The sequence below is a fragment of the Salipiger pallidus genome (assembly GCF_014643635.1).
Taxonomy (GTDB): Bacteria; Pseudomonadota; Alphaproteobacteria; order Rhodobacterales; family Rhodobacteraceae; genus Salipiger; species Salipiger pallidus.
Genome location: NZ_BMJV01000001.1, coordinates 1 through 56,829, shown reverse-complemented (window position 1 = coordinate 56,829; position 56,829 = coordinate 1). Strand labels below are relative to the sequence as shown.

52 protein-coding genes and 1 tRNA gene (1 of these 53 only partly in view) are annotated in these 56,829 nt (G+C 63.6%); 26 read left to right on the top strand and 27 right to left on the bottom strand.

Features of this window, described 5'->3' with window-relative positions:
• From IEX41_RS00265 to IEX41_RS00255, 3 genes are all read right to left on the bottom strand, one after another.
• Window positions 1–598, bottom strand: the 5' portion of a protein-coding gene (locus tag IEX41_RS00265; RefSeq protein WP_188787692.1) for a DUF502 domain-containing protein. It extends 98 nt beyond the left edge of the window; 598 of the gene's 696 nt are visible here — the first part of the coding sequence; the start codon lies at window positions 596–598; the stop codon falls past the left edge of the window.
• A gap of 88 nt (window positions 599–686) precedes the next feature.
• On the bottom strand, window positions 687–1,601 hold the full coding sequence (locus IEX41_RS00260; RefSeq protein WP_188787691.1) for a pseudouridine-5'-phosphate glycosidase: 915 nt from the start codon (window positions 1,599–1,601) through the stop codon (window positions 687–689).
• Window positions 1,598–2,491 (bottom strand): PfkB family carbohydrate kinase, encoded by an 894-nt coding sequence (locus tag IEX41_RS00255; RefSeq protein WP_188787689.1) that lies wholly within the window; start codon window positions 2,489–2,491, stop codon window positions 1,598–1,600. Before IEX41_RS00255 ends, IEX41_RS00260 begins: the two co-directional genes overlap by 4 nt.
• Before the next feature lie 278 nt (window positions 2,492–2,769).
• On the opposite strand from IEX41_RS00255, the gene aroQ reads away from it, so the two are divergent.
• Entirely contained in the window at window positions 2,770–3,219 is a 450-nt protein-coding gene (gene aroQ, locus IEX41_RS00250; RefSeq protein ID WP_188787687.1) for a type II 3-dehydroquinate dehydratase, read from the top strand.
• Window positions 3,219–3,986, top strand: coding sequence for a LuxR family transcriptional regulator (locus IEX41_RS00245; RefSeq protein ID WP_188787685.1), 768 nt, complete (start codon window positions 3,219–3,221; stop codon window positions 3,984–3,986). Before aroQ ends, IEX41_RS00245 begins: the two co-directional genes overlap by 1 nt.
• A gap of 504 nt (window positions 3,987–4,490) precedes the next feature.
• Here IEX41_RS00245 and tsf read toward each other — a convergent pair.
• The gene (gene tsf / locus IEX41_RS00240) at window positions 4,491–5,372 is read right to left on the bottom strand and encodes a translation elongation factor Ts (protein ID WP_188787683.1); all 882 of its coding nucleotides are present in this window, start codon (window positions 5,370–5,372) and stop codon (window positions 4,491–4,493) included.
• Between the two features lie 193 nt (window positions 5,373–5,565).
• Window positions 5,566–6,330, bottom strand: a complete 765-nt coding sequence (gene rpsB, locus IEX41_RS00235; RefSeq protein WP_188787681.1) for a 30S ribosomal protein S2 — start codon at window positions 6,328–6,330, stop codon at window positions 5,566–5,568.
• Between the two features lie 223 nt (window positions 6,331–6,553).
• Here rpsB and IEX41_RS00230 point away from each other — a divergent pair, with 223 nt between their 5' ends.
• The gene (locus tag IEX41_RS00230) at window positions 6,554–7,108 is read left to right on the top strand and encodes a helix-hairpin-helix domain-containing protein (RefSeq protein WP_188787678.1); all 555 of its coding nucleotides are present in this window, start codon (window positions 6,554–6,556) and stop codon (window positions 7,106–7,108) included.
• Between the two features lie 82 nt (window positions 7,109–7,190).
• On the opposite strand, the gene phoB is transcribed toward IEX41_RS00230, so the two are convergent.
• The 6 genes from phoB to IEX41_RS00200 all read right to left on the bottom strand — a co-directional run bounded on the left by phoB (window position 7,191) and on the right by IEX41_RS00200 (window position 13,404).
• Window positions 7,191–7,880: a phosphate regulon transcriptional regulator PhoB gene (gene phoB, locus IEX41_RS00225; protein ID WP_188787676.1), complete on the bottom strand. Its 690-nt coding sequence runs from the start codon at window positions 7,878–7,880 to the stop codon at window positions 7,191–7,193.
• Window positions 7,881–7,883: 3 nt separating this feature from the next.
• Complete coding sequence (phoU, locus tag IEX41_RS00220; RefSeq protein ID WP_188787674.1) at window positions 7,884–8,618, bottom strand: phosphate signaling complex protein PhoU; 735 nt, start codon at window positions 8,616–8,618, stop codon at window positions 7,884–7,886.
• Window positions 8,619–8,621: 3 nt separating this feature from the next.
• Entirely contained in the window at window positions 8,622–9,419 is a 798-nt protein-coding gene (gene pstB, locus IEX41_RS00215) for a phosphate ABC transporter ATP-binding protein PstB (protein ID WP_188787657.1), read from the bottom strand.
• 36 nt (window positions 9,420–9,455) lie between these two features.
• On the bottom strand, window positions 9,456–10,805 hold the full coding sequence (gene pstA, locus IEX41_RS00210; RefSeq protein ID WP_188787655.1) for a phosphate ABC transporter permease PstA: 1,350 nt from the start codon (window positions 10,803–10,805) through the stop codon (window positions 9,456–9,458).
• Window positions 10,805–12,262: a phosphate ABC transporter permease subunit PstC gene (gene pstC, locus IEX41_RS00205; protein ID WP_188787653.1), complete on the bottom strand. Its 1,458-nt coding sequence runs from the start codon at window positions 12,260–12,262 to the stop codon at window positions 10,805–10,807. Before pstC ends, pstA begins: the two co-directional genes overlap by 1 nt.
• A 101-nt stretch (window positions 12,263–12,363) precedes the next feature.
• Entirely contained in the window at window positions 12,364–13,404 is a 1,041-nt protein-coding gene (locus IEX41_RS00200; RefSeq protein ID WP_188787651.1) for a PstS family phosphate ABC transporter substrate-binding protein, read from the bottom strand.
• 226 nt (window positions 13,405–13,630) lie between these two features.
• Here IEX41_RS00200 and IEX41_RS00195 point away from each other — a divergent pair, with 226 nt between their 5' ends.
• Window positions 13,631–14,317, top strand: coding sequence for a hypothetical protein (locus IEX41_RS00195; protein WP_188787649.1), 687 nt, complete (start codon window positions 13,631–13,633; stop codon window positions 14,315–14,317).
• A 122-nt stretch (window positions 14,318–14,439) separates the two neighbouring features.
• Here the strand turns inward: IEX41_RS00195 and IEX41_RS00190 are convergent, their stop codons facing one another.
• The 4 genes from IEX41_RS00190 to IEX41_RS00175 form a co-directional block, all read right to left on the bottom strand.
• Entirely contained in the window at window positions 14,440–15,477 is a 1,038-nt protein-coding gene (locus IEX41_RS00190; RefSeq protein ID WP_188787647.1) for a sensor histidine kinase, read from the bottom strand.
• A gap of 93 nt (window positions 15,478–15,570) precedes the next feature.
• Window positions 15,571–16,092: a gamma carbonic anhydrase family protein gene (locus tag IEX41_RS00185; protein WP_188787645.1), complete on the bottom strand. Its 522-nt coding sequence runs from the start codon at window positions 16,090–16,092 to the stop codon at window positions 15,571–15,573.
• The gene (gene gmk, locus IEX41_RS00180) at window positions 16,092–16,730 is read right to left on the bottom strand and encodes a guanylate kinase (protein WP_188787644.1); all 639 of its coding nucleotides are present in this window, start codon (window positions 16,728–16,730) and stop codon (window positions 16,092–16,094) included. The genes IEX41_RS00185 and gmk overlap by 1 nt, the downstream gene beginning before the upstream one ends.
• 6 nt (window positions 16,731–16,736) lie before the next feature.
• Window positions 16,737–17,627 (bottom strand): YicC/YloC family endoribonuclease, encoded by an 891-nt coding sequence (locus IEX41_RS00175; protein WP_188787642.1) that lies wholly within the window; start codon window positions 17,625–17,627, stop codon window positions 16,737–16,739.
• 282 nt (window positions 17,628–17,909) lie between these two features.
• Here IEX41_RS00175 and IEX41_RS00170 point away from each other — a divergent pair, with 282 nt between their 5' ends.
• Complete coding sequence (locus IEX41_RS00170; RefSeq protein ID WP_229672847.1) at window positions 17,910–18,584, top strand: PAS domain-containing protein; 675 nt, start codon at window positions 17,910–17,912, stop codon at window positions 18,582–18,584.
• Between the two features lie 424 nt (window positions 18,585–19,008).
• On the opposite strand, the gene IEX41_RS00165 is transcribed toward IEX41_RS00170, so the two are convergent.
• Window positions 19,009–19,917: a UTP--glucose-1-phosphate uridylyltransferase gene (locus tag IEX41_RS00165; protein ID WP_188787638.1), complete on the bottom strand. Its 909-nt coding sequence runs from the start codon at window positions 19,915–19,917 to the stop codon at window positions 19,009–19,011.
• A 443-nt stretch (window positions 19,918–20,360) separates the two neighbouring features.
• Between IEX41_RS00165 and IEX41_RS00160 the strand changes: the two genes are divergently transcribed.
• The 3 genes from IEX41_RS00160 to ggpS are packed head-to-tail and all read left to right on the top strand — an operon-like array spanning window position 20,361 to window position 23,780.
• Window positions 20,361–21,494, top strand: coding sequence for an NAD(P)H-dependent glycerol-3-phosphate dehydrogenase (locus tag IEX41_RS00160; RefSeq protein WP_188787636.1), 1,134 nt, complete (start codon window positions 20,361–20,363; stop codon window positions 21,492–21,494).
• Window positions 21,491–22,267 (top strand): HAD-IIB family hydrolase, encoded by a 777-nt coding sequence (locus tag IEX41_RS00155; protein WP_188787633.1) that lies wholly within the window; start codon window positions 21,491–21,493, stop codon window positions 22,265–22,267. Before IEX41_RS00160 ends, IEX41_RS00155 begins: the two co-directional genes overlap by 4 nt.
• A 1-nt stretch (window position 22,268) precedes the next feature.
• A complete protein-coding gene (gene ggpS / locus IEX41_RS00150; protein ID WP_188787631.1) occupies window positions 22,269–23,780 on the top strand; it encodes a glucosylglycerol-phosphate synthase in 1,512 nt (503 codons plus the stop codon).
• Between the two features lie 310 nt (window positions 23,781–24,090).
• Here the strand turns inward: ggpS and IEX41_RS00145 are convergent, their stop codons facing one another.
• A complete protein-coding gene (locus IEX41_RS00145) occupies window positions 24,091–24,531 on the bottom strand; it encodes a DUF4174 domain-containing protein (protein WP_188787630.1) in 441 nt (146 codons plus the stop codon).
• A gap of 171 nt (window positions 24,532–24,702) precedes the next feature.
• On the opposite strand from IEX41_RS00145, the gene IEX41_RS00140 reads away from it, so the two are divergent.
• Window positions 24,703–25,797: a PQQ-dependent sugar dehydrogenase gene (locus tag IEX41_RS00140; RefSeq protein ID WP_188787628.1), complete on the top strand. Its 1,095-nt coding sequence runs from the start codon at window positions 24,703–24,705 to the stop codon at window positions 25,795–25,797.
• A 4-nt stretch (window positions 25,798–25,801) separates the two neighbouring features.
• Here the strand turns inward: IEX41_RS00140 and IEX41_RS00135 are convergent, their stop codons facing one another.
• On the bottom strand, window positions 25,802–26,809 hold the full coding sequence (locus IEX41_RS00135) for a GlxA family transcriptional regulator (RefSeq protein ID WP_188789192.1): 1,008 nt from the start codon (window positions 26,807–26,809) through the stop codon (window positions 25,802–25,804).
• Window positions 26,810–27,017: 208 nt separating this feature from the next.
• Between IEX41_RS00135 and IEX41_RS00130 the strand changes: the two genes are divergently transcribed.
• The 9 genes from IEX41_RS00130 to IEX41_RS00090 all read left to right on the top strand — a co-directional run bounded on the left by IEX41_RS00130 (window position 27,018) and on the right by IEX41_RS00090 (window position 35,193).
• Window positions 27,018–28,394 (top strand): class II 3-deoxy-7-phosphoheptulonate synthase, encoded by a 1,377-nt coding sequence (locus IEX41_RS00130; protein ID WP_188787626.1) that lies wholly within the window; start codon window positions 27,018–27,020, stop codon window positions 28,392–28,394.
• 438 nt (window positions 28,395–28,832) lie between these two features.
• Window positions 28,833–30,020, top strand: coding sequence for an ABC transporter substrate-binding protein (locus IEX41_RS00125; RefSeq protein WP_188787624.1), 1,188 nt, complete (start codon window positions 28,833–28,835; stop codon window positions 30,018–30,020).
• Window positions 30,021–30,140: 120 nt separating this feature from the next.
• Window positions 30,141–30,920, top strand: coding sequence for an ABC transporter ATP-binding protein (locus IEX41_RS00120; protein ID WP_188787622.1), 780 nt, complete (start codon window positions 30,141–30,143; stop codon window positions 30,918–30,920).
• A 91-nt stretch (window positions 30,921–31,011) separates the two neighbouring features.
• Window positions 31,012–31,752: an ABC transporter ATP-binding protein gene (locus IEX41_RS00115; RefSeq protein WP_188787620.1), complete on the top strand. Its 741-nt coding sequence runs from the start codon at window positions 31,012–31,014 to the stop codon at window positions 31,750–31,752.
• A gap of 4 nt (window positions 31,753–31,756) precedes the next feature.
• On the top strand, window positions 31,757–32,209 hold the full coding sequence (locus IEX41_RS00110; protein WP_229672846.1) for a hypothetical protein: 453 nt from the start codon (window positions 31,757–31,759) through the stop codon (window positions 32,207–32,209).
• 28 nt (window positions 32,210–32,237) lie between these two features.
• Window positions 32,238–33,248 (top strand): branched-chain amino acid ABC transporter permease, encoded by a 1,011-nt coding sequence (locus IEX41_RS00105; RefSeq protein ID WP_188787618.1) that lies wholly within the window; start codon window positions 32,238–32,240, stop codon window positions 33,246–33,248.
• The gene (locus IEX41_RS00100) at window positions 33,245–34,534 is read left to right on the top strand and encodes a branched-chain amino acid ABC transporter permease (protein ID WP_188787616.1); all 1,290 of its coding nucleotides are present in this window, start codon (window positions 33,245–33,247) and stop codon (window positions 34,532–34,534) included. The genes IEX41_RS00105 and IEX41_RS00100 overlap by 4 nt, the downstream gene beginning before the upstream one ends.
• A 122-nt stretch (window positions 34,535–34,656) precedes the next feature.
• A complete protein-coding gene (locus tag IEX41_RS00095; protein ID WP_188787614.1) occupies window positions 34,657–34,896 on the top strand; it encodes a hypothetical protein in 240 nt (79 codons plus the stop codon).
• Between the two features lie 123 nt (window positions 34,897–35,019).
• Window positions 35,020–35,193, top strand: coding sequence for a hypothetical protein (locus IEX41_RS00090; RefSeq protein WP_188787612.1), 174 nt, complete (start codon window positions 35,020–35,022; stop codon window positions 35,191–35,193).
• A 6-nt stretch (window positions 35,194–35,199) separates the two neighbouring features.
• On the opposite strand, the gene IEX41_RS00085 is transcribed toward IEX41_RS00090, so the two are convergent.
• The gene (locus IEX41_RS00085; protein WP_188787610.1) at window positions 35,200–35,820 is read right to left on the bottom strand and encodes a helix-turn-helix domain-containing protein; all 621 of its coding nucleotides are present in this window, start codon (window positions 35,818–35,820) and stop codon (window positions 35,200–35,202) included.
• 72 nt (window positions 35,821–35,892) lie between these two features.
• Here IEX41_RS00085 and IEX41_RS00080 point away from each other — a divergent pair, with 72 nt between their 5' ends.
• Complete coding sequence (locus IEX41_RS00080) at window positions 35,893–37,404, top strand: class I adenylate-forming enzyme family protein (protein ID WP_188787608.1); 1,512 nt, start codon at window positions 35,893–35,895, stop codon at window positions 37,402–37,404.
• A gap of 49 nt (window positions 37,405–37,453) precedes the next feature.
• Here the strand turns inward: IEX41_RS00080 and IEX41_RS00075 are convergent, their stop codons facing one another.
• From IEX41_RS00075 to pdxH, 5 genes are all read right to left on the bottom strand, one after another.
• On the bottom strand, window positions 37,454–41,089 hold the full coding sequence (locus IEX41_RS00075) for a vitamin B12-dependent ribonucleotide reductase (RefSeq protein ID WP_188787605.1): 3,636 nt from the start codon (window positions 41,087–41,089) through the stop codon (window positions 37,454–37,456).
• A 521-nt stretch (window positions 41,090–41,610) separates the two neighbouring features.
• Window positions 41,611–41,687 (bottom strand) — tRNA-Pro (locus tag IEX41_RS00070).
• Window positions 41,688–41,804: 117 nt separating this feature from the next.
• Window positions 41,805–42,275 carry a DUF192 domain-containing protein gene (locus tag IEX41_RS00065; RefSeq protein WP_188787603.1) on the bottom strand — a complete coding sequence of 157 codons (471 nt, stop codon included), beginning with the start codon at window positions 42,273–42,275 and terminating at the stop codon, window positions 41,805–41,807.
• Window positions 42,248–42,778, bottom strand: coding sequence for a cold-shock protein (locus IEX41_RS00060; RefSeq protein ID WP_229672845.1), 531 nt, complete (start codon window positions 42,776–42,778; stop codon window positions 42,248–42,250). Before IEX41_RS00060 ends, IEX41_RS00065 begins: the two co-directional genes overlap by 28 nt.
• 122 nt (window positions 42,779–42,900) lie before the next feature.
• Entirely contained in the window at window positions 42,901–43,506 is a 606-nt protein-coding gene (gene pdxH / locus IEX41_RS00055) for a pyridoxamine 5'-phosphate oxidase (protein ID WP_188787601.1), read from the bottom strand.
• Between the two features lie 102 nt (window positions 43,507–43,608).
• On the opposite strand from pdxH, the gene fabI reads away from it, so the two are divergent.
• On the top strand, window positions 43,609–44,415 hold the full coding sequence (gene fabI, locus IEX41_RS00050; RefSeq protein ID WP_188787598.1) for an enoyl-ACP reductase FabI: 807 nt from the start codon (window positions 43,609–43,611) through the stop codon (window positions 44,413–44,415).
• Between the two features lie 26 nt (window positions 44,416–44,441).
• Window positions 44,442–44,966 carry a xanthine phosphoribosyltransferase gene (gene gpt, locus IEX41_RS00045; RefSeq protein WP_188787596.1) on the top strand — a complete coding sequence of 175 codons (525 nt, stop codon included), beginning with the start codon at window positions 44,442–44,444 and terminating at the stop codon, window positions 44,964–44,966.
• An 88-nt stretch (window positions 44,967–45,054) separates the two neighbouring features.
• On the opposite strand, the gene IEX41_RS00040 is transcribed toward gpt, so the two are convergent.
• A complete protein-coding gene (locus tag IEX41_RS00040) occupies window positions 45,055–45,918 on the bottom strand; it encodes an SDR family oxidoreductase (protein ID WP_188787594.1) in 864 nt (287 codons plus the stop codon).
• 166 nt (window positions 45,919–46,084) lie between these two features.
• Here IEX41_RS00040 and IEX41_RS00035 point away from each other — a divergent pair, with 166 nt between their 5' ends.
• From IEX41_RS00035 to trpE, 4 genes are all read left to right on the top strand, one after another.
• A complete protein-coding gene (locus IEX41_RS00035; RefSeq protein WP_229672844.1) occupies window positions 46,085–46,510 on the top strand; it encodes a winged helix-turn-helix transcriptional regulator in 426 nt (141 codons plus the stop codon).
• A gap of 67 nt (window positions 46,511–46,577) precedes the next feature.
• The gene (locus IEX41_RS00030) at window positions 46,578–47,780 is read left to right on the top strand and encodes an aminotransferase (RefSeq protein ID WP_188787592.1); all 1,203 of its coding nucleotides are present in this window, start codon (window positions 46,578–46,580) and stop codon (window positions 47,778–47,780) included.
• A gap of 45 nt (window positions 47,781–47,825) precedes the next feature.
• Window positions 47,826–49,673, top strand: coding sequence for a peptidyl-prolyl cis-trans isomerase (locus tag IEX41_RS00025; protein ID WP_188787590.1), 1,848 nt, complete (start codon window positions 47,826–47,828; stop codon window positions 49,671–49,673).
• A 6-nt stretch (window positions 49,674–49,679) separates the two neighbouring features.
• Window positions 49,680–51,194, top strand: a complete 1,515-nt coding sequence (gene trpE / locus IEX41_RS00020; protein ID WP_188787588.1) for an anthranilate synthase component I — start codon at window positions 49,680–49,682, stop codon at window positions 51,192–51,194.
• 169 nt (window positions 51,195–51,363) lie between these two features.
• Here trpE and IEX41_RS00015 read toward each other — a convergent pair whose 3' ends face one another.
• Both IEX41_RS00015 and IEX41_RS00010 read right to left on the bottom strand, forming a co-directional pair.
• Complete coding sequence (locus tag IEX41_RS00015) at window positions 51,364–53,775, bottom strand: Ig-like domain-containing protein (protein WP_188787586.1); 2,412 nt, start codon at window positions 53,773–53,775, stop codon at window positions 51,364–51,366.
• 756 nt (window positions 53,776–54,531) lie between these two features.
• Complete coding sequence (locus IEX41_RS00010) at window positions 54,532–56,274, bottom strand: sugar phosphorylase (protein ID WP_188787584.1); 1,743 nt, start codon at window positions 56,272–56,274, stop codon at window positions 54,532–54,534.
• A 355-nt stretch (window positions 56,275–56,629) separates the two neighbouring features.
• On the opposite strand from IEX41_RS00010, the gene IEX41_RS00005 reads away from it, so the two are divergent.
• A partial coding sequence (locus IEX41_RS00005; RefSeq protein WP_188787582.1) for an ACT domain-containing protein occupies window positions 56,630–56,829 on the top strand: 200 nt, incomplete at its 3' end.

Here is a 56,829-nt window from a genome sequence, read left to right as displayed (position 1 = left end):
CGATGCTCATGTCCAGCTCTACCACGTCCTGCGCCGGAAAGTACAGCAGGAAGCCAGAAGTGGGGTTGGGCGTGGTCGGCACGAAGACCGACACGAGGCCGCCTTCTGCGGGGCCCTGCAGGGCGATCTCGCCCTTGGCTTTGGTCGAGATGAAGCCGATGGCCCAGATGCCCTTGCGCGGGTATTCGACCATGCAGGCCTTTTCGAAGCTGCGTTCGCTCTGGGCAAAGACCGTCTCAGCGATCTGCTTGATGCCTGAGTAGATCGAGCGCACCACCGGCGTGCGATCCACGAGGCTTTCACCGAAGCGGATCAGCGACCGGCCGATCAGCCCCTTTGCGACCCAGCCGACAACGATGGTGAAGCCAAGGAAAAACAGGACTCCAAAGCCGTGAAGGTTGATGCCGATATACTCTTCTGGATTGAAGCGTGACGGCACCAGCGGAAGCACAAAGCTGTCGACCCAGCCGAATAGCGTCCAGATCAGCCAGATGGTCAGGCCCACGGGTGCGATCACCACTAGCCCCGTGAGGAAGCTGGCGCGCAAGGACGCGATCAGACCGGGTTTGCGCGGCTTTTCATCAAAGGGGGTTTTCATCTGGGGACTGGCCACTCTCGGGGAGGTGAGGATGTCGTGAACCTATGCACTGGCGCGGCCACCTGCAATGGGCCGCGCCAGTGGGATATCATGCGGGCAGGGCGCTGATCTCGGCGGCGATCTGCGCGCCAAGCTTTGCGTTGTTCAGGACCAGTTCGATGTTGGACTCGAGGGACCGGCCCTCGGTCAGCTCAAAGATGCGCTGGAGCAGGTACGGCGTCAGGTCCTTGCCGCGAATGCCGTGCTGTTCGGCGTCCGCATTGGCACGGGCGATGACCGGCGCCAGCACATCGCGCGGGATTTCGGCAGAGGCCGGGATCGGGTTGGCCACCAGCTGGCCGCCCGGCAACCCGAGCGCGCCACGCATGGCCATGGCGGTGGCAATTGCCCTGGCGCTATCCATGCGAAGCGGAGCGCGCAGGCCGGCTTCGCGCGACCAGAAGGCCGGCAGCTGGTCCTGACCATAGGCAATGACGGGAACCCCAAGTGTTTCAAGCACTTCCAGCGTCTTGGGAAGGTCAAGGATCGCCTTGGCACCGGCACAGACCACGGTCACTGGCGTCTGCGCCAGTTCCTGCAAATCGGCTGAGATGTCAAAGCTTTGCTCGGCGCCCTGGTGCACGCCGCCGATGCCGCCGGTGGCAAAGACACGGATGCCGGCAAGCGCGGCGGCAATCATCGTGGCGGCCACCGTTGTTGCGCCGGTGCGGCCCTCGGCCATGCAGACACCCAAGTCTGCGCGGCTCAGCTTGGCGACGCTCCGGGCCTGCGCGAGCTTTTCGAGCTGCGCATCATCGAGGCCGATGCACAGCTGACCGTCAAGCACCGCGATGGTCGCTGGAACGGCGCCTTCGGCGCGCACGGTGTCTTCGACTTTCCGCGCCATTTCAAGGTTTTGCGGCCAGGGCATGCCATGGGTGATGATGGTGGATTCCAGCGCGACAACGGGCGCGCCCGAGGCCAGCGCCTCGGCCACCGGGGCCGACAGGGTGAAGAGGCTCATGAAGGAATGTCTCCGGATACGTAGGTGGCAGCCGCGTCGAGCGCGAGGCTCAGGGCCTCGGCACGGCCCGCGCCGCCAAGATCGGCCACGATATGCGCGGCCATGAAGGTATCGCCAGCACCGGTCACGCGCGTGACCAGCACCTCCGGCGGGCGTTCTGCGATGATCGACCCGGGGATCGCATCGGCGGCGGCATCCCCGCCATTGGTGACGATGGCGCGCGCGGCTCCGCGTTCCACCAGCTTTGCGGCGGCCAGTGGCGCGCTGTCGAAGGTGGTCTGGCACAGCAGGCCAGCTTCCTCGAGATTAACGTAAAGGACGCCGCGGCCAGCGCGCAGAAACGGCATAAGGCGCTCGGCCTTGCCGGGGCTTGCCGGGGCGATGCGCAGGTCGGTGCCGTCATAGGCCGGATCGCGAGCGATCTCGTCCAGCAGCGCCGCGGTGAGGTTGCCGTCCACGGCGACAGCGCCTTTGAAAGGCTTGTCCGCAGAAGCGAGCGAGCCGTCAGTCAACGGCTGCAGGATACGGCTTCCAGCACGCTCCAGCGAATGGGCGTCGGCGATCGCGGCAATAAGGCCGTTCGCGCCTTCGACGGCCATGTAACGGTCCGTCGGAAGGTCTTCGGATCTATAGACAAATTGCGTATCGCAGCCGAGCGCCTCGCACGCTTCGATCAGCTCGTTGCCCTCGGGATCGCGGCCCACGGTGCTCAGCAGCACGGGGCGCAAGCCGAAGCGCGCGAAGGTCATGGCAATGTTGAGCGCCACGCCGCCGGGCAGCCGGGTGATATGGCCGGGCACATCCGAACCTTGCCGCATGTTGCTGGCAGAGCGTCCGATCACATCCCAGAGCACCGATCCGATGCAGATGATTTGCAGGTCTTCGTTCATGATGTCGTTTTGACCGAGCCCGCACGCGGCGGCAAGCGCAAGGCGCATATTTCGCAGCGTCTCACGACAACCGAATGTCGGGCGATGGCATTGACCCGTTGGAAAGGATAATCAGAGGCGTGTGGGGCGGCCCCAAAGTCATTTTACACGGTACTCTCATAATTTGTATTATGTAATATAAGTATTAGTTGGACCGGTGTGGATGCCCTCGGGTCACCCGGAACTGGACAAGTTCACCTTGGCTCGGCTACTTCCGCACTATTGCCAAGGAGATCTACATGCACCGGTTTCTTGTCCTGAACGGGCCAAATCTCAACCTTCTGGGCGTTCGGCAGCCCGAGGTCTACGGCCATACGACGCTGTCGGATGTAGAGGCCATGTGCCTTGCCCATGCAGAAAAGATTGGAGTGTCCGTCCGTTTCGAACAAAGCAACCACGAAGGTGTGCTTATCGACGCGATCCACGCAGCGCGTGGCACGCTGCACGGGTTGATCCTCAATGCCGGTGCCTACACCCACACTTCCGTGGCGCTTATGGACGCAATCAGTTCGGCCGAGATTCCCACGATTGAACTGCACTTGTCGAACACCCATGCCCGCGAGGAGTTTCGCCACAAGAGCTACATCTCGCGCGTGGCGGTCGGCATCATCTGCGGCTTTGGCGCGCGTGGCTACACGCTGGCCATGGACGCGATGAAGGGTCATCTCGACGATCTCGGAGCCGCCTGATGAGTCTCGGGGTGGATCTGCGCACCACGCTCACCGACATGACCAATTGTGGCAGCGTCGAAGAGCTCTGGGCGATGCACCTCAATGTCATGGCAGTCTACGGGTTCGACCGGCTGATGTATGGTCATACCCGCTACCGCACGCAAACCTCGCTGGGCGATCCCAACGACTTTGTCCTTCTGACCAATCACAAGGCCGACTACACCGACGTCTTCGTGGGCCAAGGGCTTTATCACAACGCGCCCATGGTGAACTGGGCGCTGGAGAACGACGGTGCCTGTTCCTGGCGTGTGCTGGGAGAGCAGCTAGAGCGCGGAGATATTTCGGACTCCGTCCGTAAGGTGATCGAGTTCAACCTGTCTAAGGATGTGCGCGCTGGTTATTCCATTAGCTTCCGCTCGGTCTCGCACCGGTCCAAGGGCGCCATCGCGCTGACCGCGGCTCCCGGCATGGCGCAGCGTGAAGTTGATGCCATGTGGGCGCAGCACGGTGCGGATATCATGCTTCTGAACAACGTCGCGCATCTGAAGATCCTCACCCTGCCCTACATATCCCCCAACCAGTCGCTGACAAAACGTCAGCGTGAGGCACTGGAATGGGTCGGTGACGGCAAGACCATGCAAGACATCGCCGCAATCATGGGCCTGACGCAGGCCACCATCGAAAAGCATCTCCGTCTTGCGCGCGAGGCGCTGAATGTCGAAACGACGGCGCAGGCTGTCGCCAAGGCGGTCTTCCAGAACCAGATGTTCATTCTCGACATCTGAGATAGAACCGACGCCACGAAGACCAATGGTTGAAAAAGCGAACCGCTCGGTCGAGTCGTGGCGATCAGGCCGATCTCAGCGAGTGTTCCCGGACGCACAAGCATTGCATGTTACCGGCGATGAGGATTTTCGATTTTCTTAGATGAGCATTAAATTTTTCGGCAATTTGTGTCCTGAAGTTGACGCTTAGGCAAGAAAACCTCTGCCTGTTAGGGATACCTGTCTTTCAACCTGCCGCAGAAATTGTCAGTCTACATATGTTCCGTGAGTGGTGGCTTTTGCCATGGGAACCCGAGGATCCAACCTTCGCAATTACGGGGGCGCTGGGTTTTCACGTCGGATCGGTTCCGTGCATTTCTCGTGCGGGCCGGTTCGGCACCCTGACTGTCGGCCTGCCCCTCATCCCCAATCCATGGGTTGGCCGCATACGAAAAGAGCCGCCCCATCACGGGGCGGCTCTACTCATTTCAGCGGTGCCCGGACGAAGCGCCCGGGCGGGCCCGATCAGCCCTGAGCTGCCTTGGCAACTTCTGCCGCGAAGTCTTCGACCTTCTTCTCGATGCCTTCACCGACCTGCATGCGCACGAAGCCCACGATGGTTGCGCCGGCTTCCTTGGCGGCCTGCTCGACGGTCAGGTCGGGGTTGATGACGAAGGACTGGTTCAGCAGGGTGATCTCTGCCAGGAACTTCTTCATGCGGCCTTCGATCATCTTCTCGATCACGGCTTCCGGCTTGCCGGATTCACGTGCGATGTCGATCTGGACCTGACGTTCCTTTTCGATGATCGCCGGATCGAGATCGTCAGCGTTCAGAGCCTGCGGACGCGGATCGGCAGCTGCGACGTGCATCGCGACCTGCTTGCCGAATTCTTCGCTGCCGCCGTTCATGGCAACCAGCACACCGATCTGGCCAAGGCCGTCCGCAGCTGCGTTGTGCACGTAGGTCGACACGACTTCACCTTCGACCTTGGCCATCCGGCGCAGGGTCATGTTCTCGCCGATCTTGGCGATCTTGTCGGTGATGACGTCCGAAACTTTCTTGCCGCCGATTTCTGCATCGTTCAGCGCCTCGATGCTGTCCACGCCGGTTGCGGCAGTGGCGATATCCGAAACCATGGTCTGGAATTCGGCGTTCTTGGCAACGAAGTCGGTCTCTGCGTTCACCTCGACAGCGACGCCGACGCCACCGTTGACCTGCACGGCCACGAGGCCTTCTGCAGCGGTACGGCCCGATTTCTTGGCAGCCTTTGCGAGGCCCTTGGTGCGCAGCCAGTCAACGGCGGCTTCCATGTCGCCGTCGGTCTCGGTCAGCGCCTTCTTGGCATCCATCATGCCTGCGCCGGTCATTTCGCGCAGTTCTTTCACCTGTGCAGCAGTGATCGCCATGGTGTGGGTTCCCTCTCGAATGGTAAACGGCGGCCGGCCTCGCCTCGGGCCATGCCGCTCATGTCATGCTTGGGTGACGCTTTCGCGACAGTCCTGATAACTCAGGGCCGGATCGGTTCGGGCAGCGACAGCGCACCGGACCGCCGGTAGGCGGCACCGCCCGGGCACCCTGCCCGCGCGGTGCGCAGTGTCCTTACTGGTTCGCGTCTGCGAGCAGTTCCTCGGCCGGCGCGTCTTCGAGCGCGCCGAGGTCAACGCCTGCAGCTTCCATCTGGCCGGTCATGCCATCGAGGGCCGCGCGGCTCACGAGGTCGCAGTAGAGCGCAATGGCGCGTGCCGCGTCGTCGTTGCCCGGGATGATGTAGTCAACGCCGTCGGGCGAGCAGTTGGTGTCGACGATGGCGACGACCGGAATGCCCAGCTTCTTGGCTTCTGCGATGGCCAGCTGCTCTTTCTTCACGTCGATGATGAAGAGCATGTCCGGCAGGCCGCCCATTTCGCGGATGCCGCCCAGCGACGCCTGCAGTTTCGACTGCTCGCGTTCCATGTGCAGGCGCTCTTTCTTGGTGAGGCCTTCTGCGCCTGCTTCAAGACGCTCATCAATCGCCTTGAGGCGGTTGATGGACTGCGAAACGGTCTGCCAGTTGGTCAGCGTGCCGCCGAGCCAGCGGTGGTTCATGTAGAACTGTGCGCACTTCTCGGCTGCGTCCGCGATCGGCTGGGCCGCCTGGCGCTTGGTGCCGACGAAGAGAACGCTACCACCCTTGGCAACGGTTTCGCGGATGGCGTTCAGAGCAGCGTCCAGCATCGGGACGGTCTGCGTCAGGTCCATGATGTGGATGCCGTTGCGCGCACCGTAGATGAACTCGCCCATGCGGGGGTTCCAGCGCTGCGTCTGGTGGCCGAAGTGCACGCCTGCTTCAAGCAGCTGGCGCATGGAGAACTCGGGAAGAGCCATGTCCGTATCCTTTTCCGGTTTCATATCCTCGGCGGGGGCTTGACCCAAATGGGGCAACCGGTGGACGTATCGCGGATGTCTCCCGCAATAGCCCGACCCCGCCTGCGGGGTTCGTGACGCGCCTATACGGCGATCCGTGCGGCTGCGCAACCCCGGCATGGACACGTATGGACGAATCCTCCGGTTTGGGCGCACTCTGGTGAAAATCATGTGGGAGAGACAAGTGAAAGACCTGACTTCCGTCCGCGGTGTCGGCCCGGCCATGGCCTCGGCCATGCGCGAGATGGGCATCGAGAGCCCTGCAGCCCTTGCTTCCGCCTCGCCCGAGCACCTGACCGCCCTGCCCCGGGTTCAGCTGATCCGCGCTCAGATGCTGATCGAAGCCGCGGCAGAACTTCTGGCGGATGCCGAAGAGCGCATGGAAGCTGAACAAACAGCGCCCGAAGCTCCGACTCCGGAAGCTGTCGCCACGGCTTCGTCTAAGAACGAGGTAAAGAAGACTCGGAAGACTTCCAAAAAGAAGGCCGCCAAGAAAGCTGCGAAGAAGGCAAAGGCTGCAACTCGGAACACCTCCGGCACGTCGAAGAAGGCTGACAAACCCAAGAAGGCCGAAAAGCCGAAGAAAGCCGTGAAGAAGGCAAAGAAGAAGGCGGCCAAGGCAGAGAAAGCCGGGAAGGCTTCGAAGAAGGCCGAGAAGGCAGCAATGTCTGCAAAGACGGCCAAGGACGCAGAAGCGTCCGGAAAAAAGAAAAAATCGAAGAAAAAGAAAAAGGCATAACAGGCCCCGCGCCTGCCCATCCCGCCCGGGTCCGGGCGCAGGTTACCGGGGCCGAACCGGCCCCGGTGCAGATTGTCAGGCGTCAGCCAAGCGCGTAGCCCGCGCCGCGCACGGTGCGCAGCGGATCGTCACCCCCATGCACGCCAAGTGCCTTGCGCAGGCGGCCGATATGGACGTCCACGGTGCGCGTGTCGACATAGATGTCGCGGCCCCAGACCCGATCCAGGAGCTGCTCGCGCGACCAGACGCGACCGGGCTTTTCCATGAAGGTGGACAGCAGTCGGAACTCGGTGGGGCCAAGTTTCAGCTCCTGCCCGTCGCGCATCACGCGGTGGGTCTCCGCATCGAGCGTGATGTCCGAATACTCCAGCCGAAGCCCCGCAGCGGCAGGACGCGCCCGGCGCAGCTGCGCCTTCACCCGGGCCATGAGCTCGCGCACGCTGTAGGGCTTGATGACGTAGTCATCGGCGCCGGTTTCAAGGCCGCGCACCCGGTCCACTTCTTCCGAGCGGGCCGAGAGCATGATGACCGGAACCGCGCGGGTTTCGTTCTTGGTCTTGAACTGGCGGCAGACCTCGATTCCCGACAGGTTCGGCAGCATCCAGTCCAGCACCACGACGTCGGGGGCTTCCTCGTCCATGAGGACAAGCGCTTCCTCGCCGTTGGCGGCAGCAGCCACGCGGAAGCCTTCGGCCTCCAGGTTATAGCGCAGCACCTCGCGCTGCGCCGCTTCGTCCTCGACCACCAGGACGGTGGGTTGATCGGCAGCCATGGATCACTCGACCTCGATGTCGGCGCTGAGCGTCGGGTCGGTGGAGGTGCGATCCCCCTTCATCCGCGGCTCGTCGGGCTTGCGACCGGTGGCCATGAAGATCACCTGCTCGGAGATCGAGGTCACATGGTCGCCCATGCGTTCGATGTTCTTGGCGATGAAATGCAGGTGCATGCACGAGGTAATGTTGCGCGGATCTTCGAGCATGAAGGTCAGGAACTCGCGGAACAGCGTGTTGTACATCTGGTCCACTTCGGCATCGCGTTCGATCACGTCCTGGGCCAGAGCCGCATCACGCTTGATGTAGGCGTCCAGCGCGTCCTTCAGCATCATCTCCACGTCCCGCGCCATGCGGCGCAGGGCGGCGGTCGAGCCACTGATGGGCGACATCTGCGCGAGCACACCGGTGCGCTTGGCCATGTTCTTGGACAGATCGCCGATCCGCTCGAGGTTGCCCGAGATACGCATCACCGCCAGAACGACACGCAGGTCGCGCGCAGTGGGAGCGCGCAGGGCGATGACGCGGGCGGCTTCCTCGTTGAGGGCCTCTTCCATTGCGTCGATGGCCTTGTCGCCACGGCGCACTTGTTCGGCCAGCTCCTCGTCGCGGGTTTCCAGCGACTTGGCAGCGTCCGAGATGGCAACCTCAACGAGGCCGCCCATCTTGAGGATCTGTGCCTGGATGCCTTCGAGGTCGCGATCAAAGGCCGAGGCGATGTGTTGATTGAGCTCGCTCATGACTTATCCGATCCGTCCGGTGATGTAGCTTTCCGTGCGCGGGTCCACGGGGTTGGTGAAGATCTGGCTGGTCTCGCCGTATTCGACGAGGTTACCGAGGTGGAAAAACGCGGTCTTCTGGGACACACGCGCCGCCTGCTGCATGGAGTGGGTGACGATCACCACCGAGTAATCCTGCCGCAGCTCGTCGATGAGTTCCTCGACCTGGGCGGTGGCGATGGGGTCGAGCGCCGAGCACGGCTCGTCCATCAGCAGCACTTCGGGCTCGGTCGCCACGGCGCGGGCGATGCACAGGCGCTGCTGCTGACCACCCGAAAGACCGGTGCCGGGGGCGTGCAGGCGGTCCTTGACCTCGTTCCAGATGGCACCGCGGCGCAGGGCCTTTTCGACGATCTCGTCGAGCTCGGCCTTGTTGCGGGCAAGGCCGTGGATGCGCGGGCCGTAAGCCACGTTGTCGTAGATCGACTTGGGGAACGGGTTGGGCTTTTGGAAGACCATACCCACCTTGGCGCGCAGCTGCACCGGGTCGACGCGCTTGTCGTAGATGTCGTCACCATCGATACTGATCTGCCCTTCGACGCGGCAGATATCGATGGTGTCGTTCATCCGGTTGAGCGTGCGCAGGAAGGTCGACTTGCCACAGCCCGAAGGCCCGATGAATGCCGTCACGGTCTTGTCGAGGATGTCCACGGACACGTCCTTGATGGCGTGCGTGTCACCGTAATAGACCTGCACGTCACGGGCTGCGATCTTGTTCTGTTGAACGTCCAATTCCGTCTTCCTCAGCGGTGCGTCATACATGGGATCATCCCTTTTTATGTTGGTCGCGTCCATGGGTCACCACCGGCGTTCGAATTTGCGGCGGAGCACGACGGCGATCACGTTCATGATGAGCAGGAACACCAGCAGGATGATGATCCCGCCCCAGGCGCGCTCGTAGTAGGCGGGGTCGGCCCGCTTGGCCCATTCGTAGATCTGTGCGGGCATGGCCGAGTTCGGCGCCATGAAGCCCGAGACGATCCCGTCGGGGTAGTTGGTGGCGATATAGCCTACCATGCCGATCAGCAGCAGCGGCGCGGTTTCCCCAAGAGCCTGGGCAAGGCCGATGATGGTCCCGGTCAGGATGCCCGGCATGGCCAGCGGCAGGACGTGGTGGAAGGTTGCCTGCATCTTGGAGGCGCCAACGCCGAGGGCCGCATCGCGGATCGACGGCGGAACCGCCTTGAGCGAGGCGCGGGTCGAGATGATGATCGTCGGCAGCGTCATCAGCGTCAGCACGAGCCCCCCCACCAGCGGCGCGGATTGCGGAAGATGCGCAAACTGGATGAAGGCGGCAAGGCCCAAGATACCGAATACGATCGAGGGAACGGCGGCAAGGTTGCTGATGTTTACCTCGATGATGTCGGTAATGCGGTTCTTGGGCGCGAATTCCTCGAGGTAGATCGAAGCCGCAACACCGATCGGCAGCGCCAGCACCAGCACCACCAGCATCATGAACAGCGAGCCCAGCATCGACACGCCAAGGCCCGCCTGCTCGGCCCGGCTTTCGGAGGCATCCGAGCCGAAGATGAAGCCGGGGTTGAAGCTCTTGTGCAGGGCACCGTCTGCCTGAAGCGCATCCACCAGGTCCAGGTGACCGGCATCGATGTTGCGGTCGTTGACGATGCTGTCACGGCTCACGCGGTCCTTGAGGTAGCCATCGACCCGGCTCGAGGCGAGCAGCTCGAAGGTCACCGTGTCGCCGATGCGGCCGGGGTTCTCGAGCACCCAGTCGCGAACCTCGGCGGCGGCGGAGGCGGACAACAGCGCCTTCATGTCGCCGGCGTCCTCGTAGGACGTCTCGATCCCTGCGTCGCGGACCTGCTGGTAAAGCGCGGTCTGGATCAGCGGGTTGTAGCCGAAAGTGGACACCTTGCGCATGTCCGCAGGATCGCGGTTGCCATTGGGGTCGAGCGCCTGTTCGTCGAGGTACACGGGCACCTCGATGAAGGTTTGCTGGAAAGCACCGATGCCATTGGACACGATGGCGGTCAGCAGCACCACGAGGAAAAACATCCCCGCGCCGATGGCGGCCAGTCCGTAGAAGCGGAAGCGCTTTTCGGCAGCGTTGCGCTTGGCGGTGCGGGCGTCGGCGGTGGTCAGGCTCGACCGGCCCTTGCCTGCGCCGGAATAGGTTGCGTCGGACATCAGTCGTACTGCTCCCGGTATTTGCGCACGATATAAAGCGCGAAGACATTGAGCCCGAGGGTCATGACAAACAGCGTCATGCCAAGGGCGAAGGCCACCAGCGCTTCCGGCGATGCAAAATCCGCGTCCCCGGTAAGCTGGCTGACGATCTTGGCGGTCACGGTGGTCATGGCGTCGAAAGGGTTGAGCGACAGCCTTGCCGCGGCCCCTGCCCCGAGCACCACGATCATGGTCTCGCCTATGGCGCGGGACGCAGCCAGAAGCACCGCGCCGACGATGCCCGGAAGTGCCGCGGGCAGGATCACTTGCTTGATGGTTTCGGACTTGGTGGCACCAAGCCCGTACGATCCGTCACGCAAGGATTGAGGCACGGCATTGATGATGTCGTCCGACAGAGAGCTGACAAAGGGGATCAGCATGATGCCCATGACAAGGCCGGCGGTCATTACGGCGGTGCCTGCCTGCATCCAGCCCAGGCCGTCACGGCCAAAGACTGATAGCAGCAGCGGGCCGACGGTGAGCAGCGCGAAGAGACCGTAGACGATGGTCGGGATGCCCGCGAGCACCTCGAGCAGAGGCTTGGCCCATGCGCGCATCTTGGGCCCTGCGTATTCCGAAAGGTAGACGGCGGCGAAGAGGCCGATCGGCACCGCCACCAGCAGCGCGATGAACGAGATATAGAGCGTGCCCCAGAGCAGTGGCCAGATGCCCAGCTGCGAGCCACCACCAAAGGACGGCGACCAGGTCAGCGAACCAAAGAATTCGGAGGCGGGATAGATGCGGAAGAACTGGATCGTGTTGCCGATCAGCGAAAGCACGATCCCGAGCGTGGTCAGGATGGCAATGCAGGCGGCGCCCAGCAGGATGATGCGGATCGCGCCTTCGACAGAGTTGCGGGCCCGGAATTCGGCAGAGGTCTGCAGCCAGCCCCAGGCAGCACCGCCGATGGCAAGCGCGAGGACCACGGCGGTCATCATCAGCGTCCCTGTCGCGGTCATGGCACGCCAGGTCTGGGCGGCGGCCAACACCTCGGGGCTGACGCTGCCGCCGATGGCGGCACCGGCCTCGGCCAGGCGGTCGCGGACATTGCTCGTGGCGGCATCGAGGCCGGACGCCTCGGAGGCGCTCATCAGTCCCTGCTCGACCGCTGCATCAAGCCCGTCCGCCACCCGCCGCACGTCCGACATGACAAGGCCGATGGTCGAGCCTTCGGGCACGGCGCCCTCGCCCAGCTGGGCGCTGACGGTGGTGCTGACCACGAAGGGCTGGGCGACGAGCCAGACGGCCAGAACCAGAAGCGCGGGCACCAGTGCCTTGAGCGCGACGTTCCAGCCGTAGTAATTGGGAAGAGAATGCGGGCGGTCCCCGCCGGACGCGCTTGCGACACGGGCCCTGCCGGCGAAATAGCCGGCCAGCGCAATCGCCAGAACGATGAGAAATAGCCAAGTGACCGGCATGATGCCCCCGGTATTCAGGTTTTGCGACAGTGCCTTCCTAAGGCGAAAACGGGGCGGCGTTAAGCCCGCCGCCCCGTGGTATCGATCCCCGAGGGGACAGATTACATGCTCGAGCCCATGGTCTCTTCGTCAGCGATCTTCTGCTGGGTCGCTTCCAGCTCGGGATCGGACACGAGGCCGTAGTTGGCGAGCGGGCCGTTCGGGCCGGCGATCTCGTTGGAGACGAAGAACTCAGCGTATTCCTTCAGGCCGGGGATGACGCCGATGTGGGCCTTCTTGATGTAGAAGAACAGCGGGCGCGACACCGGGTATTCACCCGACGCGATGCTCTCGGTCGAGGGCTCGACACCGGACATGGTGGCGACCTTCAGGGTGTCGGTGTTGTTCTCGTAGAACGCGAGGCCGAAGACGCCGACGCCGTCCGAGTTGGAGCCGATGCGTGCGAGGGTCTCGGTGTAGTCGCCGTCGATGTCGACCGACAGGCCGTCGGTGCGGACTGCCATGCAGGCATCCTCGGCGTCGTCTTCGGACATGCCGCCTGCGATCATAGCTTCCATGGCGCCGGTGTCTTCACAGCCCTGCAGCAGAACCTTTTCCTCGAAGACTTCGCGGGTGCCGTGGCGGGTGCCCGGGATGAAGGCCGCGATCTCGACGTCCGGTAGATCCGAGTTGAATTCGGCCCAGTTGGTGTGGGGGTTGTCGACGATCTCGCCGTCCACAAGCACCTGAGCGCCAAGGGCGTTGAACCAGTCGGCCGGCTCGAACGCGGTGAATTCGGGGCCGTCGATCTGGCTGGCGAAGACGATGCCGTCATAGCCGATGCGGGTTTCGATGATGTCCGTCACGCCGTTTTCGGCGCAGGCTTCGATCTCGCGCTCGCGGATGGCGCGGGATGCGTTGGCGATGTCGATGGTGTTCTCGCCCACGCCTTCGCAGAAGCGCGACAGGCCGGCGGAGGAGCCGCCCGATTCCACGACCGGGGTCGGGAAATCGAAGTTCTCGCCGAAGGCTTCCGCCACGATCGAGGCGTAGGGCAGCACGGTGGAGGAACCCGCGACCTGAACGTTGTCACGGGCGGCAGCGGCCGAAGCCGACACGGCTGCGATGGCGATTGCCGAAGCGGCGAGTTTAACGGATTGCATGAAGTATGCTCCTGTCTTTGGTTTAAGTCCCAATCCCCTCGGGGACCTCGCGGTGACGCCTAAGCCCGGCGCGCTATGCTTTTGTGACGGGCGTGTAACGGTTTCATGACAACGCGCCGGATCGGACGATTTTCTGCCCTCTATGGTAAAGCGCGCCGTCACCTCCTATGACAGGAGCGCCGTGGCGCGGGATCGCGGCGCTGGCCGCACAGCGGGAGGCAACGCATTGAAACAAAAAGACTTCAAGTCATCCGCCGGGGATGCCGCCGTGATCTGGATCGCGCCGATGTCGATCGAGCTGCAGCTGGGATCCAAGTGGCCGGTGGGCCGTGAGAGATTAAGGCGGCTGTCACGTTTCCTGCCTAGACCTTTGCTCAATCCGCTGCGTCCCGGGATTCGCAAGGCCGAACCCTTCGCCATTCCGACCCGGTTTTTCGGCGCGGCCACCCCCGTGGAGGACACCCAGCGCTACGCCCTTCTGGCGGATCTGCAGGCGCACCGGGACGATCCGCGCGGCAGCCTGTGGCATGCCCAGATGATGGATGCGCTCTCGCGCAAGGGGGAAGCGCGTTACAAGACGACGGCATTCCGCAGCGAGGATGAGATCCTGGGCTTTCTCGGCGGCACCATGCCTGATCTCTTCGACAGCATCCGCACCCGCGGTTTCGACGCTGCCGAAACCGGGTTCGAATCGAGCGCGGTGATCGGGCCCGGCGGGCGGCTGGTCAAAACCGGGTCGGGCAATCACCGGTTCTGTATCGCGCGACTGATTGAGCTGGACCGGTTTCCGGTGACAATCGTTGGCGCCGATGAAGGCTGGCTGGACGAGACCTTCCCCGGGGGGTACGACGCGCAGGCGGTGCTGACCGCCCTGCCCGCCATCGCCGAGGCGCATTCCGGTCGAGGCCACTGATCTGACAACCTGTCCATAACCGGTTGAGCGAAACCTGCCGGTGCCCTCTTCAACGACATGGCATCGGGCCTGCCACAGGGCCTTTCCCAGGTAAGGCCCCGCTTTTCGGACGCCAGCCGCGCTCAGCGCACCGGCAGCACCACGCTGAAGGTTGTGCCCTTGCCCGGCGCGCTTTCGATGCGCATGCGGCCCCGGTGACGGTTGACGATGTGCTTGACGATGGCAAGTCCCAGCCCGGTGCCGCCCTTCTCGCGCGAGCGGTGGGTGTCGACGCGGTAGAACCGTTCGGTCAGGCGCGGAATGTGAATCGGGTCGATCCCCGGCCCGGTGTCCGTCACCGACAGCTCGATACCGTCGGTGCGCAGGCGCTTGCGGTAGCTGGGAGGATCAAGACGGATGCGCACTTCGGCGCCCTTGCCGGAGTATTTCACCGCGTTCTCGGTGAGGTTCACGAGCACCTGCCGCAGCTGGTCCGGATCGCCGGGAATTTCGAGTGTACCCTCCGGCAAGTCCGTCAGAAGCGTGATGCCCGCCTCCTCCGCCAAGGGCGCCAGCCCGCTTACCACAGACCGCACCAGCCCCGGTAGATCCAGCGGGTTGAGGGGGCGTACCCTCTCTTCCGCCTCAACCCGGCTGAGGGACAGCAAGTCGCCAACGAGGCGCTCCATCCGGCCGGCTTCGGCCTCCATGATCGTCAAGAACCTGTCTCGGGCCCCTTCGTCGTTCCGCGCCGGCCCCTTGAGCGTTTCAATGAATCCCAGAAGCGCGGTCAGCGGCGTGCGCAGCTCGTGGCTCACGTTGGCAACGAAATCGCGGCGCATCTGGCTGGCCTGTTCGAGGTGGCTCACATCCTGGAAGGTCAGCATCACGCCCGGCCCCTTCTCGAGCGCCACGAGCCGGCTCGAGACGTTCCAGGTGGTGGTCTGCTGGCCGCTGGAATGCTGGTAGCGGGTCATCCGGTGGACGCCGTCGCGGAACGTCGCCTCGATCGCATCGAGGAGAATGGGCTGGCGCAGAGCGGTGATGAAATGCCGGCCCTCGAGGCCCTCGCCCAGAACGTCGCGCAGTTCAGCATTGGTCGCGACCACCCGCTCGTCCCAGCGGATGAGCAACGCCGGAAGGGGCACCGCCCCGACGAATTGTTCCGCTTCCGCCTTCACGCCCGGTCTCCCGCTGCCTTGCCCACGCTCCGAACCATCCGCCGCGCCGAAGCGCGACGTGAACACCAGATTTGCAACGGTTTCATGACAGTGTCAGAGTTTCTTGAGCCCCTGCGCAAAGCGCCGCGCGTTTTTCTGGTAGCGCAGGGCCGAGTCGCGAAGCTTTTCGATGGCGGCCTCGTCCAGCTGGCGTACCACCTTGCCGGGCATGCCCATGACAAGGCTACCGTCGGGAATTTCCTTGCCCTCGGGCACCAGCGCGCCGGCGCCGATCAGGCAATCGCGGCCGATCTTCGCGCCGTTGAGGATGGTCGCCCCCATACCGATGAGGGTGTTCTCGCCGATGGAGCAGCCGTGGATCATCGCCTTGTGGCCGATGGTGCACCCCGCACCGATGATCAGCGGAAAGCCCATGTCCGTGTGGCACACCACGTCTTCCTGCAGGTTGCTGCCGGCGCCCACGCGGATCTCTTCGTTATCGCCGCGCAGGGTGCAGCCAAACCAGACCGAAGACGCCTCTTCGAGCACGACCCTGCCAACGATGTTCGCATCGGGCGCGACCCAGGCCCCAGCGGCGATCTGCGGCGCGATGCCGTCAAGGGCATAGATCGGCATCACTCAGTGACCTCGAATTCCTGCTGCAGCCTGCGCACATGGTCCAGCAGCTGAGGCTGCTGGGTGCGCCGCAGACGCGAGGCGGTGACGATGCTTTTCAGCCGTGCCTCGGTCTCGTCGAGTTCCTCGTTCACCAGCACGAAATCATACGATCCCCAGTGCGAGATCTCGTCCCAGCTTTTCTGCATGCGGCGGTCGATGATGTCAGCCCCGTCCTGCCCACGCTGTTCCAGCCGGCGCTTGAGCTCGGCGATGGAGGGTGGCAGCAGGAAGATCGACAGCGTGTGCAGCGCAAGTTCGGAATTGGTCATCTGCTGGGCGCCCTGCCAGTCGATGTCAAACAGCACATCCTTGCCGTCGATGATTGCATCTCGCACCGGCCCCTTGGGAGAGCCGTAGAAGTTGCCGAACACATGCGCATGTTCCAGCATGTCGCCCGCGTTCACCGCCTTCTTGAAGGCGCTTTCGGTCATGAAGTGATAATCCTCGCCGTCCACCTCGCCGGGGCGCGGCGCGCGGGTGGTGGCCGACACCGAGAAGATGATCGACGGATCCCATGCCCGCAGACGCTTGGCCAGCGTCGATTTCCCCGCGCCCGAAGGCGAGGACAGGATGATCAGAAGACCCCGTCGGTTCATATATCTTTACTCCACGTTCTGGACCTGCTCGCGCATCTGGTCGATGACCGTCTTGAGGGTCAGGCCGATCTGCGTCAATGCCGAAGCGCCGGATTTCGAGCAAAGCGTGTTAGCCTCGCGGTTGAATTCCTGCATCAGGAAGTCGAGCTTCCGGCCCACCGGCCCTTCTGAGGCCAGCAGATCGTGCGCCGCATCCACGTGGGCAGAGAGGCGGTCGAGCTCTTCTGTCACGTCGGATTTCACCGCGATCAGCGCCAGCTCCTGCGCGACACGGACCGGGTCGGCACTGTCGGCGGCGTCCATCACGCGGGCCAGCTGGGCGCGCAGCCGCTCCGCCTGCTCGTCGCGGCGCGCCTCGACAGCTTGGGCGGCATCGCGGATCAACCCCTCGATCTCGTCAAGCTGCGCGGACAGGACCGCATGCAGTGCCGCGCCTTCGCGGCAGCGCATCTCCACGAAGGCGTCTAGCGCCGCTTCGAACCCCGTGAGCAGCGCCTTGCGCAGCTCGGTGCTGTCCACGGAAAACTGCCCCGAGGCCATGACGCCGCGCAGCGCCACGATCTGTGCGGCTGTCGACGGCTCGAGCGCGAGGCCCCGGCGTCCGGCGGCTGCCTCGATCCGTGCGATGGCGTCCAGCACCCGAGCCATGCCCGTTTCGTCCAGTTCGGACGCGCCCTCTTCGGCGGCCCCGGAAAGCCGCAGGGAGACTTGCACATTGCCTCGCGCCAGACGTTTGCCTGCAGCGCTGCGCACCAGCGGCTCCAGCCCCTCGATGCGGTCCGGAAGGCGCAACCGGAGCTCCAGCCCCTTGCCGTTGACGCCCCGAAGCTCCCAGATCCAGCGCAGGTCGCCGTGATCTCCGGAATGTGACGCAAAACCGGTCATGGATTGCCGCATTTTGGCCTCCCTACGTTAAGATGCCGACGAACTGAGTGCGGCTCCTGAAATTCAACGGCTTACTCAGTCGCTCGAGCGGTGACAAGCGGGCGCCCCACTATGGATGTTAACCTTTGGGTCACAAATGAGGCGCAATCGCGCCGCATTTGAAGTAACTTGAGACTCAACATGACAACAATAGCTGCCAAGTTGGAACGGGGGCTCCGACCGCGCTGCGCGACATGACAATGAAGGAGTGCGCAAATGTTCGGTAAGAGTGGAAATGGCCGAGGTGTGGTATCCATGACAGAGCATGACAAGCAAAAGCGGCTGGCGCCGCTGCGCCTGCTCGAAAGCTACTGGCAGGGGCTGGCAGGTGAAACCGGTGAGATCCCGCTTCGCAGCCATATCGATCCGCGTGGGATCGAAAGCGCTTTGGAATACGCCTTCCTTGCCGAGCGGATTGCCCCGACGCTGGCCAAGCTTCGCGTCGCTGGCAGCCATCTCAACGATCTCATGGGCATGGAAACCGGCGGCATGCCTCTATCCGCCCTGTTCGCCGCCGATGCCCGCGAGACGCTGGGAGATGCAGTCTCCCGCGTGTTCGCGGAAGGTGCCGCGGTGCGTATGGACCTGCGCGGGGAAGCCGGCCTCGGCAAGAATGACCTGATCGGCCACATGCTGCTCCTGCCCTTGCGGTCGGACATGGGCGACATGACCCGACTGATCGGCGTCCTGACCACCACGGGGCGCATCGGCCGCACCCCGCGTCGATTTTCCATCGATTCTGTCGATATCCGCCCGGCGATTGTTATGCCCAGCACAGGCGCACGCTTTACCACCGTCGACGACCGCACGGAGCCGCGCCTCACGGACCTGGCGGAACCCGCCGCACCGTTCGCGCCCAAGGCACCCGCCGGACCTGGCACCAGAAGCCGGGGTCATCTGCGGCTTGTGATCGACAACGACGAAGACTGAGACTCCGATCGTCCCGACCTGAGCTGCGCCCTGCCGCTAAGGCGCGCTACTTCAGCAGCCACGCTGCCACGCCGATCCCGGACGCGAAAAGACGCCGCACGGTTGGACCGCTTGTGGTGACTGACTTGCTTGCGCTGCCCGGGGCACTCAGCTTGGATGACTACGACGGCACATTGCGTAGGCATCCTATTGCCAGAAAGTCGTCGCCTAGGACGTTCGCAGCTAAAAACTAAGAATTTGCAAACGGCGAACATTAGCTTTCAAAACTCAGTCGATGGATTATCCCAGCTGCGGCCTCGCTTGCTACTGGCTGCCTGTGGCAACGACTGACGCAAAGGCATAGGCCAAACAAAAACCTCGCGGAGTTGAAGCCCGCGAGGTTCCTTGTTTTATTGTCTAAAGGCTGGGTAATTCGGCCGCCGCGTCACTCGGCCGCGATGGGAAGCGCCGATGACCGGTTCAGCACGTCGTTGAATTCCGGACGCGCCCCCGCCATCGCGAGGGTTGCGCGCAGCATACCCGCCTTGGAGCCGCAGTCGAAGCGCTCGCCGCTGAACTGGAAGCCGCAGAGGCCAACCCGCTCGATACCCTTGGCAATGGCATCGGTCAGCTGGATCTCACCGCCAAGCCCGGCGCCCTGGGTGCGCAGGTCTTCGAAGATCGACGCATCGAGCACGTACCGCCCCACAACCGCATGGAGCGACGGAGCCTCGTCTGCGTCAGGCTTTTCAACCATGCCTCGAGCACGGATGACGTTGCCATCCTGCTGCAGCGGGTCCAGAACGCCGTAGGCGGACACCTCGTCCCGAGCCACTTCCATCGTGGCGACCATGTGGCCGCTATCGGAGGTCTCGTAGGCTTCGATCATCTCGCGGATGCAGCCCTTGTCGCCGAGGATAAGATCGTCGGGCAGGATGACTGCGACAGGTCCTTCGAGAACGTCGTCGGCAGCGCAAAGCACTGCATGTCCCAGACCCAAAGGGTCGTTCTGCATTACGAAATGCGCTTGTTCCTCCTCGGGGTCGATCGCATCCTCATGAAGGCGATCGGCAATCTTGTGCTTTCCTTTGGAACGCAAGGTGCCGCAAAGCTCTTCGTCCTGCAGGACATAACGCTCGATGGCACCCTTGGAGGGGTGTGACACGAAGATCATGCGCTCAATGCCAGCCTCACGAGCCTCGTCGATGGCAAATTGGATCAGCGGCTTGTCGAGAACTGGAAGCAGCTCTTTCGGGGTCGCTTTAGTTGCGGGAAGAAAACGCGTACCGAGCCCGGCCACCGGGAAGATCGCGGTGCGCACTTTCTGGCGGGATGTCGGGTTGGATTGGGTCACGGGTAGGTCTCCTTGATCTTCAGATCGATGGCGTCGTAGAAAATGCGTCAACGCAATGTTGCCGCACTGCAGCTATTGGGTAAGAGCTTATGCCCTTCAGCGCGCACGTCAAAGGAACGACATTGAAGGCCGCTGGGTTCCCGGGAAAATTGAAGATTTGTTATGAGTTTTCAAAACTATTTGAATTCAGACCCTTGGCGAGAGAGCCGCAAAAAATGCTTGAATTGCTTGGACTACGTGTTCTCAGTGCCATTTTTTCCGGACTGGACGCTCCTTTCAGCTTAATTTTGATGCAATCCTTGCATCGGGGGCCTGCGGTCAGAAAAACCACCTCCCTGCCTTGTGATTAGGAACCATTCCGCATGTATAACGTTGCAGATGTACTGAAACAGGAGTGAGCCCATTGGCCGTGACACCCGACAGGGGTGCCTCGGCAAGTTATTATGGACGGATTGACATTGAACATCCCGCCATCGCGCACCACCGGTGCTACCCCAAGCCGCGCAGAACCTTACGGCCGCATCGCGGTGATCGGGATGGGCAGCTGGGGCACCGCCCTCGCCATCGTTGCTGCTACCGCCGGCTGTGAAACCCGGCTTTGGGGACGACGTGAGAGCCTTGCAACCGCCATGGCTGAAACCCGTCAAAATCCCGAGCATCTTCCCGGCATCGACCTGCCCGAAAAGCTGGAACCCACCTCCGACCTCGCCCACGCGCTAAGCGGTGCCGAGGCAGTGTTGCTGGTAACCCCGTCTCACACGCTGCGTGAGATGGCGCGCAAAATGCGTGATCATCTGCCCGAGGGCATTCCGATCGCGCTTTGCTGCAAGGGCATTGAACGCGGCACGGGGTTCCTGCTCAGCCACGTGATCGAGGAAGAGCTGCCCGGCCACCCCGTGGGGGCCCTCTCGGGCCCAACCTTCGCCCATGAAACCGCACTTGGTCACCCCACGGCGGCCACCGTCGCCTTCCCATTCCGTCACCATGACCGAATTGCGCCTGAGCGCGCGCCCGCGGCGCGGCTCGCGTTGACCATGCAGACGCAAGCTTTCCGTCCTTACGTCTCGGACGACATCGTCGGGGTAGAGGTCGGCGGCGCGGTCAAGAACGTGATCGCCATCGCATGCGGCATGATGACCGGTGCCGGTTTTGCCGAGAACACCCGCGCCGCGCTCATCACGCGCGGCATGGACGAGATGAAGTTCCTGGCAGAGGCACTGGGCGGCAAGCGCGAGACCGTGACAGGGCTTGCAGGAGCAGGTGATCTCACCCTGACCTGCTCTTCGAGCACCTCGCGAAACATGTCGCTTGGCACCCAGCTGGGTCAGGGTATTCCCCGGGACGAGTGCTTCGGTGGCAAGCCCACTGTCGTCGAGGGCGAGGTCAACGCAATTTCAGTCGTCGATCTTGCGCGCCGTGTGCGGGTCGAGATGCCGATCTGCGAAGCGGTGCACGCCATCCTTCACGAGGGTGCGCCGCTTGCCGAAACCTTCCGGGCGCTCTGGTCCCGACCCATCGAGGGCGAACCCCGCGCGCTCGACATCAATCTACATCCTCACGAGGCAGACCACGCATGAGCTTTGACCATCCCCATGGCCGCAACATTGCCGACTGCAAGTTCGTGCTGGCCACCGACCTTGACGGCACGTTCCTTGGTGGCACCGAAGAAGATCGCGCCCGGCTCTACGATTGGATCGAGGCCAATCGCGAGACCGTGGGGCTGATCTTTGTCACCGGCCGCGACCCCAAGTTCATTGGCAAACTCTGTGACGGTGGCGTGCCCTGGCCCGAGTATGTGGTGGGTGATGTCGGCACGACCATTGCCCGGGTCGAGGACGGCAAGATCCATCCCATCGAGCCGCTCGAGGTCGAGATCGCCGAAACTTGGGGGGACGCTGGGGCCACCGTGCGCGACGCGCTGCACGGCCATCCGGGCCTGACGCTTCAAGAAACCGATTTCCGGTACCGCATCAGCTACGACCTTGATCCCGATGCCTTTGACGACAGTGCACATGATAAGGTGCGCGAGATGGGCCATGACACGCTCGTGTCGGACAACAAGTATTTCGACGTCCTGCCCCGCGGCATTTCGAAAGGTCCCTCCCTGCGCCGCCTCGTGACCCACCTCGGGATTGAGGAAGGTCGCGTGCTGGCCGCCGGGGATACTCTCAATGACTTGTCGATGCTGGTCTGCGGGCTTCAGGCCGTCGCTGTAGGCGGCTCTGAACAGGCGCTGCTGGACAAAGTGTCTGGCAAGCCGCAGGTGCATTGCGCCGAAGCCATCGGCGCCGCCGGCATCCTCGAGGCCATCGAGGCCTTCAATCTTCACCCTCTCCCGAAAGGAGCCTGAGATGTCCAGCGATCTCGTGATCGTCTATCACAGACAGCCTTATGACGAGGTGGAAGTCGACGGTAAGGTCGAATACCGCGCCAACAAGAGCCCGAACGGCATCGTCCCAACCCTGAAAAGCTTTTTCGGGAAAGTGGAAAATGCCGCTTGGGTTGCATGGAAAGAGGCCGAGGATTCCTCGGATCCAGGGTTCGACCGGGTCATCAGGATCGAGGACAGCTTTGGCAAGTACACCGTGTACCGCCTGCCGCTGACCCCGGACCAGGTGAAAAGCTTCTACCATGTGACCTCGAAAGAGGCCTTCTGGCCGATTCTTCACGGCTTCAAGGAAAAGTACAACTACGACCCGGTGGACTGGCCCACCTTCAAGGAGGTCAACTGGGCCTTCGCTGAAGCCGCCGCCGCCGAGGCCGCGCCCGGTGCGTCGGTCTGGGTGCACGACTACAACCTCTGGCTCGTGCCCGGCTACCTGCGCCAGATGCGCCCCGACGTGCGGATCTCGTTCTACCACCACACACCCTTCCCGGCGGCGGACATGTTCAACGTGCTGCCGTGGCGCGGCGAGATCATCGAATCGCTGCTCGCCTGCGACGTGGTCGGGTTCCACATTCCGCGCTATGCCTCGAATTTCGTCAGCTGCGTCCGTTCGCTTCGGGACGTGGGCAATGTGCCACGGATCAAGGTGGACCCGGACCTGATGTCCGAAGGCTCGGCCCTGTCGGACCGAACGGTGCCCACCAGCATTTATACCGAGGAACGTGAAGTCCAGCTTGGCGTAACGCCCGTGGGGGTCGACGTGGACTACATTCGCGAACTCGCGAATACGGAGAAAACCGACAAGCTAGCCGAGAAGTTCCGGTCCGAAATCGGCGACACCCGCGTGCTGCTGTCCGTTGGCCGGACCGACTACACCAAGGGTGGCGCAGACCAGCTCATCGCATTCGAGCGCCTTCTGGAGCGGCGTCCGGATCTGCGCGGCGTGGTGAGACTGCTGCACGTTTCGGTTCCCGCGAACCGCAACATGACGGTCTACGAGCCGATCCAGAAGGAACTCGAAGAAATTGCCGGTCGCATCAATGGCCGCTTCGGCAGCTTCACATTCCAGCCGGTCGCGCTGATTTCCCGCGCGGTGCCGTTCGAGGAACTTGTGGCCTGGTACCAGGTGGCGGACGTGGCATGGATCACGCCGCTGGCGGACGGCATGAACCTTGTTTGCAAGGAATACGTGGCCGCCCGCAAGGACGGTGACGGCGTGCTGGTCCTGTCGGAGTTCGCCGGTGCGGCAGTAGAGCTTGGTGCAGCGGTGCTGACCAACCCCTTCTCAACCCGAGCCATGGATTTCGCCATCGACCTGGCGCTCGACATGCCGGAGGAAGAACGCCGCGCACGCATGAAGCTGCTGCAGGCCTCGGTTGAAAAGCGCGACACGCGCCACTGGGCCGAAGATCAGCTGGCGTTGCTGTCGCCGGAAGATTTCGGCGATACGAGCACGCCCGAGGTCGAGCCTGCCTGAAAGGCTCTCTTTGCAAAAATGAACGCCCCCGTCCAGATAACCGGCGGGGGCGTTTGCGTTTCCGACAGGCGGGCCATCCAAGCAAAGAAATGGCTCTCCCGTTCTCGGGTCGATTTGCCCCAGACGGGGGCTGATTTGGCCGGAACCCCGCAAGGGGGCCTGTTTGGCCCGTTCATGGGTCGCCGAAGATAGCCGGGTCCTGCCGCCTCGGATGCAGCGCCAACTGACCCGACGGGGCCATCGGCCCCAAATGAAAAGCCCCGCCTGGCAGAGCGGGACTTGTCCAAGAGCGTCGCCATAAAAGCTGAGGTTACTCGGAGGCCTCGCGGATGCGCATCGGCATCGTGTCGATCAGCGCCATGAGGTCTTCGGGCGCGGTCACGTCGTTACGTTCGAGTTTCACACCGCCGTCCTTGCCCACCAGAACAATCTTGAATCCACCGGGCTGAAAGCCCTGGCGCAAGGGCGACGGGGTGCGATCGTCCAGATCGCTCAGCACCACGATGTCACGCTCGGCAAGCGCCGCCTTGGCGGCCCGCAGGAGATCCATCTGGCGGACATAGTCCGGATCGCTCGGCGCTGGGGCAAAGACCAAAACGGGGCGTTTTTCCCAGCGCATGTCGCCAAGATCGCGGGCTTCGGCGGGGAGCGGGCGGAACAGGTCTTCGGCAGCATTCGCCGCGGGCGCCGTCGCCATGGCGCCGGCCATCACGGCCACCCCCATCCGGGTCTTCATCTGGATACGTCCCATGCAGGGTCTCCCTAGCTTGCAGGCATCACCGGACTACGCACGGCGGGCCAAAGGGTTCCCGCGTTTTCACCTACGACTGTCGCGCAGCCGCCCTCTGGCGCGGAAGTGATCGTCCGCACGCTTGGCAGGTCGCGAAATCAGGCCATATCATTCCTTAAAGGAGACGTTGCCATGACCCGAGCCGCCATCGCCACAACCCTTTCCATCCTTGCCCTGCCTGCCGCTGCGCAGGAGGAGGTGGACATCGCCAGCAGCCTCGGCGACCTCACTGTCACACCCATCGTTCAGGGGCTCGATATGCCTTGGGGCTTTGACGTGGCACCGGATGGCACGATCTTCATCACCGAGAAAGCTGGTTCGCTTCTGACCGTCCGCGACGGCGCGTCAGAGCGCATTTCGGGGCTTCCCGAACTCTACACCCAGCGTCAGGGCGGCCTTCTCGATGTCATGCTGCCTCGGGATTTCGCCGAAACCCGCGAGATTTTCCTGACGTACTCGCGCCCGCAGAAGGGCGGTGCAGGCACTGCTGTACTCAAGGCAACCCTGCCCGAAGGCGCGACCGCGCTTGAGAATGCGCAAACCATCTTCGAGATGGCCCCCGGTTCCAGCGGCGGCGCGCATTTCGGTTCTCGCATCCGCGAAGCGCCGGACGGGACATTGTTCGTCACCATCGGCGAACGCGGAGACCGCCCCGCCGCACAGGATCTGTCGCGCCACAACGGCTCGGTGATCCGCATCAATCGTGACGGATCGGTCCCCGACGACAATCCGTTCGTCGGTCAGAACGGTGCACAGCCCGAGATCTGGTCCTACGGCCACCGCAATCCGCAAGGGGCTGCCTTCGACGCGTCAGGGCAGCTTTTCGTGGTGGAACATGGCGCTCAAGGCGGGGACGAAGTAAACCGGATCGCGCCCGGTGCCAACTACGGCTGGCCGGTGATCTCGTACGGGCGGCACTATTCTGGTGCGCAGATTGGCGAGGGCACTGCCAAGGACGGTATGGAGCAGCCCGAGTTCTACTGGGATCCCTCCATCGCCCCGTCGGACGCGGTGTTCCTCGAGGGGGGCGACTGGAACGGCGACATGCTGGTGGGCTCGCTCAAGTTCAACTACATCTCCCGCCTGACCGGCGACCCGCTGCGCGAGGCGGAAAGGCTCGAAAGCGAAGCCACGCTGCGGGTGCGTGACGTAGACCAGGGCCCGGATGGCGACATCTGGTTCCTGTCCGAGGTCAACGGCACGCTCTACCGCGCCGCCCTGCCATGATCGCTCAGGTGGACGATGCCGCCTTGGTGCCTTGGCTGCCGCGCTCGCGGTAGGGTGTCGTCTTGTAATGCGCGCGGTAGCATTTCGAGAAATGCGAGGGGCTGGTGAATCCGCAGGCCAGCGCCACGTTGATGACGCTCATGTCCGTCTGCATCAGCAGGTTGCGCGCCTTCTGAAGCCGCAATTCCATGTAGTATCGCTTGGGACTGCGGGTCAGGTACCGCCGGAACAGCCGCTCCAGCTGTCGCGTCGACATGCCCACCTCACGCGCGAGGATGGCGGGGCTGATGGGGTCCTCGATGTTGCCTTCCATCATCTTGATGACCTGCGACAGCTTGGGATGGCGCACGCCGATGCGGGTCGGCGTGGACAGACGCTGGGTGTCACGGTCGGTGCGAATGGTGGAATAAATCAGCTGGTCGGCCACCGCGTTGGCCAGCTCCTCGCCATGATCGTCGGCGATGAGCTTCAGCATCAGGTCGATGGACGATGTCCCCCCGGCGGTGGACAGCCGGTTGCCATCAAGTACGAAAACCGACTTGGTCAGCTCGACCTCGGGAAATTCCTCTTCGAAACCATCGTGGTTTTCCCAGTGGATGGTGGCGCGCTTGCCATCAAGCAGTCCGGCCTCGGCCAGTGTCCAGGCAGCGGTGCACAGGCCGCCCATGGTCAGCCCGCGCCGCGCCTCACGCCGCAGCCAGCCCAGAAGCTTCTTGGTGGTCGCCGCCGCCACGTCGATGCCGCCGCAGACAAGCACCACGTCATCGCGCGTCAGCTCGGGCAGATCACCGTCAAGCTGGTAGTCCATGCCCGCCGAACAGCGCACCGAGCCGCCGCCTTCTGAGGTCAGCATCCACTCGTAGACATGAGTGCCTGCCATGCGGTTGGCGATGCGAAGCGCCTCGACCGCGGCGGCAAAGCTCAGAAGCGTGAAATCGGGAAGCAGAACGAAGACAAACCGCCGCCGCGCGGGCTGCGAGGTGTCTCCTCTAGAGGTACGAGACAGCGACATGGTGCCCCCCGGGTCCGAACGGTTTATCCAGCCATTCCAGAGCGCTTCGTGCGACAGGCGCCGCGGGGCCACCGGAACGGTCCGACCAGATGTGCAGATGTGTCAAATGGCGTCAAGCGGCACGCACACTTTCCTGTGGCCTTAAGGGGGCGCCTTCTGTATATGCACCGGACGTTTTCGCTAACGGAGATCGACTGGGAGAAAGATCATGAGCGAGTGGACAAAATCGAGCTGGCGTACCAAGCCCCGCATCCAGATGCCCGACTATACCGATCAGGCCGAACTGGAAACCGTCGAGGCTCAGCTTTCGAAGTATCCGCCGCTGGTCTTTGCCGGCGAAGCACGGCGGCTGCGCGAAGAGTTGGGCAAGGCGTCGCGCGGCGAGGCCTTCCTGCTTCAGGGCGGCGACTGCGCCGAGGCTTTCGACCAGTTCACCGGGTCGGCGATCCGTGACACCTTCAAGGTGATGCTGCAGATGGCCATGGTGCTGACATACGGTGCCAAGGTGCCGGTGGTGAAGGTCGGCCGCATGGCGGGCCAGTTCGCCAAGCCGCGTTCTGCCCCCACGGAAACCGTGGATGGTGTCGAACTGCCGAGCTTCCGGGGTGACATCATCAACGAGCTGGACTTCACCCCCACAGCCCGCAAGCCCAACCCGCAGAAGATGCTGCATGCCTACACGCAGTCAGCCGCCACGCTGAACCTGCTGCGCGCCTTCTCGACCGGCGGCTACGCGGACGTGCACGAGGTGCACCGCTGGACCCTTGGCTTCACCGAGGGCGAAAAAGCCGCGCGCTACCGCGAAATGGCCATGCGCATCGGCGACACGCTTGATTTCATCAAGGCTGCGGGCATCGACAGCAACCGTTCGGCGGCGCTGCACCAGGTGCATTTCTACACCAGCCATGAATCGCTGCTGCTGGAATACGAAGAGGCACTGACCCGCGTCGATTCGACCTCCGGCAAATGGCTCGCGGGCTCGGGCCACATGGTTTGGATCGGCGACCGTACCCGTCAGCCCGACGGCGCGCACGTGGAATTCGCCCGCGGCGTGATGAACCCGATCGGCCTCAAGTGCGGCCCCTCGATGACTTCCGAGGATCTCAAGGTTCTGATGAAGAAGCTGAACCCGCAGAACGAGGCGGGCCGGCTGACGCTCATCACCCGCTTCGGTGCCGGCCAGGTGGCCGACAACCTGCCCCGCCTCATCGAGGCCGTGCGCGAGGAAGGTGCCAACGTTCTCTGGGTCTGCGATCCGATGCACGGCAACACCATCAAGTCCGCCTCGGGCTACAAGACCCGTCCCTTCGACCGGGTCCTCTCCGAGGTGCGCGAGTTCTTCGCGGTTCACAAGCAGCAGGGCACCATTCCCGGCGGCGTGCATTTCGAGATGACCGGCCAGGACGTGACCGAATGCACCGGCGGCGTCTTCGCCGTATCGGACGAGAACCTGAGCGACCGCTACCACACCGCCTGCGATCCGCGCCTGAACGCATCGCAGTCTCTGGAACTGGCGTTCCTCGTAGCCGAAGAGCTCAACCAGCTGCAGCTGCACCAGCAGCCCGCGGATACGGCCACCGCCTGATCCTTGAGCATTGCAACACGATAGGCGGCGCCCTCAGTGGCGCCGCCTTTTGCGTTCCTGACCATGTCATGCCGCCGTTGCCGGTGACTCAGGCCCGACCCAAGATTGCGGATGCCTTCCACATGAACATTTGAGGCAAATGGAAATCCACGCCCCCGGTTTTGTCTTGCCTCAAATATTTCGCAGGGGACGGGGCAGCGCCTTCCGAGCGCGGTCTCGATCCTCGGGGTTGAGTGTCAAAGGCAATCCCCTGACCCGTCCTGTGCCAAGTGGACCGGTGCAAACTTCGGCAAAGCCGTAGGCCCTTTCACACGCACCGGCTGCCGCGTGGTCAACGCGATTCCGCGGTATCGGCATGTGTTGATCCCTCTTCCCTTTTCCACGCGTGACGCATAGCCTTCGCACCAATCAAATGTTCCAACGAGGGAGACAGGAACAATGAAGAAGTGGCTCATGGCCTCCGCCGCCACCGCGCTGCTCGCAGGTGGTGCCGCCCAGGCGGAAGACGCTGGCATTGGGATCATCCTTGGCTTTACCGGCCCGATCGAATCCCTGACCCCGTCCATGGCGGGAAGCGCCGAGCTTGCGCTTAAGGAAATCAACGACAGCGGCAACTTCCTCGAGGGGGTCACCCTCGTGCCGGTGCGCGCAGACAGCACCTGCGTAGACAGCGCCGCCGCCACGGCCGCTGCAGAACGCCTCGTGACCACCGACGGCGTCGTCGCCATCATGGGCGCCGACTGCTCGGGCGTGACCGGCGCGGTCCTGTCCAACGTCGCCGTGCCCAACGGCGTGCCGATGATCTCGCCCTCGGCCACCTCGCCGGGCCTGTCGGAAGCCGAGGACAATGGCCTCTTCTTCCGTACTTCGCCGTCGGATGCTCGCCAGGGAGAAGTCCTCGCTGAGATCCTGAACGAGCGTGGCATCAGCTCGGTCGCGGTGACCTACACCAACAACGACTATGGCAAGGGCTTTGCCGACAGCTTCGAGGCGGCCTTCACCGAAGCGGGCGGCGAGATCACTCTCACCGCATCGCATGAAGACGGCAAGGGTGACTACTCGGCCGAGATCGGCGCGCTGGCCTCTGCTGGCGGCGAGGTTCTCGTGGTGCTGGGCTACTCGGACCAGGGCGGCAAGGGCATCATCCAGTCCGCGCTCGACACCGGGGCCTTCGACACCTTCGCCATGGGCGACGGGATGTATTCGGACGCGCTGATCGCGGACCTCGGCAATGATCTCGAGGGCAGCTTCGGATCGGTTCCGTGGGCCGAAGGCGAAGGCGCAGAGGCGTTCTCGACCCTGGCCAACGAAGCAGGCGTGACGGCGGAAAGCTCCTACACCCGCGAAAGCTACGACGCTGCAGCCCTCATCGCGCTGGCGATGATGAAGGGCGGCGAAGCGTCTTCCGCGGCGGTTGCGGCGAACGTTCTCGACGTGGCCAACGCACCGGGCGAGCCGATCCTGCCGGGCGAGCTTGGCAAGGCGCTGGAAATCCTCGAGAGCGGCGGTGACATCGACTATGTCGGTGCGACCAACGTGGAACTCGTCGGTCCCGGCGAGGCGGCCGGCACCTACCGCTACTACGAGATCGAGGGCGGCGCCTACGAGACCGTATCGTTCAAGTGACGTGACGCCGCCCTGCACCGGCAGGTGCAAGGGAGACGTTGACAGATGGCGGCCCGGGGTGCAGATCCCGGGCTGTTGCATGACAGGGCCGCGCAAGACGGCCCGGGGGGAGACAGTCCTTTGATCCGTATCGAGAACCTGCATCGCCATTTCGGCGGCTTCCGGGCCGTGGACGGCGCCGATTTCGAGATTGCCGATGGCACCATCACAGGGCTCGTCGGCCCCAACGGCGCGGGCAAGTCCACCCTGTTCAACGTCATCGCCGGGGCGCTACCGCCGACCTCCGGCAAGGTCTTCATGGACGGTGAGGACATCACCGGCCTGCCGCCGCACGAGCTTTTTCACAAAGGCCTGCTGCGGACCTTCCAGATCGCGCACGAATTCAGCTCCATGTCCTGCCGTGAGAACCTCATGATGGTGCCCGGACAACAGGCCGGGGAATCGCTCTGGAACGCGTGGTTCGGACGCGGGCGGATCGCTCAGGAAGAGGCCGCGCTGCTGAAGAAGGCGGATGAGGTGCTTGATTTCCTGACGATTTCGCATCTGAAGGACGAGAAGGCCGGCAACCTGTCTGGGGGCCAGAAGAAGCTGCTCGAGCTTGGGCGCACGATGATGGTGGACGCCAAGGTGGTGTTCCTTGACGAAGTGGGCGCGGGCGTGAACCGCACGCTTCTTGGCACCATCGCCGAGACCATCCTTCGCCTCAACCGTGAGCGCGGCTACACCTTTTGCGTCATCGAACATGACATGGATTTCATCGGGCGCATCTGTGATCCGGTCATTGTCATGGCCGAGGGGCGCAAGCTGGCGCAGGGCACGCTGGATGAGATCAAGGCGAACGAGGCGGTGATCGAGGCCTATCTTGGCACCGGTCTCAAGAACAAGGAGCTTCAGGCATGATGGCTCGGCTCGGACGGGGGCTCTGCCCCCAGCCGCCGCTGGCGGCTTCTCCCGGCGTATTTGCCCACGAGAAGAAACAGGGGGCGGTGCGATGACCGGCGATGTAGCTCAGGCGGCGGGCGCGGCGCCCTACCTGATCGGCGAGGCCATGCGTGGCGGCTACGGGCGCGGCGCGGACATCTTGCACGGCTGCACCATCGCGGTGGAGCGCGGCGAGATCGCCGTCATCGTCGGACCCAACGGCGCGGGCAAGTCCACGGCCATGAAGGCGGTCTTCGGCATGCTGGATCTTCGCGAGGGATCCGTGAGGCTTGATGGTGAGGATATCACCGCGCTCAGCCCGCAGGCGCGGGTGCGCAAGGGCATGGGCTTCGTGCCGCAGACCAACAACATCTTCGCCTCCATGAGCGTGGAAGAGAACCTCGAGATGGGGGCCTTTATCCGCGACGATGATTTTCATGGCACGATGGAGCAGGTTTATGACCTCTTCCCCATCCTGCGTGACAAGCGGCGGCAGGCGGCGGGCGAGCTTTCGGGCGGACAGCGCCAGCAGGTGGCCGTGGGCCGGGCGCTGATGACGAAGCCCAAGGTGCTCATGCTCGACGAGCCGACCGCCGGCGTGTCGCCTATCGTCATGGACGAGCTCTTCGACCGGATCATCGAGGTGGCCCGCACCGGTCTTCCGGTGCTCATGGTGGAACAGAACGCAAGGCAGGCGCTCGAGATCGCCGACAAGGGCTACGTGCTCGTGCAGGGGGCCAATGCCCATACCGGCACCGGGGCCGAGCTTCTGGCCGATACCGCAGTGCGCCGCAGTTTCCTCGGAGGGTGAGAGAATGACCAACCCGACCACCCTGCCCGGGCTAGCCGCGCTGTTGCTGATTGCCGCCCCGCTGGCGGCACAGGATGCCGGCCACGGCGAGGCGGCGCGCAATCTGTCGCTGGACGACGCCCCGGTGCGGGCCGAGATCGCGCTTGATTGCAGCTTCGACACCGAATGCGTCGAGGGCGAGCCCTGCGCAGACAGCGGCTTTGCTCCGCACCTGACCGGCATGGCCGGCGGGATGGACGAGAGCGCCATGGTGGCGCGCGTCCTGCTGTCCTCCGAAGCCACGGAGGTCGAGCTTCTGGGAGTGCGCGATGGCGGTGCCATGTCGCTTTCGGGCGGCAGCTTCGAAGAGCGGCATCTGATGACCGTCGGTGTGGACGGCACGGCTCGCTACACCGTGCACATGAGCGAGGGGCCGATGATGATCAGCTACCTCGGGCAATGCGAGGCGGCGCAATGACCGCCCTCAGGAAAAAGGAGCGTCGCTGATGGACCTGCTCAACGGTCTCGTGGTGCTTGCCAACTTCGTGCTGATCCCCGCCACCGCCTATGGGAGCCAACTGGCTCTGGGCGCGCTTGGTGTGACGCTGATCTACAGCATCCTGCGGTTCTCCAACTTCGCCCATGGCGACACCATGGCCTTTGGCACCATGGTGACGATCCTTGCCACCTGGGGACTGCAATCCGCGGGGATTGGCTTCGGTCCGCTACCCACGGCGCTACTGGCGCTGCCGGTGGGCATCTTCGGCGCGGCGCTGCTGCTGCTGGCGACGGACCGGCTGGTCTACCGCTTCTACCGCGCACAGCGGGTCAAGCCGGTGATCCTCGTCATCGTCTCGACCGGGGTGATGTTCATCTACAATGGCCTGACCCGGTTCATCATCGGGCCCGACGACCAGAACTTTGCCGATGGCGAGCGTTTTGTCATGTCCGCGCGGGATTTCAAGGCGTTAACCGGCCTCGACGAAGGGCTGGCGCTGAAGACGACGCAGGCAATCACGGTGGTGACCGCGATCGTGGTGATGGTGGCGCTGTTCTGGTTCCTCAATCGCACCCGCACCGGCAAGTCCATGCGCGCCTATTCCGACAACGAGGATCTTGCCCTGTTGTCCGGCATCAACCCCGAGCGGGTCGTGCGCGTGACGTGGATCCTCGTGGCGGCGCTGGCGACCATCGCCGGCACGCTTTACGGGCTCGACAAGAGCTTCAAGGCCTTCACCTATTTCCAGCTGCTGCTGCCGATCTTCGCCAGCGCCATCGTGGGCGGCATCGGCAGCCCCATCGGCGCCATCGCGGGAGGCTTCATCATCGCCTATTCCGAGGTGATCTTCACCTACGCCTGGAAGCGGGTGGTCGGCTACATGGTCCCTGAGGGGATGGAGCCTGACGGCCTGCTGCAGTTGCTGGGCACCGACTACAAGTTCGCGGTCAGCTTCGTCATCCTCGTGATCGTGCTGCTGATCCGGCCGACCGGCCTGTTCCAGGGGAAATCCATATGAGAACGCTTGCCCTTTTCGCACTGGTCGCGGCGCTGATCCTTGGCACAGGCTTCGTGCAAAGCTGGAACTCGGCGCTGATCATCCTCAACATGGGTCTGGTGAGCGCCATCATGGCGCTTGGCGTGAACCTGCAATGGGGCCTGGCGGGCCTCTTCAACGTCGGCGTCATGGGCTTTGTCGCCGTGGGCGGCCTCGCGGTGGTGCTGACCTCGGTCGCGCCGGTACCCGAGGCGTGGGCCGCGGGCGGCTGGCGGGTCGTCGCGGCACTGGCGCTGGGGGCTGCGGCCATCGCGCTGTCGGTGCTGGCATGGAAGCGGCTGGGCCGCGGTCTGCGCGCCATCGCGGTGCTTATCATTGCCGGGCTGGGCTTTGTCGCCTACCGGGCGCTGCTCGATCCCGCCGTCGCGGCGATCGAGGCGGTGAACCCCGCGATCAGCGGCAACATCGGCGGGCTTGGCCTTCCGGTCCTGCTGGCTTGGCCCGTGGGCGGGCTCTTGGCCGCCGGGGTGGCTTGGGTCATCGGCAAGACGGCTCTGGGGCTGCGGTCTGACTACCTCGCCATTGCAACGCTTGGCATTGCTGAAATCATCGTGGCCGTGATGAAGAACGAGGACTGGCTGGCGCGCGGCGTCAAGAACATGATCGGCCTGCCCCGCCCCGTCCCCTACGAGGTTGACCTGCAAGGCGATCCCGCCTTCGTCGAACGGGCCGCGAGTTTCGGGTTCGACGCCACCACGGCCTCCACCCTATACGTCAAGATCGGCTATTCGCTGATGTTCACCGCTGTGCTCGTGGCGCTGCTGGTGCTGGCACAGCTGGCGCTGAACTCGCCCTGGGGCCGCATGATGCGTGCCATCCGCGACAACGAAGAAGCCGCGGAGGCGATGGGCAAGGATGTCACCGCGCGGCACCTGCAGGTATTCATTCTTGGGTCGATGCTCTGCGGTATCGCGGGCGCGATGATGACAACCCTCGATGGACAGCTGACGCCATCGAGCTACCAGCCCCTGCGCTACACCTTCCTGATCTGGGTGATGGTGATCGTGGGCGGATCTGGCAACAACCTCGGGGCCGTTTTGGGCGGTTTCCTCGTGTGGTTTCTCTGGGTGCAGGTGGAACCCATGGGGCAATGGTTCATGGGCGTCGTGACCGCCGGTATGGCCGATGGCTCGTGGCTCAAGGATCACCTGCTCGGCAGCGTGCAGCATATGCGGCTGCTGACCATGGGCGTCATTATGCTCGTAGTCCTGAGATTTGCCCCGAGGGGCCTTCTGCCTGAGCGGTAATAACCCTGCGTTAGGATCTCTGATGGCACAATCGCCGGGGGCCTTCGCGGGTCTCCGGCGTTTTGCTGCCGACCGCCCGCGAACGGCCGGAACAGAGTTCGCCCAAACGGCGTTGCGAAGGCATGAAACACATGGAATGGACCCGCGTCACAAGCAACTGGACCCGCGCTTCGAAACGGCTAGAAACGCGCTTCCCCCACCTAAGCCCCGGCAGCCTGCAACAGCCGCCGTCACACTTGAATGAAATGGCCCGCATCGTTGCCGACAGCCACGATCTGACCCTCGCCGAGGCGCATCACGAGCTGAGGGATCTGCTCTTTCCCGAGATGCTTCCCGAGCCGATAGCCCGCGCAGTTGTTTGATACCTTGATGAAATCTAGGTGTCAGTCTGATTAAAACGTTTTTGTGTCACTGGAAATTCATGCAACATAGAGAAACCCAAGGCACGGCTTGGGCGTTTCTACGCTGAACAGGAGGTACGGCGGATGTTTCAATTTATGTCCCGGGTCAAACCCGGCCAAAATAGTCAGATCACCCTCGACAGTCAGAAGACACGCCCAGACGACACCTGGATCGATGCGCAGGCGGCCCCTGAACAGGCAGCAGCGACACGCGATCAGGAACTGGCACGTGTGGCAGCGCTCGCCCGCGAAGCCTAAGGCTGCTCAGCCCAGAGAGGTCACCCACAGGATCGATGCATCCTCGGGGCTGACAGACACCACGTTGTGGCCCATGGAAGCGTCATAATAGGCGCTGTCTCCCCGTCGCATTTCGATGGGCTCGTAGAACTCGGTATAGAACCGGATCACTCCGGTCAGGACGTAGAGGAACTCCTCACCGTCGTGACGGACCCAGCCATCGAATTCATCCATCTTCCGCGCCCGCACCCGAGCGCGGTATGGCAGCATTTTCTTTTTGGTCAGAGTTTCCGCCAGCAGCTCGTGCTCATACGTCACTGTGGTTTGCGGCAGCCCCTCTCCGTCGCGGGTGTGCACCAGACGCCCTGACACCTGGTCACGCTTGGGCTGAGTGAACAGCTGAGGCACGCCGATGCCAAGGCCAAGGGCCAGCTTCTTCAAAGCGTCATAGGTGGGCGACATCTGCCCGTTCTCGATCTTGGACAGGGTCGAGCGGGCCAGCCCGGCCTCCCGGGCTGCCTGCTCTAGTGTCCAGTCCCGCTCCTTGCGCAGTTCGCGCACGCGGGCGCCAAGGTCGAGCGGCTCGGCCATGGCCTCTTCGCCGTTTTCACGGGCAAGTCGGATGAGGGTTTTCGGGTCCCGGTTCATGCGCCATGCTATAGGACCGGCACCCGCCCCGCGCAACCACCACAAGCACCGCACTCAGCACAAGGGCTTCGCATGCTTTCCATTTTCGATCAGGGCGCGCCCGCTCCCTGCCCGTCTCCGTTCAACCTCGCGGCCCATGTGCTGGCCGCTGGCGAGGCGACCCCGGACAAGATCGCTCTGGCCATTCTGCGCGTCACTGGGGCGGAGCGCTGGTCCTACGCGCGCCTCATTGCCGCGGTGCGCGGTACCGCCACGGGCCTGCTGCAAACCGGCCTCGTGCCCGGTGACATCATGCTGCTGCGGTTGGGCAATACGGTGGATTTCCCCATCGCCTACCTTGGGGCCATCGCCGCCGGCATCGTGCCCGTGCCCACCTCGTCGCAACTGACCGAGCGTGAGGTCGCGCCAATGATCGCCGCCCTGCGGCCCGCCGCGATCCTTCGCGCCGAAAGCGTCGCCTGTCCAGAAACGGACGTTCCGGTTCACGGCCCCAACACCTACACCCCGTGGCGCGATTTGCCTCCGGCAGCGTACGATATGGGCGACCCCGATCGGCTGGCCTACATCATCTACACCTCCGGCACCTCGGGACTGCCGCGCCCCGTTGCCCATGCCCACCGGGCGATCTGGGCGCGGCAAATGATGATGGAGGGGTGGTACGGCCTGCGCAGCACCGACCGCCTGCTACACGCTGGCGCCTTCAACTGGACCTACACGCTGGGTACCGGCCTCATGGATCCGTGGACCATGGGCGCCACTGCGCTGATCCCGGTGGCCGGCACCGATCCGGCACAGCTACCGCTGCTGATGAAGCGCAATGACGCGAGCATTTTTGCCGCTGCTCCGGGTGTTTACAGGCAAATTTTGAAGTCCTCCATTCCGCCGCTGCCCAAGCTGCGCCACGGCCTCGCCGCCGGTGAAAAGCTGGCTCCGACCGTCAGAAGCGCCTGGCAGGATGCCACCGGTACCGAAATATTCGAGGCGTTCGGCATGTCGGAATGTTCCACTTTCATCTCCTCAGCGCCGGACCGTCCCGCCGCGCCGGAAGCGCTCGGGCGGCCTCAGGCTGGTCGGCGCGTGGCCATCCTGGGTGACGACGGTGAGCCTGTGCCTTTGGGCACGCCCGGCACCATCGCCATCGACGCGTCGGACCATGGGCTCATGATGGGCTACCACGGAGCCCCGGACGAGACTGCAAAGCGTTTCACGAACGGCTGGTTTCTTACCGGAGATCATGGAGTTATGAGTGAATCTTCAGAGATAACCTACCTTGGCCGAGGCGATGACATGATGAACGCCGGAGGCTATCGCGTCTCGCCCATCGAGGTGGAGGCCGCGCTCGCGGATCTTCCGGGCATCACCGAGATCGGCGTCACGGACGTAGCGATCAAGGACGGCGTCAGCATCATCGCGGCCTTCTACCTCGCGCCTCAAGAGCTCGACGAAGAGGATCTTAAGGACGAGGCCGCGTCCCGGCTCGCGCGGTACAAACAGCCGCGTGCCTTTATCCGGGTGGACGCGCTGCCCCGGAACGCCAATGGCAAGCTGATACGCAAGGCCCTGAAAGACTTCGCCATCTCCTGACTCAAAAAGGCCCCCAACCGGGGGCCTTTACGCTCAGATGCATGCGCGATCAGCTGCAGCCGCTGGTCGATCCGCAGGTGTTGCACTTCATGCAGGTGCCGTTGCGCACAAGCGTGTAGTTGCCGCATTCACCGCAGGCTTCGCCCTCGTAGCCCTGCATCCGCGCCTTGGCGCGCGCATCCATGGCCATGGCCGAGCTGCTGCCCGACAGGGTTGCCACCGCCGAGGCCGCCTGCGGGGAGACCGCAGAGACATTGCCGGCGCTCGTGGGCTGTCCGCCCTGAAGCACCACCAGCTCCTGCGGCAGACGCTTGCGCAGGTAGCCCGTGGACGAGATCTGCTTGAGCATCTCGAGGGACCGCGCGGCGGTGGTCTCGGACAGCTCCTGCACGTTGCGCACGCTGTCCTCCTCACCACGGCCAAGATCGTCGAACGTGGCCCCCGACGGCTTAACGTGTGCCAGATCCGTGCGGTCAAGGTAGCTCACCGCCAATTCCCGGAAGATGTAGTCGAGGATCGAGGTGGCGTTCTTGATGCTGTCATTGCCCTGCACCATGCCCGCCGGCTCGAACTTGGTGAAGGTGAAGGCATCAACGAATTCCTCAAGCGGAACACCGTATTGCAGGCCGACGCTCACCGCGATTGCGAAGTTGTTCATCATCGCGCGGAAGCCGGCACCTTCCTTGTGCATGTCGATGAAGATCTCGCCGAGCGAGCCGTCCTGGTATTCGCCCGTGCGCAGATAAACCTTGTGCCCACCCACGACCGCCTTCTGGGTATAGCCCTTGCGACGCTCGGGCATTTTGGTGCGACCGGCACGGATGACCTCCTTGATGACCACCTTCTCGACGATCTTCTCGGCGATGACCTGTGCCTTCTCCTGCGGGGTGCCGGTTTCCAGAACCTCCAGCGCCTCATCGTCATCCTCGACCAACGCAGAGGCCAGCGGCTGCGACAGTTTCGACCCGTCACGGTAAAGCGCGTTGGCCTTTACCCCCAGCGACCACGACAGCTCGTAGGCCTTCTGGCAATCCTCGACCGTGGCCGAGTTCGGCATGTTGATGGTCTTGGAAATTGCCCCGGAAATAAAGCTTTGCGCGGCGGCCATCATGTGGATGTGGCTGTGGACCGACAGGTAACGCGTCCCTTTCTTTCCACAGGGATTTGCACAGTCGAAGACGTTTAAGTGCGCCGGGTCCAGATGCGGCGCGCCCTCGAGGGTCATGGTACCGCAGACGTGGTCATTGGCAGCGTCGATCTCGCGCTTGGTGAACCCGAGATGGCGCAGGAGGTCGAAGGTGGGATCGTTGAGCTTGTCGGCCGGGATGCCGAGAGTCTCGCGGCAGAACTCTGCGCCGAGGGTCCACTGGTTGAACACAAAGCGGATGTCGAAGGCCGTTGCCAGCGCGCCTTCGACCTTCTCGATCTGCGCGGGGCCAAAGCCGTGGCCGGCCAGTGTGCCGTGGTTGATCCCGGGCGCGTTGCCAAGGGTCTGGTGGCCCACCGCGTAACCGATGATCTCTTCGATCTGGGCCGAAGGGTAGCCCAGCTTCATGAGCGCCGCGGGCACCGACTGGTTGATGATCTTGAAGTACCCACCCCCGGCGAGCTTCTTGAACTTTACCAGCGCGAAGTCCGGCTCGATCCCGGTGGTGTCGCAATCCATGACGAGGCCAATGGTGCCCGTGGGCGCGATCACCGAGACCTGCGCATTGCGGTACCCGTGCTGTTCGCCAAGACGCAGTGCCTCGTCCCATGCGGACTTGGACAGCGCGATCAGCCGCGCATCGGGGCAGTTCGCGTGGTCGAGCGGCACCGGCTTGACCGCCAGCCCCTCGTAGCCCTCAGCCTCGCCATAGGCAGCGGTGCGGTGATTGCGGATGACCCGCAGCATGTGATCGGCGTTGCGCGCATAGCCCGGGAAGGCCCCCAGCTCCCCCGCCATCTCGGCGGAGGTGGCGTAGGACACGCCGGTCATGATCGCAGTGAGGGCACCGCACAGCGCGCGGCCCTCGTCGCTGTCATAGCCAAGACCGAGGTTCATCAGCAGCCCGCCGATGTTGGCATAGCCAAGGCCCAGCGTGCGGAAATCGTAGGAGCGTTGGGCAATTTCCTTCGAAGGAAATTGCGCCATCAGCACCGACACTTCGAGCGTGATGGTCCAAAGCCGCGCGGCATGCATGTAGCGTTCCGCATCGAACGCGCCGTCCTCGAGGAAGGTGAGCAGGTTCATGGACGCAAGGTTGCAGGCGGTGTCGTCAAGGAACATGTATTCCGAGCACGGGTTCGAGCCGCGGATCTCACCATCCTCCGGGCAGGTATGCCATGCGTTGACGGTATCGTGGAACTGAATGCCCGGATCGGCGCAGGCCCATGCGGCGTGGCCGATCTGCTCCCACAGCTCGCGCGCGTCCACGGTTTTCGCCACGGAACCATCGGTGCGACGGATCAGCTCCCACAGCTTGCCGTCCTTGATCGCCTCGAGGAAGGCGTCGGTCACGCGGATCGAGTTGTTGGAGTTCTGCCCCGAGACGGACGCGTAAGCCTCGGAATCCCAATCGGTGTCATAGGTCGGGAACTCGATCGAGGCATAGCCCTGACGCGCGTAGTCCAGCACGCGCTTGATATAGGTTTCCGGGATCGAGACCTTCTTGGCCTCGCGGATCGCCTTTTTCAGGCCGAGGTTGGCGTTGGCCTCATAGGCATCTTCCTCAAGCCCTTCCCAGTTGCGAATGGCGGCGAAGATGTCGTTGAGCATCTTCTCGTGCATCTTGGACCCGGCGACAAGGCTGGCAACCTTCTGCTCTTCCTTGACCTTCCAGTTGATGAATTCCTCGATGTCCGGGTGATCGCTGTCGACGATGACCATCTTGGCGGCGCGGCGCGTGGTGCCACCCGACTTGATGGCACCGGCGGCGCGGTCCCCGATCTTGAGGAAACCCATCAGGCCCGACGACCGGCCGCCGCCCGACAGGCTTTCGCCCTCGGCCCGCAGCGAGCTGAAGTTGGTGCCGGTGCCGGAGCCGTACTTGAACAGACGCGCCTCGCGGACCCAGAGGTCCATGATGCCGCCCTCGTTCACCAGATCGTCAGACACCGACTGAATGAAGCAGGCGTGCGGCTGCGGGTGCTCGTAGGAGGATTTGGATCGGGTCAGCTTGCCGGTCTTGTAGTCGACGTAATGGTGCCCCTGACCGGGGCCGTCGATGCCATAGGCCCAGTGCAGGCCGGTGTTGAACCACTGCGGCGAATTGGGCGCGGCGACCTGAGCGGCCAGCATGTGGCGCATCTCGTCATAGTAGGCGCGTGCGTCGTCCTCAGTGGTGAAATAGCCGCCTTTCCAGCCCCAGTAGGCCCATGCGCCCGCCAGGCGGTCAAACACCTGCTTGGCCGAGGTCTCACCACCCTTTGGGGTGTCGGTGTTCGCCGGCACCGAGCGCCAGAGGAACTCGGGCACGCCCTTCTCGGCGACTTTCTTCAGTTCGGTCGGAACGCCGGCTTTGCGGAAGTATTTCTGAGCGATAACGTCCGAGGCGACCTGGCTCCATTTCGCAGGCACTTCGAGCGTGTCGAGCTTGAAGACCGAAGTACCGTCCGGGTTGCGGATTTCCGAGCTCGTGGTGACAAACTCGATATCGGCATAGGCGTCCTGCCCGGCCTTGGTGTACTTTCTCTCGATCTTCATGGCTGTCCTGCTCCAGCTGATCCTTAACGCACTTGCCGGACAACTGGCACACCCATCCAGACCGCAGGAGGCTCTGCCTGCCCCGCGCGACGTCTTCTGACACTGATAGGTTTGGGCCACAGCTCAACCACAACATATTGTGGTGCTTGGTCCGGCCTGCACAAACTGGCCCGAAACCGTCGCATGGGTCAACGGCTTTTTCGGCCGCTAGTCCCATATATTTGGTGCCACCATGGTGAGCCGCTACAAGCGCTATGGGTTGTCCCCGTTTCATCCACATGGATGAGGGGCATGTGCAGGCTAGGCGAAGCGTAGGAAATGCAGCCTTCCCGCAATGGTTATCCACAGCTGTTGAGAACTCGCCTCAACTTATCCCCATCGCACCAGCGAAAGACCGCGCGACATGCAAGCAACACTGGGATTGCAAGTGTGCACGAAAAAACATGCACCCAAATCAGGCAGACAGCGAAAACCCCAGCGCTTGCAGGGGGTGAGGACAACAACTGATCATGAAAGTGAAGTGGTCGGGGCGGCGAGATTCGAACTCACGACCTTCTGTACCCAAAACAGACGCGCTACCAAGCTGCGCTACGCCCCGATGGCCCTCCTCTACCCTCGGAACGCGGCAGATGGAAGGCAATTTTTGCAGGTCAGCGCGGGAAAGTGCCAGCCCTGAAATGTGGCATGGCAAACCCCCTCCGGCGCCGGTTGCCGGCTATTCGCAGGCCCAGACCGCATCCTTGATCGCGGGGTGCTGCATGACGCTGCCGGGCACGATCCCCATCCGCTCGGCAAGCCCGCCGTTGATCTCAAGCACGTATTGTGCCGGTTCCCCGCTGGGGATCGGCGTTTCATCATGCGGAATGGCATCCGCATGCACCGAAACCACCTGCCCCTGCGCATCGGCAAAGATAATGTCCAGCGGGATCAATGTGTTCTTCATCCAAAAGGACACAGGACGCTCCTGATCGTAGGCAAAGAGCATGCCCTGTGACGAGGGCATGTCCTCCACGAACATGAGACCCTTGGAACGTTCTGCCACCGTATCGGCGACGTCCACGTTAAAGCGCGCGCTGCCCCAATCCCCTTTAAGACGCAGGACATCGTCGCGGCAGCCCTGCGCCGTGACGGGCCCTGCGGCAAGGATCGCGAGTGCGATCAGGCAGTTGCGAGTGCGGCTTCCCATGCGCAGACCTCTGTTGCCATGAGGCCCCGCTTGCCGTCGATGACGCGGATAGCCAGCGCTTCGCCCGGTTGCAGGTCGGCAAGGCCGGACCGGCGGAGAACCTCGATATGAATGAAGATGTCGCTGGACCGGCCAAAGATGTTGGCAAAGCCGAAGCCCTTGCCCTTGTCGAACCATTTCACCCGCGCCGGCTCAAGCGGAGCTGCGGCGATCACCTCCGGATCGATGCCTTCAAAATCTGCCAGCGGCGCGCCTGCGGGCACCTCGGGCGGATCGATGCGCAGCACTTCAGTGGCCTGAATGCCGCGCTCCGTCTTTTGCACCGAGATCTCGATCTGCGCATTGTCCGCCACCGAACTCTGGCCAAAATTCCGGAGAACATTGGCATGCAGGAGGATATCCGGCCCTCCCTCGTCGGCGATGACAAAGCCGAACCCCTTCACCGGATCGAACCATTTCACCTTTCCGATTACGCGGCGTACCTCTGCGTCTTCTTGTGTCAACTGCGTTTCCAAACTTCTGAGTGTTAGCGTATCCCCAGATTGTCTTGCGACAAACGCCCTCTGGATTGCAAGCATCACCAAGCGCTATTTTGTGACGGATCGCACTTCATGTAACGTGATATTCACGGGTTTAGGCGTGCTACGCTCCAGTTGTCGGCGGTGTTCCGCCTGCGCCACACAAATCGGTCGTGAAGTCGGAACTGACCATCGGCCCAGAACTCTATTTCGAGGGGGGTGATGCGGTATCCCCCCCAAAACGGTGGCCGGGCCGGTTTGGTTCCCTTGGTTGCGGTGATCTTCGCGACCTCGGCCATCAGCGAGGCGCGGGAGTCCAGAGGCCGGCTCTGCTTGCTGGCCCATGCCCCGAGGCGGGATTTCAGCGACCGGCTGTCATAGTAGGCATCCGCTTGCGGGCCGTCCTCGCGGGTGACGGTTCCGCGCACCCGCACCTGCCGGCGCAGGGATTTCCAGTGCATCACGAAGGCCGCCTTTCCGGCGCCCTCGATTTCCTGCGCCTTGGCGCTTTCGTAATTGGTATAGAAGACGAAGGCGTCATTCTCGATTTCTTTGAGAAGCACCATGCGGCTGTTGGGCAGCCCGTCCGCGTCGACAGTGGCAAGGGCAATGGCGTTGGGATCGTTGATCTCGGTCGCCTCGGCCTCAGAAAGCCAGCGGCGAGCGATGGCAAAGGGGTCGTCCCCCGCGAAAAGGCCGGTACGGTCGGACATGAGATATCTCCTTGAGGGGTGCTCGGGTGGCACCGACACTTGAAGCCCCCTTGGGCATGCCCTAAAGGAAGCCGGAACAGGAATGCCGGTTAGGGGAAGGTAATGTCAAACACTCTGATGGCGGGCAAGCGTGGCCTCATCATGGGGCTTGCCAACGACAAGTCTATCGCATGGGGCATCGCCAAGGCCCTCCGGAACGCAGGGGCGGAACTTGCCTTCTCGTACCAGGGCGAAGCGCTTAAGAAACGTGTGGGGCCGCTGGCCGAACAGCTGGGGTCGGACATCGTCCTGCCCTGCGATGTGGGTGACGAGCCATCCATCGACGCGCTCTTCACCTCGCTGGGGGAACGCTGGGACAACCTCGATTTCGTGGTGCATGCCATCGGCTTCTCGGACAAGAGCGAACTGCGTGGCCGTTACGTGGACACCAGCCGTGAGAACTTCAAGCTGACCATGGACATCTCGGTCTACAGCTTCACCGCGGTGATGCAGCGCGCCGAGAAGATGATGAACAAGGGCGGCTCGGCCCTGACCCTCACCTATTACGGTGCAGAACGCATCATGCCTCACTACAACGTCATGGGCGTGGCCAAGGCGGCCCTTGAGGCGTCGGTCCGGTACCTGTCCGAGGATCTTGGGAAGGACGGCATCCGGGTCAACGCGATCTCGGCCGGCCCGATCAAGACCCTCGCGGCCTCGGGGATCGGCGATTTTCGCTACATCCTGAACTGGAATGCCTACAACTCGCCCCTGCGCCGCAACGTCACCATCGACGACGTGGGTGGATCGGCGCTTTACCTGCTGTCGGACCTCGGCAGCGGCGTGACGGGCGAGACGCATCACGTGGATGCGGGCTATCACGTGGTCGGCATGAAGGCCGTCGACGCGCCCGACATCACCAAGGCCTGAGACGCGTCCCAAGGGAAGGATACGCCATGGACAAGGACCTGCTTCCACACGAGAAGGGTTTCCACGTCAGCTGGGACCAGCTGCACCGCGATGCTCGGGCGCTGGCCTGGCGCCTGCAGGGGCATGGCCCCGCTGATGGCGGCTGGAAGGCCGTCGTGGCGATCACCCGGGGCGGCATGGCCCCGGCCATGATCATCGCCCGCGAGCTCGACATCCGCACGGTGGATACGATCAGCGTGAAAAGCTACCACTCGGGCGGTGGCAAGGCCGACCAGCGGCGCGAGGCGCAGGTGCTGAAATCCCCAGATGCCGACCTTGTCGGGGACGGCTCGGGGATCCTTATCATCGACGACCTCGTGGACAGCGGCAAAACGCTGGAGCTGGTGCGCCGCCTTTACCCCAAGGCCCACGTGGCCACGGTCTATGCCAAACCCATGGGCAAGCCGCAGGTCGACAGCTACATCACCGAGGTCAGCCAGGACACCTGGATCTTCTTCCCTTGGGACATGGCGCTGCAATACGTCAAACCCTACCGGGGCGACAGCGACTGACCCCAGCCGCCCGCTCAGACCATTGCCCAAATTCCTTTCAAGGAATTTGCACCGCCCCGCGCCGGAATTGGCGCGGGGCGGTTTTCGTTCAGAGCGCCGCCTTCAGCGTCTCTTTCCACGGGGTCGTGGGACGGCCCAGAAGTGTCGACAGGGTCTTGTCATCGGACTGGAGCCCCCCCTGCGATGCGCCGGTTTCACTGTCTGCCAGCATGTCGGCGACCGGCTCGGGCAGGCCAAAACCGGTCAGCGCGGCCTTGTACTCGGCGGCGGGCAGGTTGGTGTAAGTGACTTCCTTGCCCGACAGTTCGGTCAGGGCGGCGGCAAACTCGGGCAATGTGTAGCTGTCGTCGCCTGCCAGCTCGTAGACCGCCCCCGAGGCCGGCAGATCGCCGGTCAGCACGATGGCCGCCGCTTCGGCGTAATCGTCGCGCGAGGCGCTCGACACACGGCCCTCGCCGATGGTGCCGATCATGCCGCCATTCTCCACCGCGCCCTTGGCACCCATGGCGTAGTTCTCGGTGTACCAGCCGTTGCGCAGCAGCACATAGCTCAGGCCCGATGCGGCAAGCGCGTCTTCGGTGGCCTTGTGTTCGGGCGGCAGCACGGTCAGCGGCGACGTGTCGGCGCGCAGGATCGAGGTATAGGCGACAAAGCCCACGCCCGCGGCCTTGGCCGCCTTGATGACATTGCCATGCTGCGCCGCGCGCTTGCCGACCTCGCTCGAGGACACCAGCAACAGGCGCTCCACCCCGGCAAAGGCCGCCTCGAGCGCCGCTTCGTCGTCATAGGAGGCGATGCGCACCGTCACGCCCTTGGCTTCGAGCGGCGCTGCCGCCTCGGGACGGCGCACGAGGGCGCCGATGTCGGACGCCGGGACGCGGGCAAGCAGTGCGTCGATGGCCTTGGCGCCAAGCTGACCGGAGGCGCCGGTGACGAGATACTTGATGGACATGGGTGTTCCTTTCTTCGGGGCCTTCGCCCGATGGTTTCTTGCGGGATCGCCCCCTGCGGCGCCCCCGTCTGTCCCGAGCGTCGGGACCGCTTCACTCCGGCTCCGACTCGGGATATGGTCTCAAATCTAGACCGCCGTGCAGCGCCCGTGAAGGAGGCATCTTTCCGTGACCAGGGAACTTCAAGGTAACCACGATCTCGACGTGCTCGACCGCATGGCGGCTCACCCCGGCGCGCCGGCCGACACCGGCCTGTGCCCGATCCGCGATGTCCTGGACCGCGTGGGTCAGAAGTGGACGCTGCTGCTGCTCATTGCGCTGAAATCCGGGCCGAAGCGGTTTTCCGCGCTGCAACGGCAGGTGGGCGACATCTCGAAGCGGATGCTGACCCAGTCCCTGCGCGAGCTGGAGCGCGACGGGCTGATCTCGCGCACGGTGTATCCGACCAAGCCGCCGTCAGTAGAATATGCCCTGACGCCGCTGGGTCTGTCGTCGCTTGCGCCCATCGCGGTGCTGACCGACTGGGCCGACCAGAACCACGATCGCATCCGCGCCGCCCGCGCCAATTACGACGGCGCGGCCCCCGGGGGCTGAGGCCCCCCTTTCGCTTGTCCGGCGGCGCTGGTAGCGTTCCGCACCATTCACGACCGGCGGACCAACGATGATCAAGCCCACGCGCACCCAAGCCACCTTCACCCCGCCGGTTCCCGAGGCCCGGCGCTGGCTCGACGGGCTGAGCTTTCCGCCCCAGCGCCCGCTGCTGAACGTGAGCCAAGCCGCCCCGGTCGATCCGCCCCCCGCGCCCCTGCGCCGGGCCCTAGCCGAGGCCATGGAGCGCCCCGAGCTGCACCTTTACGGCCCCGTCCTCGGCCTGCCTGCCTTGCGCGAAGAGCTGGCGGCCAACTGGAGCGCGCATTATGGCACGCCCATCAGCGCCGCCGAGGTCGCCATCACCGCCGGCTGCAACCAGGCCTTCGCCGCCACCATCGCCGCGCTTTGCGGCGAGGGAGACGAGGTGCTGCTGCCCACCCCGTGGTACTTCAACCACCGCATGTGGCTGGACATGCAGGGCGTCACCACGGTGCCGCTGCCCACGGACGACGGCCTTCTGCCGAGGGCCGAGACCGCCCGCGCCCTTGTCACCGACCGCACCCGCGCCATCGTCTTGGTGTCGCCGAACAATCCCGGCGGCGTCGAGTATCCACCCGAGATCATGACCGAGCTTTACGATCTTGCGCGCGAAAAAGGCCTGCGCCTCATCGTGGACGAGACCTATCGCGATTTCGACAGCCGCAGCGGTGCACCTCATGACCTGCTGTCCCGTGAAGGGCGCGAGGACACTCTGGTTCAGCTTTACAGCTTCTCGAAATCATACCGCCTGACCGGGCACCGGGTGGGCGCCATCGTCACCGGCACGGGGCTGCTGGAGGAGGTGGAGAAGTTCCTCGACACCGTGACCATCTGCCCGCCGCAGGTGGGCCAGTACGCTGCGCTCTGGGGGCTGCAGAACCTCGGCCCCTGGGTGGCCGGCGAGCGCAGCGAGATCCTTGCCCGGGGACGCGCCGTGGCGGATGGCTTCCGCAAGCTCGAGACCAAGGGCTGGACCCTGCGCGGCTGCGGCGCTTATTTCGCGTATGTGCGCCATCCCTTTGCCGAAAGTTCTGCGACGCTGGCGCCCAAACTCGTGCGCGACGCGGGAATCCTCACCCTGCCCGGCACCATGTTCATGCCGGAGGGCGATGCGGACGGCGCGCGCCACTTCCGCTTTGCCTTTGCCAACCTTGACGAGGCCGGCATCACGGCGCTGTTCGAACGGCTTGGCGCGCTGGACTGGCCCCTTGCAGCACGGACGGACGCAGCGTAGACACGGGCGCCAAGAGACTGAAGTCAGACACAGAAAGAGGCGGCCATGGCCCGGGGCAAGAACGGCATCACCAAATACCTGGTCTGGGGCGTTCTCATCGCCTCTTTCCTCGGCTTCGGGGCCTTCGGCACCGTCAATTTCTCCGGCGGCGTGACGGAGCTTGGCCATGTGGGCGACACCCGCATCACCGCCAACGACTACGCCCGCGCACTGCAGTCTGAAATGCGCGCCTTCGAGGCCCAGAGCGGTCAGCCCATGACGTTGGAGCAGGCCCGCCAGTTCGGTCTCACCGACCAGGTGCTGGCGCAGGTGGTGACCAACGCCGCGCTCGATGACGAGACCGCGCGCCTCGGGCTTTCGGTGGGCGACGAACGGGTCGCGGCGGAACTGCGCGACATCCAGGCCTTCCAGGGCTCGGACGGCAGCTTCGACCGCACCGCCTATTCCTACGCGCTGCAGAACGCCGGGCTGGACGAGGCGGAGTTCGAAGAGAGCGTGCGCCGCGACAGCGCCCGGTCGCTGCTACAGGCCGCCGTCCTTGCGGGCACCACCCTGCCCGATACCTACATGGACACGCTGGTCAGCTACGTTGCCGAAGAGCGCAGCTTTACCTTCGCGGAAATCGGCCCTGACGCGCTCACCACCGAGATCGGCGAGCCTTCGGACGAGGATCTGCAGGCGACCTACGAGTCCAACCAGGACGCCTTCACCCTGCCCGAGACCAAGGCGATCACCTACGCCTGGATCACGCCGGACATGATCGTCGACACCGTCGAGGTGTCCGAGGATGCCCTGCGCGCCGCCTACGAGGAACGCCGCGGGGAATTTAACCTGCCCGAACGCCGCCTCGTGGAACGGCTGATCTTCTCGAACGAGGAAACCGCACAGTCCGCCGCCGACCGCATCGCCTCGGGCGAGGCCGATTTCGAAACTATCGTCGAGGAACGCGGCCTGCAACTGATGGACACCGACATGGGCGATGTGGATCAGGGTGCGCTCGGCGACGCCGGCGAGGCGGTCTTTGCAGCCGAGGTCGACGATGTTGTCGGCCCTGCGCCCTCGCCCCTCGGGCCGGCGCTCTACCGGGTCAACGGCGTGCTTGCCGAGCAGATCACCAGCTTTGAAGAGGCCGAGGGCGACCTGCGCGACAGCCTTGTCCTGGACCGCGCCCGCCGCGTCATCGCCGACATGACCATGGACGTGGACGACGAGCTTGCGGGTGGTGCGACCCTCGAGGAACTCGCACAGGACACCGAGATGCAGCTTGGCCAGATCGACTGGACCGACACCTCGGACGAAGACATCGCCGCCTACGAGAGCTTCCGCTCTGCCGCTGCGGCGGTTGCCGAAGGAGACTATCCCACGGTCGAGGACCTTGGCGACGGCGGCATCTTTGCCCTGCGCCTCGACGAGCTGCGCGGCCCTGCGCCCGAGCCCTTCGACGCTGTCGAGGACGAGGTCCGCACCCTGTGGGAACAGCAGCAGATCACCGACGCCCTCGTCGCACAAGGTAACAGCATCGCCGAGCAGCTGGCTGGCGGTCAGACCTTCGTGGAGCTCGGCCTCGAGCCCATCGAGGAAGCGGGCCTGACCCGCAACGCCCAGATCGACGGGGTGCCTGCAGCGGTGCTTGAAGCGGCCTTCGACCTCGAACCCGGCCAGGCCCGGTCCATCCCCGGCGACGGTGGTGCCCTCGTGGTGCGCCTTGACGAGATCACCGAGGCAGATCTCGGGGACGAACAACTTGCCGGTCTCGTGGACCAGCTGCGTGACAGCGCCGCGAGCAGCGTGAACCAGGATCTCTACGGCATGCTTGCCTCGGACATCCAGACACGGGCGGGCGTGACCGTCGATCAGTCGGCGGTGAACGCCGTGCTCACCAACATCCGGTAAGGCCCCATGGCAACGCTCATTCCCGAATTCGATCAGTTCGCAAAGGCCTATCAGGACGGGCAGAACCAGGTGGTCTATGCCCGCCTGGCCGCCGACCTCGACACCCCGGTGTCGCTGATGCTGAAGCTGACCGGCGCCCAGAAGGACGCCTTCATGCTGGAATCGGTGACCGGCGGCGAGGTGCGTGGGCGCTACTCCATCATCGGCATGAAGCCCGACACCGTGTGGAAATGCCATGACGGTGCCGCCTCGATCAATCGCGAGGCCCGCTTCGATCCTGATGCGTTCGAACCGTGCAAGGCGGATCCGCTGACCTCTCTGCGCCAGCTCATCGACGCCTCGCGCATCGAATTGCCCGAGGATCTGCCGCAATCGGCGGCGGGGCTTTTCGGCTATCTTGGCTATGACATGATCCGGCTGGTGGAACACCTGCCGAACGTGAACCCCGATCCACTTGGCCTGCCCGACGCGCTGATGCTGCGTCCGTCGGTGGTCACGGTGCTGGACGGGGTCAAGGGCGAGGTGACCGTGGTTGCCCCCGCATGGGTCACGCCGGGTGTCTCGGCCAAGGCCGCCTATGCCCGCGCCGCCGAGCGCGTCATGGACGCCGTGCGCGATCTGGAGCGCGCCATGCCGCAGGCCAGCCGCGACCTTGGCGAGGCGCACGAGGCCGCGCCGCCGGTGTCGAACTTCACCCGCGAAAGCTACATGGCTGCCGTCGAGACCGCCAAGGATTACATCCGCAAGGGCGACATCTTTCAGGTGGTGCCGGCGCAGCGCTGGACGCAGGAATTCCGGCATCCGCCGTTTTCACTCTATCGCAGCCTGCGGCGGACCAACCCGTCGCCCTTCATGTTCTATTTCAACTTCGGCGGCTTCCAGGTGATCGGCGCCTCCCCGGAGATCCTCGTGCGGGTCTTCGGGCGCGAGGTGACCATTCGTCCCATCGCCGGTACCCGTCCCCGCGGCGCGACGCCGGAAGAGGATCGCGCGCTCGAGGCAGACCTGCTCGCCGACAAGAAGGAACTTGCGGAACATCTCATGCTGCTTGACCTAGGGCGCAACGACACCGGCAAGGTGTCCAAGATCGGCACCGTGCGCCCCACCGAGAAGTTCATCATCGAGCGCTACAGCCATGTGATGCACATCGTGTCCAACGTCGTGGGCGAGCTGGCCGAAGATCAGGACGCGCTGTCCGCTTTCTTTGCCGGGATGCCCGCGGGCACGGTGTCGGGTGCGCCGAAGGTCCGCGCCATGGAGATCATCGACGAGCTCGAGCCGGAAAAGCGCGGTGTCTACGGCGGCGGCGTGGGCTACTTCAGTGCGGGCGGAGACATGGACATGTGCATCGCCCTGCGAACCGCAATCGTGCAGGATGAAAAGCTCTACATTCAGGCGGGCGGCGGCGTGGTCTATGACAGCGACCCCGAGGCCGAGTACATGGAGACGGTCCACAAGTCGAACGCCATCCGGCGCGCCGCGGCGGATGCGTCGCGCTTCACGGGGTCCGGTAACGCCTGATCACGGTGTGGGCGGGCCACACGCCGTTGCAAGACCGAAAGTCTGCGTCTGACTGATGATCCTGGACGAAAAACGGGGCGGCCTGGGCCGCCCCGTTTTTTATTCGTTCCCGCAACACCGGGACGCAGCGCACCGAAGTGATCCCGGTGCTCTGATCCCGCGCGGCGGCTCAGCTGGTGAGCAGCGCCGCCTCGTGCTTCTTGAGCGACCGGCGGGCCGCGCCATAGGCTTCGATGCCCTCGGCATGCTCCAGCTCAGGGAACAGCTCAAAGATTTCCTGACGCTGCTCATCACCGATGCCGCGGAGGGACAGATCGCCCGGCTGGAAGCTTTCCGTCCATGCGCCGTTGGACAGGACCACCTCGTGGTTGTCGAACATCATGTGGATGTAGCTCACGCCAAGGGTGTCGACCTCATCCACGCCCTCGAGCCCGGTAAGATGCTTGGCGGCTGCCAGCACTTCGCGTTCCTCGAAGTAAAGCGCGGTCTTGTCGTTGGCGACCAGAACGCGGTGGTTGGGCGACACGAGCAGGTCATGCTCGGGCAGGTTCTTGCCAAGCGCACCTTGCTGGATCAGCACCGGGCGCAGCTGCGGCTTGCGCGCCAGTTCGTGGCCGGTGAGGTCACGGCGGCCGATCCAACGGATCTCCTGGATGCCGTTATCGCGGGTGATGACCCGGTCACCGACCTCGAGGTCCTCGACCATGCGCTCGCCTTGAGGCGTCGCGATCAGCGTTCCGGGGGTGAAGCAGGGCAGCACCTCGACCGTGATGTAGGCGCTGGATTCACCGCCGTTGCCATCGCTCACGGTGTAGCCAAAGCTGTCGTAGCCGGTGAAGCCCTCGTCCGCGACGAAGGTGACGGTCCCATCAGGGTTCAGCGTCGCGGTGCCGTTGGGCGCCTCGCCGATGGCGGTGATGGTCAGCGGGTCGCCCTCTGGATCGCTGTCGTTCAGGGTCGGATCGAAGGTGGCGGGCGAGGTGCCGGAGGTGGAATAGAGATCGTCCACGGCGAGCGGTGCCGTATTGTCGAGCGGCGGCCCGGGCGGAAGGGTGCCGTCGTCGACGGTGACGAACATGGTGCCTTCGGCGGTCCCGCCATTGCCGTCGTCGACGGTGTAGGTCACCGCGTCCGTGCCAGTGAAGCCCGCGTCGGGCGTGTAAGTGACGGTGCCGTCCTCATTGAGAACCGCGGTGCCGAATTCAGCCTCGCCGATGCTTCCGACCGTAAGCGGATCACCGTCGGCGTCGCTGTCGTTCTCGGTCGGATCGACAGTCAGAGCGGTATCGATGCCGGTGGTATATTCGTCATCAACAGCCACGGGCGGGGTATTGCCGCCTGCCCCGGTGTCGTCGCCGGTGGTCACAGTGATGGTACCCTCGTCGGTGCCGCCATTGCCGTCATCGACCACGTAGGTGATGGTATCGTCGCCGGTGTAACCGTCGTCAGGGGTGTAGGTCACCGTGCCGTCTTCGTTGATCACGGCGGTTCCGTTGTCCGGATCGGTCACGCTGATCACGGTCAGATCGTCGCCGTCGACGTCGGTGTCGTTCTCGGTGGGGTCAAAGGTGACAGGGGTGTCCACGTCGGTGTCGACGTCGTCATCCAGGGCCACGGGCGCGTCGTTCACAGGCTCAACGACGATGTCGACCGTGCCGGTGGCGGTGTTCCCGTCAGGATCCTCGATCGTGTAGACCACCTCGGCCGGACCGTTGTAATCCGCATCGGGAGTGAAGGTGATCGTGTTGTTCTCGTTCACCACGACAGTGCCGTTCGTGGAGGTCGCAGATGTCACGGTCAGCGCCTGGCCATCCGGATCGCTGTCGTTTTCCAGCACATCCACCGTAATGGCCACGTCCTCGGGGGTGGTGGCGCTGTCATCCACCGCGACCGGGATACCATCGCCGCCGTCGGCATCCGTGGTCGAGAAATCGATGTCCGAGATCAGCGTCCCCTGAGTGGAGGTGCCGCCGTTGGCGTAAACCACCTCGACGCTGGCAACCGGGCCGGCGATGCTGACTTGAAGTGTGCCGTTCTGATCCGCGAAGGCGGTGATCGTGTCACCGGATGCGGTCTGGCCGTCCACGGACGTGGTCGTGCCCAGCGGAGTGATGGTCACATCCACCGGGTTGCCATCGGCGTCATAGGCGTTGATGGTCACCAGATCGGCAAAGCTGCCACCGGTCGCGTCGGCGTATTCTTCCAGGTCCCCGAGGTCGCTGCGGTCGCCCCCATCCACGTCATTGAGGATGAACGACACGTTCTGCACTTCGTCGCCATAGACATCGTTGGTGGCGCGGAAGTTCAGGGTTGTGGTCGATGTCGGGCTGACCCCGTCGTCGCTGTCACCGCCGGCTCCGAACAGCTTTAGGTGCGAGGCAGGATCCACGTCGGAACCTTCGGGCACGTAAGCGTCGAAGTTCACGGTAAAGGCCTGCGCCTCGTCGTCCTGACCGGTGAATGTGATGTCGACCGCGACGCCGCCGGTCTCCACGGAGGTGGTCACATCGCCGGGCGCAGTGTTGGTAAGGTTTACACCGTAAGCGCCCAGAGCGCTCCAATCCAATGTAAGATCAGCCATAGTTTTTCGACCCTCAATACAGCAAACCGAAGCGCACCCCGGCTACGATCACTTTGGCTGTGCATGGCACAACCGGATTTACATGCACGTCGCGCCTGCAAGGCCTGCGTGAACTTCGCGCACCCTGATGATCGAATTCCACGCACAGCGAAGAATAACACCAGCGGCAGGGCCAAGGCCCGATTTCGCATTCACACGCATCCTCACGGACACTTGTCGCTCGAAGACCGCCCCCGTGGCCTGTCGTCGTCACCCCCAGTCGGGCTTGGAGGATTAATAGGACTGAGACAGGGGGCCTCAAAGAATAAAATTCGCGGAAAACCGCCGAAACCGGCCCGTTAAGGATCAATTGAGGCGGAATTTCGGCCAAGATGCCGGGTATTTGACGGTCATTGTTTCCTCAGCGCGAGATTGCCACTGACAGATAAGCCCTAACAAAACAAGGCTTGCCCGCAAGGTTCCGCATGTATGGTTTGAACACGGAAGGAGGAAATGTGCAATTTTTGGAAACAGTCACGCAACCGTGATGTCGTCGCGATTTTTTGTCCGCCACATTCGAAAATATGGCGACGCTTGTCCCCTGTTCGTGACCAATCGCTGCAAACACAGGCAATTGGCCCCTGCGCTCCGTGCGCATAGGTTTATCAAATGCGAATCATTTGATGTATATGCGACAGGCCCCAGGGCTGGCCTCCGGCGCTCTCCTGACGCCCGCCAATCGCAAGGCGCACGTCGCGTTTCAGCGCCTTGCTGCAGTCAGGCGACCGGGGCCAGGTTCGTGATCCAGCGGCACTGGTACGGCGCCAGGGTCACAGGCCCCGCCTCGATGGTCTCGCCGCTCAGGAGGTCGACCCAGGTTTCGTCCGCGATCAGGTTCAAGTCACTCTCGGGGATGTCAATCGTGTCCGCGCTCACGTTGTGCAGCGTGAAGATCGACTGCGCCCGATCCAGCGACTGCCGCCAAAGGCCGAAGACCCGTTCATCCATGTTGAGCGTGAACTGCGTGGCATTGGGGTGGAAGCCCGGCTGTTTCGCGCGGATCTTCAGGCGCTCGGACAGCATGGCCAGGACGCGGGCGTGGACGCTTTGTGGATCGTCCAACTGCTCCTTCAGCGCCGCGTAATCCCAGCGATGACGGTTGATCGCCCGGTTCATGCCGCGCCGGTCCACCGCGTCGGTGTCGTTGGGGGTGCCCAGCATGGAGTGGATGTAGAAGGCAGGAATGCCCTCAAGCGACATGGGGATGGTCTGGGAACACAGGAACCGGTCGAGATGGTGGTCGTCCCTGCCCTCGAACGTGCGGCCCATGGCCTCGAAATAGGTGCAGTTGAGCTCGTAGGGCGCCTCGCCCCCACCAGGCAGCGACCGCATGGAGACCTTCCCGCCGATCTCTCGGATGGTATCGATGATCTGCCCAACCTCGGGCGCGGGCAACAGCCCTTCGGCGGGGCGCATGCCGATGCCGTCATGGCTGGCGGTGAAGTTGAGATAGGCACACCCCAGTGGCGCCGGCGGCATGGTACGCTGCCAGTTGATGAGATACTTCGCGTTCCCGGACATCATCGCGTGCAGCACCAGCGGCGGCAGCGGGAAATTGTAGACCACGTGCGCTTCGTTGCGGTTGCCGAAGTAACTGAGGTTCTCGGCCTTGGGCACGTTGGTTTCGGTCAGCAGGATCACCGTCTCGATGGCGTAATCCATCAGAACGCGCATCAGCTGGATCACCGCGTGGGTCTGCGGCAGGTGGATGCTGTTGGTGCCGATCTGCTTCCACAGGAACGCCACCGCATCAAGCCGGATGATCCGCACCCCCATGTCGATGTGCAGCCGGATGATGCGGACGATCTCGAGCAGCACCTCGGGGTTGCGGAAATCAAGATCGACCTGGTCATGGCTGAAGGTGCACCAGACGTGTCGGGTGCCCATGGCGGTCTCGACCTCGCGCAGAAGCGGCGTGGTGCGCGGCCGGGTGACCATGGAAACGTCATCATCGGGCGAGGCTTCGAAGAAGAACCCATCATAGGGCTTCTGCCCCTGCAGGTAGGCGTTAAACCACACGCCCTGACTGCTGACATGGTTGAGCACGAGGTCCGACATCAGGTGGAATTCCGATCCGATACGCTGGATGTCCGCCCATTCCCCCAGTTGCGGGTTCACCTTGCGGTAATCGGTGACGGCGAACCCGTCGTCCGAGGTGAAGGGAAAGAACGGCAGAATGTGCACGCCGTTGACCACGCCCTTCATGTGAGTGAGCAGGAAGTCATGCATGAGGTCGAGAGGCTTGTGGTGCCCGTCGATCAGGCTGTCGCCATAGGTGATGAGAACCGCGTCGTTCTGCGTCCAAAGATTGTTGCCCGGCTTGCGGGGCTTGCGGCGGCGATGCAGGTTATCCGGCCAGAACGCGTCGATGACCTTCGAGGCAAGGATGTGCTGGTCCAGCTCCGGGTAGAGGAAATGAAGCAGCTGGGACACTCTGGCGCTGATGGAACTTTCGGTCATGAACTCTACTGCTTCCCCGTCTTCGTTCGGTCTGCGGGCCACCGGTGGGCGCGGTCCCGTCGGAAATGGTGACACCTTATCGGGGTAGGCCGATCCCCGCAGCCACACAAGGCAAAAGCTGGGTTTGGGCCCCGGATTGTCCCATGTTCGCGGGCCCATGGCGGTTTTGGACGCGGCGAGGCGCCATGTCGCAGGGCAGCGTTGCAAGGTCGCGCCCGCACCATCGGGCGCGAAGATTTGAGGGCACAAACGCTGTTGAAGCGCCCCGGACCCGGGCCGCCACCCCGCAACATCATCCCCTGCCGCCACGCCCGCATGGGCCCGCACCCGAGATTTCGAGACAGGAAACCGCCCCGTGAGCACTTTTGCCCTGACCGTCAGATGCCCCTCGACCCGCGGCATCGTAGCCGCCATCGCCAGCTTCCTCACCGATGAGGGCTGCAACCTGACCGACAGCTCCCAGTTCGACGATTTCGAGACGGGCAACTTCTTCATGCGGGTGAGCTTCCGCTCGGAAACCGGTGCCGATCTCGCCAGCCTCGAGGAACGCTTCGC

Excerpts from the sequence above, each read along its gene's own strand:
- IEX41_RS00260 (WP_188787691.1), bottom strand. The coding sequence starts at position 1,601 with ATGAGCCTCTTCACCCTGTCGGCCCCGGTGGCCGAGGCGCTGGCCTCG.
- IEX41_RS00255 (WP_188787689.1), bottom strand. The coding sequence starts at position 2,491 with ATGAACGAAGACCTGCAAATCATCTGCATCGGATCGGTGCTCTGGGAT.
- aroQ (WP_188787687.1), top strand. The coding sequence starts at position 2,770 with ATGCACCGGTTTCTTGTCCTGAACGGGCCAAATCTCAACCTTCTGGGC.
- IEX41_RS00245 (WP_188787685.1), top strand. The coding sequence starts at position 3,219 with ATGAGTCTCGGGGTGGATCTGCGCACCACGCTCACCGACATGACCAAT.
- tsf (WP_188787683.1), bottom strand. The coding sequence starts at position 5,372 with ATGGCGATCACTGCTGCACAGGTGAAAGAACTGCGCGAAATGACCGGC.
- rpsB (WP_188787681.1), bottom strand. The coding sequence starts at position 6,330 with ATGGCTCTTCCCGAGTTCTCCATGCGCCAGCTGCTTGAAGCAGGCGTG.
- phoB (WP_188787676.1), bottom strand. The coding sequence starts at position 7,880 with ATGGCTGCCGATCAACCCACCGTCCTGGTGGTCGAGGACGAAGCGGCG.
- phoU (WP_188787674.1), bottom strand. The coding sequence starts at position 8,618 with ATGAGCGAGCTCAATCAACACATCGCCTCGGCCTTTGATCGCGACCTC.
- pstB (WP_188787657.1), bottom strand. The coding sequence starts at position 9,419 with ATGTATGACGCACCGCTGAGGAAGACGGAATTGGACGTTCAACAGAAC.
- pstA (WP_188787655.1), bottom strand. The coding sequence starts at position 10,805 with ATGTCCGACGCAACCTATTCCGGCGCAGGCAAGGGCCGGTCGAGCCTG.
- pstC (WP_188787653.1), bottom strand. The coding sequence starts at position 12,262 with ATGCCGGTCACTTGGCTATTTCTCATCGTTCTGGCGATTGCGCTGGCC.
- IEX41_RS00200 (WP_188787651.1), bottom strand. The coding sequence starts at position 13,404 with ATGCAATCCGTTAAACTCGCCGCTTCGGCAATCGCCATCGCAGCCGTG.
- IEX41_RS00185 (WP_188787645.1), bottom strand. The coding sequence starts at position 16,092 with ATGCCGATCTATGCCCTTGACGGCATCGCGCCGCAGATCGCCGCTGGG.
- gmk (WP_188787644.1), bottom strand. The coding sequence starts at position 16,730 with ATGAACCGACGGGGTCTTCTGATCATCCTGTCCTCGCCTTCGGGCGCG.
- IEX41_RS00175 (WP_188787642.1), bottom strand. The coding sequence starts at position 17,627 with ATGCGGCAATCCATGACCGGTTTTGCGTCACATTCCGGAGATCACGGC.
- IEX41_RS00170 (WP_229672847.1), top strand. The coding sequence starts at position 17,910 with ATGACAGAGCATGACAAGCAAAAGCGGCTGGCGCCGCTGCGCCTGCTC.
- IEX41_RS00160 (WP_188787636.1), top strand. The coding sequence starts at position 20,361 with ATGGACGGATTGACATTGAACATCCCGCCATCGCGCACCACCGGTGCT.
- IEX41_RS00155 (WP_188787633.1), top strand. The coding sequence starts at position 21,491 with ATGAGCTTTGACCATCCCCATGGCCGCAACATTGCCGACTGCAAGTTC.
- ggpS (WP_188787631.1), top strand. The coding sequence starts at position 22,269 with ATGTCCAGCGATCTCGTGATCGTCTATCACAGACAGCCTTATGACGAG.
- IEX41_RS00145 (WP_188787630.1), bottom strand. The coding sequence starts at position 24,531 with ATGGGACGTATCCAGATGAAGACCCGGATGGGGGTGGCCGTGATGGCC.
- IEX41_RS00140 (WP_188787628.1), top strand. The coding sequence starts at position 24,703 with ATGACCCGAGCCGCCATCGCCACAACCCTTTCCATCCTTGCCCTGCCT.
- IEX41_RS00135 (WP_188789192.1), bottom strand. The coding sequence starts at position 26,809 with ATGTCGCTGTCTCGTACCTCTAGAGGAGACACCTCGCAGCCCGCGCGG.
- IEX41_RS00130 (WP_188787626.1), top strand. The coding sequence starts at position 27,018 with ATGAGCGAGTGGACAAAATCGAGCTGGCGTACCAAGCCCCGCATCCAG.
- IEX41_RS00125 (WP_188787624.1), top strand. The coding sequence starts at position 28,833 with ATGAAGAAGTGGCTCATGGCCTCCGCCGCCACCGCGCTGCTCGCAGGT.
- IEX41_RS00115 (WP_188787620.1), top strand. The coding sequence starts at position 31,012 with ATGACCGGCGATGTAGCTCAGGCGGCGGGCGCGGCGCCCTACCTGATC.
- IEX41_RS00110 (WP_229672846.1), top strand. The coding sequence starts at position 31,757 with ATGACCAACCCGACCACCCTGCCCGGGCTAGCCGCGCTGTTGCTGATT.
- IEX41_RS00105 (WP_188787618.1), top strand. The coding sequence starts at position 32,238 with ATGGACCTGCTCAACGGTCTCGTGGTGCTTGCCAACTTCGTGCTGATC.
- IEX41_RS00100 (WP_188787616.1), top strand. The coding sequence starts at position 33,245 with ATGAGAACGCTTGCCCTTTTCGCACTGGTCGCGGCGCTGATCCTTGGC.
- IEX41_RS00095 (WP_188787614.1), top strand. The coding sequence starts at position 34,657 with ATGAAACACATGGAATGGACCCGCGTCACAAGCAACTGGACCCGCGCT.
- IEX41_RS00090 (WP_188787612.1), top strand. The coding sequence starts at position 35,020 with ATGTTTCAATTTATGTCCCGGGTCAAACCCGGCCAAAATAGTCAGATC.
- IEX41_RS00085 (WP_188787610.1), bottom strand. The coding sequence starts at position 35,820 with ATGAACCGGGACCCGAAAACCCTCATCCGACTTGCCCGTGAAAACGGC.
- IEX41_RS00080 (WP_188787608.1), top strand. The coding sequence starts at position 35,893 with ATGCTTTCCATTTTCGATCAGGGCGCGCCCGCTCCCTGCCCGTCTCCG.
- IEX41_RS00075 (WP_188787605.1), bottom strand. The coding sequence starts at position 41,089 with ATGAAGATCGAGAGAAAGTACACCAAGGCCGGGCAGGACGCCTATGCC.
- IEX41_RS00065 (WP_188787603.1), bottom strand. The coding sequence starts at position 42,275 with ATGGGAAGCCGCACTCGCAACTGCCTGATCGCACTCGCGATCCTTGCC.
- pdxH (WP_188787601.1), bottom strand. The coding sequence starts at position 43,506 with ATGTCCGACCGTACCGGCCTTTTCGCGGGGGACGACCCCTTTGCCATC.
- fabI (WP_188787598.1), top strand. The coding sequence starts at position 43,609 with ATGTCAAACACTCTGATGGCGGGCAAGCGTGGCCTCATCATGGGGCTT.
- gpt (WP_188787596.1), top strand. The coding sequence starts at position 44,442 with ATGGACAAGGACCTGCTTCCACACGAGAAGGGTTTCCACGTCAGCTGG.
- IEX41_RS00040 (WP_188787594.1), bottom strand. The coding sequence starts at position 45,918 with ATGTCCATCAAGTATCTCGTCACCGGCGCCTCCGGTCAGCTTGGCGCC.
- IEX41_RS00030 (WP_188787592.1), top strand. The coding sequence starts at position 46,578 with ATGATCAAGCCCACGCGCACCCAAGCCACCTTCACCCCGCCGGTTCCC.
- IEX41_RS00025 (WP_188787590.1), top strand. The coding sequence starts at position 47,826 with ATGGCCCGGGGCAAGAACGGCATCACCAAATACCTGGTCTGGGGCGTT.
- trpE (WP_188787588.1), top strand. The coding sequence starts at position 49,680 with ATGGCAACGCTCATTCCCGAATTCGATCAGTTCGCAAAGGCCTATCAG.
- IEX41_RS00015 (WP_188787586.1), bottom strand. The coding sequence starts at position 53,775 with ATGGCTGATCTTACATTGGATTGGAGCGCTCTGGGCGCTTACGGTGTA.
- IEX41_RS00010 (WP_188787584.1), bottom strand. The coding sequence starts at position 56,274 with ATGACCGAAAGTTCCATCAGCGCCAGAGTGTCCCAGCTGCTTCATTTC.